Here is a 57,269-nt window from a genome sequence, read left to right as displayed (position 1 = left end):
CCGTTTAGAAGGTGGGTTGCAATGAGGTAAACCGCTCGGGAGAATAGATCCTAACACTATTAATATCAGATACTTACGAGAATTCTTCCGTAGACCCTGCGAGAGCAACGCTCAAACGCGTTTGTCACGTAGACTCGCCCGATCGCCGATCCCTCCACCGGTGCACCGAACGCCTCAGATCATGAAACTACTCAATAAACGTGGGCTCTTCCCAAATTTCTGACGGTTCAGGAGAACAGGAAAGCAGAGTTCAATAAGGATCGCGAAAAGGCGGTCCGTCCCCGCGTTCCCGACCCGATGGCACCATCAATCAAGAGCTCCGCGATCCCATCCGTAATCGCGTAGAAACGAATCTCGCGAATGCCTTTGCGGGAATCGAGACGACTGCAACAATCGCAACAATCGGGACTGTCCCTTTGTTACGGAAATTGGGACTGTCCCTTTATGTTGGGAAATCGAGACTGTCCCTTTACTACGCTACGTCCCGCTACGAGGTCCTACGTCCACGGCGCTACGCGCTACGAGGTCGCCATGGCCGTTAACCGGATGCGGAACCTCTCGGTCCAGTCCAGATCAGAACAACAGCTTGAGGCCCAACTGGATGTGGCGGGGCTCTCCCGCCGAGAGGATCCGGCCGAAGGTGGGCGAGCCCAGAAAGAGATCCGGGAGGTGCAGATTGGGCCGGTTGAAGAGGTTGAAGAACTCGGCCCGGAACTGGACCGTGGCCTCCTCGGAAATCTTCGTATCCCGCACCAACGAAAGGTCCACCGTTGCGTATCCCGGTCCTTCGAGAATGTTCCTTCCCGAGTTGCCGAAACTGCCATAGCTGGGAAAAACGAAGGCCCGGGTGTCGAACCACCGATCCGGACCGGGATTGGAGATGGTCCCGGTGGCCGTTCGGTGAGGCCGGTCGTTGGCGCCGAAGCCCAGAATCGACCGTCCGGTGTTGCTGTTGTCGATCTCCGGAAGCAGGGCCACGGTGAACGGATGACCCGTCTGGAAGGTCAGGATCCCGAAGCTCTGCCAGTTGGAGAGGAGACTGGAGAGAATTCCCAGATCCCCCAGGAACGACCGGCCCCGGCCCACCGGAATCTCCCAGGAATAGCTCACCGAGAGCCGATGGGTCAGGTCGAAGTTGGACCGCGCCCGCTCCGTCCCGACGTTCGAGCTGTCCTGGGGAAAGTTGGGATCACCGGTGCTGGAAAAGAAGCTGGACGAGTCATCGATGGACTTGGCCCAACTGTAGGAGGCCAGCAGCGAAAACCCGGAACTCAACCGGCGGTTGAACCGCGCCTGGAGCGAGTGATAGCTGGAGTTCCCGCGCGACTCCAGCATGTTGATGTCATCGAACTGCGGGATCGGCCGGCGATAGCGCCCCACGGGACTGGGATTCGGCTGGTTGAAGTCGCGCGCCGTCAGGAGCTTGGCCCCCTTGGACCCCACGTAGCCCACCTCGATCATCTGCCGGGTTCCCAGCTCCCGCTGCAGATTCAGGTTCCAGTGCTGGCTGTAGGCCTGGGCCAGGTCCCGCTGGTAGAAGAGGACCGACGGGGGGATTCGATAAGGGTAGTTTTGGGGAAAGGGATCATACAGCGTCAACAGCCGTTCGGGCAGCGGGAAGTAGAGGCGGAAATCGAAATACGGCGGATTGAAGTAAAGGCCTTCGCCAGGCGCCAGGGGCGATTGGTCGTAGAAGACCCCGTACCCCGTCCGGAGCACCAGGCGTCCGCCCCGGTCCAGTCCCCAGGCCAGTCCGATCCGGGGAGCCCAGTTGTTCCGGTCGGGCAGATACCCGCCCCGGGGCACGCCACCGGTTCCGACGCCGACCAGCGATCCACTCTCCGGATCGTAGACGTTGGCCCGATCGTCCTTGTCGACGGGCGGTGAGTTGTACTCATAGCGCACGCCCAGAGCCAGCGTCAGGTTGGGCCTCAACTTGAAATGGTCCTGAATGAAGAAGCTGTAGCTTCGGTTGCGAAGGTGCTGGGGATTGTCGAGCCGCGCCACGCCCGTCAGCGAGGGCAGTCCCAGGAGCAGATCGGCCAAGCCGTTTTCCGTGATTCCGGTCTGGCCCACGAAGTTGAGAAAGCCGCGGGACTGGACGTCCCGGTAGGCGTCCTGCCGGACGATCCGGACATCCCCGCCCACTTGCCAGAGATGTTTGCCGCTGGCGTAGGTGGAATGGTTCAGAATCTGAAAGGTGTCCGACGCGCTGTGCTGAGGGTTGTTGTATTCGTCCCCCAAAGACGAAAACCCGGAGACGGTGATGAGACTCATCCCCAGATCGCGGGGACGGTCGGAGAGATCGGGCAAACCCAATTCGGAGTTGATGCTCCGGCCCATGTTCTCGTGGAAAGCGCCGGCTGCAACCCGGTTGAAGGCGAAACGCACCTGATTCAGGAAGCGGGAGGTGAAGGCATGCGATTCGCTGACGGCCAGATTCTGGGCGCGCCTGGGGACGTTGGTTCCGTATCCGGGCACGGCTGAGAAGAGGGGCCCGGAAAAGGGATCGAAGAGGTCCCGGTCGCCGAAACTGTAGCGAATTGCCAGGTTCGAGGACGAACTCGCGGCGTGATCGATCCTCACGTCGAAATGGTCGTCCCGATCCTCCAGGGTGGGCGAAGAGACGAAGTTGGGACCCTCCCCCGAGCGGTTGGGGTCGGGATAGAGTTGAGCGATGGCGCGGCCCGTGGGATGCATCCAGAAGGTGGGGATCGCGTTTCCGGGAAACGGCTGGCGGGTCAACGGATTCACCGGCAACGGACCTGAGGAGCCTGAAAAATCGCCCGAACGCTCGGCGAGAGTGGGGACCGTGGTGCCCCGGGTGACTCCCTGGCGAACCCTTCGTCCTTCGTAGTCGGCAAAGAAGAACGTCCGGTTCCGGACCACGGGCCCTCCCAGCGAGAACCCGAACTGGCTTCTCCGATACTCGGGGTCCGGCCCCTGAGGCAATGAGAAGTAGTTCCGGGCATCCAGAGCCGCGTTCCGGAAGAAACCGTAGACGGTTCCATGGAACCGGTTGCCGCCCGACTTGGTCACGACATTGATCTGACTGCCCACGTTTCGTCCGAACGAGGCGTCGTAGGTGCCCATGAGCACTTCGAATTCCCGGATAGCGTCGACGGGAGGGTTGACGCCGACCCCGTTGAGCTTGGGGTCTCCGTTGTAGACGCCGTCCAACAGAAAACTGTTGGACGCCTCGCGCTGCCCGTTGATGTTCAACGCGAAGTCGCCGCGGACCGAACCGGCCGATCCGGGCGCGGCGGGTGCGCTCCCCGGGAGCAGCAGGCTCAACTCGAAGAAGTTCCTCCCATCCAGTGGGAGGCCCGCGACCTGTGAGTTCTCGATGACGCTTCCCAACGCCAATGAGTCCCGCTTGAGCCACCCGCGGCTCTCCACGACCAATACCTCCTCGGTCAGTTCGCCCGGCTGCAGCGTTACTCGAAGCTCCAACCGCTCGTTGACCCGCAGGGAGAACTTCTCCACATGCTTCCGGTAGCCGGCGTGGGCGATTTCCAGACGGTAGGTTCCGGACGTAAGAAGCGGGATCAGCAGGTGGCCGTCCCGGTCGGCGACTCCGGTTCGCCGGCGGTTTGTTTCCTCTTGGACCACCTCGGCAGCGGCTCCCTCCACAGGACCGGTTCCGTCCCCGATCAGCAGCCTCAGCGAGCCTTCAACGGTCTGGCCCTGAAGCGTACCCCCGGCGCAGAGCAGGAGAATCAGGATCAACTCGGTTCGATGTTTCAGTCCCAATGGCATGGATTCCATCCAACGTTCGGGTAGCCGGTCGAGGCGGGCTCATGTTACCAGCCCGTCCCCGAAGTCTCCACGCGGAAACGAATTGCGCCCACCGGAATTTCCACATCTTGCAGCGGGGACCGGCCCCGGCGTAATCTTCTTCCCATGAGGGTCGTGTACATCACGGCGGGCGCAGGCGGCAGATACTGCGGGGCCTGCTTTCGGGACAACACCCTGGCCTCCGACCTCCTGGCCCGGGGACACGACGTCGAGTTGGTTCCCCTCTACACTCCGACCGTCACCGACGAACCCAACGTGAGTCTTGGGACCACCTTCTTCGGCGGCGTCAACGTCTACCTGCAGCAGCGTTTTTCCTTCTTCCGTTCGACTCCCTGGTTTCTGGATCGGTTCCTGGACTCCTCCTGGCTGCTGAACTCGGCCGGCCGCTGGGGAACCCGGACCGACCCCGGCGAACTGGGGGAGACCGCAGTCTCGGTCCTCAGGGGAGAATCGGGTTTTCAGCGCAAGGAACTGGAGAAGCTGTTGAGTTGGCTCCGAAGCCGCCGCCGTCCGGACATGGTCCACCTGGGGAACAGTCTGCTCAGCGGACTGGCTCCCGCCTTGAAAAAGGCCCTGTCCTGCCCCGTCTGCTGCACCCTCCAGGGCGAGGACCTGTTCCTGAAGGCGTTGAACGAACCCTACCGGTCCCAGGCCCAGGAGAGGATCCGGGCCAATGCCGAGTTCATCGATCAGTTCCACGCCGTGAGCCGCTACCACGCCCGAGCGATGCGGGACTACCTGGAACTCCCCGGCTCCAAGGTCGGCGTAATCCGTTCGGGAATCCACGTCGACGACTTTCAGCCGCGCGACTCCGCGCCGTCCCGTCCCTTCACCGTGGGATACCTGGCCCGGATCGCGCCCGAGAAGGGGTTGCACCTCCTCTGTGAAGCGTATCGCGGCGTCGCCCGCAAGTCGGGTCCGGGCAGCACGCGCCTGCTGGTGGCGGGTGATCCGTCCACCGATCATTCCGGCTATCTGCAAGGGATCAGGAAGAAGATGCGCCGGTGGGGCCTGGAGGACAGCTTCCAGTACCGGGGCAGCCTGAGTCGTGCGGAGAAGATCCGGTTCCTGCAGGAATTGGACGTTCTCTCGGTGCCCGCCTGCTACGACGAACCCAGGGGACTCTACACGCTGGAGGCTCAGGCCTGCGGCATTCCCGTGGTCCAGCCGAGGCGCGGGGTCTTCCCGGAGATCCTCGCGGCCACCGGCGGCGGCCTGCTGGTGGAGCCGGACGACTCCGCCGACCTGGCTCGCGGGATTCTGGATCTCCAACGCGATCCGGAACGGACAGCCGAGTTGGGCCGGCGCGGGCGGGAAGGAGTTCGGGCGCACTACGACGCGCGTCAAATGGCGGCCGCCACGCTGCAGTCCTACGAGCGCCTGACCAGTCCGTCCAAACCCGGACGCATGCCCGCCGGGAGCGGCAGCTCTCCCCGGGGACCGGGCGGCCTGCAGGTCCGGGAGCTGAGCAAGGACTACGCCACGCCCCGGGGCACCCTTCCGGTGCTGTCAGGAGTTTCATTGTCCCTCTCCCGGGGAGACGCGGTTTCGATCGTGGGACCCTCCGGTAGCGGCAAGAGCACGCTGCTTTACATCCTGGGAGCTCTGGAGCCGCCCACGGCCGGCACCGTCCGGCTGGAGGGGCAGAATCCGTTCGAATTGGAGCCGGGAGAACTGGCCCAATTCAGGAACCGGCAGGTGGGTTTTGTCTTCCAGGATCACTGCCTCCTGCCCCAATGCTCCGTCCTGGAAAACGTCCTGATACCGACCCTGGTCACCCGCGCCCGGTCCAACGGCGGGGATCAGGTGCGCAAGGCCCGCGGCCTGCTGGAACGGGTGGGTCTCGGCGGTCGCCTCGATCACCGGCCCTGGGAACTCTCGGGCGGGGAGAAACAGCGCGCGGCCCTGGCCCGGGCCTTGATCCTGGATCCTTTTCTGCTGCTCTGCGACGAGCCCACCGGCAACCTGGACCGCCGGTCGGCGGAAACCGTCAGCGACCTCCTGTTGGAGCTGCACGGGCGCCGGCGCACGATTCTCATGGTGGTCACCCACAATCTGGAGCTGGCGGCGCGGTTTCCCAACCGTTATGAGCTCCGCGAATGCCGGCTCCACCCGCGATGAGGCTCCGCCGGGTCGTCATACGAAGCCTCGTCCACTTCTGGCCCACCCAACTGGCCATCATCGGGGGTGTGGCCGTGAGCGTCGCCACGCTGGCCGGCGCCCTCCTGGTGGGAGATTCGGTCCGCTCCAGCCTCAGGGCGCTGGTGCTGGAGCGCTTGGGCAAGACGCACACCGCCGTCACGGCCTCCATGCCCTTCCCCGAGGATCTGGCCCGGAGACTCCAGGCCCATCCCGGCTTCTCCCAGGCTTTCGGGGGCGTCTGTCCCCTCATGGCGGCGGAAGGCGCCGTGGTTCACGCCGGCACCCGGCGACTGGCGTCCCGGGTCCAGGTCTACGGAGTGGACGAGCGGTTCTGGGCATTCCACGGACAGCCGTCCGAGCCCCTGGACCGCCGCAGCGCCCTCCTCAGTCCCGAATTGGCGCGGGAGCTGGATTGGAAGGAAGGGGACAGTCTGCTGGTGACGCTGCAGCAGCAGGCTGCGACTCCGGCCGAAACTCTTCATGGCCGGAGGGACTCCTCGGGAACCACGCTGAGGGTCCGGGGCAGCCGCGTCCTGCAGCCGGAGAACCTGGGAGAGTTCTCGATCCTGCATCGAGGCGCCGCAGTCCGGACCCTGTTTCTGCCCCTGGCCGAGATTCAGCGGGCCCTGGAACAGGAGGGCCGGGTCAACGCGCTGCTCCTGTCCGAAAGCGAGAACCCGTCCGGGAATGACGGGAACCGGCTTTCTGGAATGCTCCGGAAATCCTTCACTCCGGACGATGCCGGACTCCGGATCCGGGCCCTGGAACATTGCTCCTGCCTCTCGTTGGAGCATGAAGGGGGCCTGCTGGAGCAACCCGTGGTTGCCGCGGCCCGGCGGGCGGGCGCCGCCCTGAACCTGAAGCCCCGGCCCATCTTCAGCTACGTCGTCAACTCCATTGCCCATGGCGAGAAGAGTGTCCCCTACTCTCTGGTGACGGGGCTCGAATCGGACCACCTGGCCCTGATCTCGGGGGGCGCGGCATCAGATTCCCAAGAGGAGGGTTCTCCCGCGCCGATCTGGCTCAACGACTGGACCTCCCGGGATCTGGGGATCGGCCCCGGAACACCTGTGACACTGGAGTATTTCCTTTGGGATTACCGACGGGGGCTCTCGACGCAGACGGCGGAATTCCGGGTGGCCGGGGTCGTTCCCCTCTCCGGCCCGGCCGCGGACCGGGACCTGGTTCCCGAATTCGAGGGCATCAGCCGGACCGAGTCCATCTCCCATTGGGACCCGCCCTTCCCCGTCGACCTCTCGAGGATCCGGCATCAGGACGAAGATTATTGGGAACGCTACCGCACCACCCCCAAGGCGTTTCTCCCTCTTGAAACCGTCCAGAAGCTGTGGGGGTCCCGGTTCGGCGACGTGACCTCGCTGCGCTTCGGGAAACCGGACGAACTCACGCTGGGCGAGACTCTCGACCGCTTTCGGACGAGCCTGCTGGCAAACCTCACCCCCGAGAACATGGGATTCGCCCTGCACCCGGTCAGGGTCACCGGCATCGAGGCGTCGCGCGGGAGCACCGACTTCGGCGAGTACTTCCTCTACTTCAGTTTCTTCCTGGTCGTCTCCGCCCTGCTCCTGACCGTCCTTTTCTTCAAGCTGGGCCTGGAGCAGCGGCTGCGCCAAGTCGGCCTGTTCAAGGCCCTGGGGATTTCGGAACCTCTGATCCGGCGCATCTTCGCGGCTGAAGGCCTGGTCCTGGCCCTCGCCGGGAGCCTGGTGGGCCTGGCGGGAGCCGCCGCCTACGGCTGGCTGATGATGTGGGGCCTGCGAACCCGCTGGATCTCGGCGGTGGGAACCACCAGGCTGACCCTGCACGTGGAACCGGCGACCCTTCTGGTTGGGGCCGCCGCCGGGGTGGCGGCCGCCTTCGCCTGTATCCTGCTGACCCTTCGAAGGCTCGGCAAGGCGCCTCCCCGGCTCCTGCTGGCGGGCGAGAAGGAGCCGCTGGCCCCCGGCTCCGGACGGCGGTCCCTGCTGGCGGCGCTGGCGCTGGGAGCGGCCGGACTGATCTTCCTGCTGGCGGCGATCCAGGACTGGATCGGCCAGACGGCCGGATTCTTCGGCTCCGGCGCCCTGCTGCTGGTCTCTCTCCTGGCGTTCCAGTGGTGGTTTCTTGCCTCGGACCGGGCGCTGCGATTCCAGGGACGGGGGATCGCGGCCCTGAGCCGGATCGGACTCCGGAACATGAGCTACCGGCCGGGCCGGGCCCTCCTCTCCATCGGCCTCATCGCGCTGGCCTCCTTCATCATCGTGACGGTGGGAGTCTTTCGCCGCGAGGGTGGCCCCTCCCTGGCGCCCGGGTCGGGAACCGGCGGATTCTCCCTGGCGGCCGAGTCGTCGCTTCCCTTCTTCCAGGACCCCGACGACCCGGAGAGCGCACCCGAACTGAACCTGGACCGGCTGCCCTCTCGGGAAAAGCTCCGCTTCTGGTCGTTCCGGCTCCGTCCCGGGGACGACGCCAGTTGCCGCAATCTCTATCGCCCGGCCAACCCGAGAATCCTGGGCGCACCATCCGCCTTTCTGGACCTGGGACGCTTCAGCTTCAGTTCTTCGCTGGCTTCCGAAGACCAGGACAATCCGTGGCGCCTGCTGGAGGCGGACCCGGAAGACTCGGCGATTCCCGCCATCGCCGACGCCACCTCAATGGCGTATTCGCTGCACACCGGCCTCGGAGAAAAGATCGTTCTGAACCGGGCGGAAGGGGAGCCGGTCCGGCTGAAGCTGGTGGGAGCCCTGTCCGACAGCGTTCTGCAAGGCGAGATCGTGATCTCCGAGCGGAACTTCCTGAAGCTGTTCCCGAAACAGCAGGGTTACCGCTACTTCCTCATCGAGACTCCCGACCGCGAGGACGGGGACTGGGTTGAACGCCTGGAGCGGAGCCTCTCCGACTACGGGTTCGACGCCACCTCCACCGCCGACCGCCTGGCCAGCTTCCACCGGGTCGAGAATACGTACCTGTCCACCTTCCAGAGCCTGGGGGCGCTGGGCCTGCTGCTGGGAACGTTGGGAACCGCGGTGATCCTGCTCCGAAACGTCCTGGAGCGCCGCAGAGAGCTGGCCTTGATGCGGGCCGTCGGCTACGGACCGGGCCACCTTGGCGCCATGGTGCTGGCCGAGAACCTGCTGCTGGTGGGTTTCGCCCTGGTGACGGGGGTCTCCTCGGCCCTGGTCGCTGTGGCCCCGGTTCTCCTCGCCCGCGACCTGGGCCCCGCCCTGGCCCCCACCGGAGCCCTCGCCGGCCTGGTCCTCCTGGTGGGGCTGCTGGCCTCGCTGGCCGCCGTCGCCGCCGCCATCCGCACCCCCGTCATCGCCTCCCTCCGTTCGGAATAGCGGCGACCTCCCCGTCGCCGGGAGCGGCCGGTTTCCAACCGCCGAACTCCGAAGTGGACATCTGGCAATGAGTGCAGGACGACTGGAAGTCTCCCCTCCACCCGTCCGCCAAATTCCGTCTGATAGAATGACCCCGCGCGGCGGCAGGCGATCCGGCCCCGCCGCGGCCGGGCTTGCGTGATGCAATCGGACAAGGACACCGTCGCCAGCAACTACTTCATCGCCAACTATCCCCCTTTCTCCTTCTGGAAGCCGGAGGGCGTGACGGACGCACTGGCGGCTTTGGCGCGCCCCGCGGACCCCGAGACACCGCTGGGCCTCTACCTCCACATCCCCTTCTGCCGCAAGCGCTGCCATTTCTGCTATTTCAAGGTCTATACGGGCAAGGGTTCCCGGGAGATCCTGGGCTATCTGGACGCACTGGTCCGGGAGCTGGACCTCTACTCCCGGCTTCCTTTTGTGAACGGCCGGGAACTGGACTTCATCTACTTCGGAGGCGGGACTCCGTCCTACCTCTCCACCCGGCAACTCTCGGCCCTGGTCGAGGAGTTGAAGCAGCATTTCTCCTGGGATCACGCCCGGGAGATCACCTTCGAATGCGAGCCCGGCACGCTGACGCCGGGGAAGCTGGAGCTTCTGCGCGACCTCGGCGTCACCCGCCTCAGCCTGGGGGTGGAGAACTTCGACGACCATGTCCTGGAGATCAACGGCCGGGCGCACCGTTCCCGCGAGATCTGGGACGTCTACGAGCGGGCCAGCCGGCTCGACTTCCCCCAGGTCAACATCGATCTCATTGCCGGGATGTTGGACGAGACGGAGGAGAACTGGCGCCGGTGCGTGGAGAACACCCTCCAGCTTCAACCCGACAGCGTCACCGTCTACCAGATGGAGATTCCCTTCAACACCACCATCTACCAGCGTATGCGCGACCAGGGGCAGACTCGGGCGCCCGTGGCCGACTGGCCCACCAAGCGCCGCTGGGTGGACCTGGCTTTCCAGGAACTGGAACAAAACGGCTACCACGTGGCCAGCGCCTACACCGCCGTCCGATCGCCGGAACGGAGCCGGTTCCTCTACCGGGACCAGCTCTGGTCGGGGGCCGACATGATGGCCCTGGGAGTGGCTTCCTTCTCCCACGTGGGAGGGACCCATTTCCAGAACGAGCACGACATGGGACCCTACCTGCGCCGCCTGGACCAGGGGGAGCTCCCCTTGCACCGCGCCCTGACGCCGACCGGTGAGGAGCGCCTGATCCGGGAGCTGATCCTGCAGTTGAAGCTGGGCCGGGTCCGGACCGGGTATTTTCGGAACAAATTCCAAGTGGACATTCTCGAGAGGTTCGCGGATCCCATCGGCGAACTGGCCGGGGAGGGCTACATGACGGCCTCCCCCGAAGAATTGGAACTCAGCCGGGAGGGCCTGCTGCAGGTGGATCGGCTGTTGCCCCTATTCTTCCTCCGGGAGCATCAAGATTCGCGCTACACGTAAATGACGGAGACAGTCCGAGATTACGACGTGGTGGTGGCCGGGGGAGGACCCGCCGGCGCGACCACCGCCGCCTTGCTGGCCCAGACCGGATGGAAGGTGCTGGTGCTGGAGAAGGAGCGGTTTCCCCGCTACTCGGTGGGGGAATCGCTGATGCCCTATTGCTACTTCACCCTGGAGCGACTGGGACTGATCGAGCAGCTCAAGCGTTCGGCCTTTCCCCGCAAATACAGCGTCCAGTTCGTCTCCACCGGGGGACGCGTCTCCCAGCCCTTCTACTTTTTTCAGCACCTGGACCACGAAGCCTCCACCACCTGGCAGGTCCTGCGCAGCGAGTTCGATTCTCTCCTGCTGGACAACGCCCGGGCCAAGGGAGCCACGGTCCGGGAAGAGGTCTCGGTCACCCGCCTGGTCCGGGAAGCGGGTTCGGTCACGGGCGTGGAGGCCGTCACCCGCGACGGCGAGAGGTTCCGGGTCCTGGCGCCCATGACCGTCGACGCCACGGGCCGAGCCGCCGTGTCCGCCGCCTCCAACCGCTGGAGGATACGGGACCGGGCCCTGAACCGGGCGGCGCTCTGGACCTACTATCGGGGCGCGCTCCGGGACCCGGGGCTGGACGAAGGAGCCACCACCATCGCCTACCTGCCCGAGAAGGGGTGGTTCTGGTACATCCCGCTCCCGGACGATCAGGTCAGTGTCGGCGCCGTAGCCCACAAGAGCTACCTGTTTCGCGACTCCCGGGACCTCCAGAACATTTTCGACCGCGAGATCCAGCGCAATCCGTGGATCCGCAAGCACGTGGCCTCGGGACGCCAGGAGGGTCCGGTGAGATTGACGGGGGACTACTCGTACCGTTCACGCTACTGCGCCGCCCCGGGCTTGGTGCTGGTGGGAGACGCCTTCGCCTTCCTGGACCCCATCTTCTCCTCCGGCGTGTTCCTGGCGCTGAAGAGCGGAGAGATGGCCGCGGACGCCATCGACGACGCCCTCAAGGCGGGTGACGTCGGCGCGGACCGTTTCGCCCGGTATGGACGCGACCTGACTCGGGGCATCGAGGCCATGCGGCGCCTGGTCTATGCCTTCTACGACCGGGAGTTCAGCTTCCGGCGGCTTCTGAACCGGCATGGGGACCTGAGGGGCGACCTCACCGACTGCCTCATCGGCCACCTCTTCCGGGAGTTCGACGATCTTTTCGGCGCCATCGAGGAGCTGGTGGAGTTGCCGCCGCCCTTGAAACATGGCCATCCGCTGGCCGGGGAGGGCTTTCGCCCGCCCCTCCGCCGGGCCGCAACCGCAACCGGACCAGCGATCAGGTAGTCGAGTCCAGTGGCGTACGAGTTCAAGGCCAGCCGCCGGATCCAGTTCGCGGACACGGACATGGCCGGCATCGTCCACTTCGCCAACTTTTTCCGCTTCATGGAGGAGACGGAGCACGAGTTCTACCGCTCGCTGGGATTCGCGGGTCACTTCAGCGGGCCCCGGGGGACGTTGGGTTGGCCCCGGCTCAGCGCCAGTTGCGACTACCGGAAACCCCTCCGGTTCGAGGACGTGGTGGAGATCCACCTCCTGGTGCGCGCCAAGGAGGAAAAATCCCTCCTCCTGGATTTTATTTTCCGGAAACAGTCCCGCAACGGTCTCCAGGTGGTGGCGGCCGGCGCCCTCAAGGTCGTCTGCGTCCGGGTCTCCGAGGAGACGGGCCTCATGTCCTCCATCCCCATCCCGCCTGAAATCTCCGCCCGGATCGACGCCGCTCCTTCCCGCCTGCTGGAGAGCCTTTGAGTCCTATGGAGCCCCCCGGACCGGAAGCCATCCGGAAACGGCAGCGTGAGAAACTGCAGCGGCTGCTGGAAACGGTCCTGGCCTCGAATCCGTTCTACCGGGAGAAGCTGGGCCCCACACCGCTGACACGGAAGCCTCCGAGCCTCCGCGAGTTTCGGCGCCAGGTTCCGTTCACCGGGAAACGGGAGCTCCTGGAGGACCAGGTCCGGAATCCTCCCTTCGGCCGCAACCTGAGCTTTCCGCTGCACCGTTACACCCGTTTCAACCAGACCAGCGGCAGCCGGGGCGAACCGCTCCGTTGCCTGGACACCGCCGAGACCTGGGACAAGATGCTGGAGTGCTGGAAGACCGTCTACCGGATGTCGGGAGTGAGGCCCGGGGACCGCATCTTCTTCGCCTTCTCCTTCGGCCCCTTCCTGGGTTTCTGGACCGCCTTCGACGCGGCGCAAGCCCTGGGGACACTCTGTATTCCGGGCGGCGGGCAGAGCAGCCTGGGGCGCCTGCGAGCCATTCTGGACAACCGGGTGGACGTCCTCTGCGCCACGCCGACCTACGCCCTGCACCTGGCTGAGGTCGCGTCGGAAAACGGCCTCTCGCTGGAGCAGTCCCCGGTTCGAATCCTGTTGACGGCCGGAGAACCGGGGGGGTGCATCGAGGCCACCCGGACGCGCCTGGAAGCCGCCTGGGGAGCCCGCCTTCGCGACCACCACGGCATGACCGAGGTGGGCCCCGTCAGCTACGAGTGCCCTTCCCGTCGGGGCGTCCTGCACGTCCTGGAAAACGCCTGTCTGGCCGAGGTGGTGGACCCGGCCACCTCCCGTCCCATCGCCCCGGGGGAGACGGGGGAGTTGATTCTGACCACGCTGGACCGGGTCGGGTCGCCGGTCCTGCGCTACCGGACCGGAGACTTGGTGAAACCGTCCACCATGAGCCCCTGCGCCTGCGGCCGATTCGAGCTGGCGCTGGAAGGCGGCGTTCTGGGGAGGGTCGACGACATGGTGGTGATCCGGGGCGTGAACCTGTTTCCGGCCGCCGTCGAGGAGGTGATCCGGAAACGCCCGGAAATCTCCGAGTACCGGGTGGAGGTCCACGAGTCGGGCGTGCTCAAGGAAATGACGATCCAGATCGAGTCGAGCCTGGGGGAAGGGGGAGCCCGGCAACTGGAGCGGGAGCTTCACGCCGCCTTCGCGCTGAGAATTCCCGTCTCGCCGGTGCCGCCGGGGACTCTGCCCCGCTTCGAAATGAAGTCACGGCGCTGGGTTATGAAGTGAGGGCCGAGTATCGAGCCCGGGTTGGCGCGGGGAATCACCGGGAAGCGGCGCCGAAACAGTAGAGCAGTCCGTCCTGGGACCCGACGATGACCCGGCCGGCCGCCACCGCGGGGGAAGCGGAAATCCTCCCGCCCGTTCGAAACTCCCACAACGGCTTCCCGGTCTCCAGGTCCAGCGAGTAGAGCCGGCCGTCGTAGGAACCGACCCAGACCCGCCCATCGGCAATGGCCGGAGAGGAGTCCACTCGAGCCCGGGTGGCATGGGTCCACAACGCCTTTCCGGTGTCGGCATCCAGGCAATGAACCAGTTTGTCCCGTCCTCCCACCACGACCTTCCCGCCGAACCGGGCGGCGGACGAGTAAAACGGCGCCGCCCGCTCCGGAGCCTGGTAACGCCAGAGAACGGCGCCGGATTTCAGCCCCACGGCCAGCACCTGGTTGTCGAAGGTCCCGAAGACGGCCCTGTCTCCGGCGAGGGACGGGGAGGCCCCGGTGTAGGCGCCCACATCCACCGTGACCACCGGCTCTCCGTCGGAGACCCGGATCCCGCGCAACATGCCGTCGCACCCTGAAACGTAGGCGATTCCGTCGAGAACTCCGGGGGTGCAGTGGAGCGGTCCGTCCGTCTCCCGCTTCCAGCGAAGGTCCCCTCCGCCGGCGGAAATGCAATAGAGGTACCCGTCGTAGGAACCGACCAGGACCGAGTCTGACAACACCACCGGGGAAGATTTCACCTCACCGTCGGTCTGAAAGGTCCAGCGCCTGGTCCCGTCGGCCTCGGACACGGCGTGGAGCATTCCCGACAAATCGGCGATATAGACGCTGCCGCCGGAAACGGCAGCCGAGGACTCTCCAATGGCGTCCTGCGCCTCGTACCGCCAGGCCAACGCGCCCGATTCCAGGTCGACGGCGTGCAGCTCGCCTCCCGCCGTACCGACGAAGACGCGCCCACCACTGACGGCAGCCGAGGACTCGATGGGATCGCCCGCCTCATGAGTCCAGGCGAGTTCGGGAGAGGACGGCAACCGTGCGCCGGACACGCCGGTCAGGGAGGGACTCCCCCGGAACTGGGGCCAATCCCCGGCGCCGCACACGCCGACGGTCGCCACCGGAAGCGCCAACACCAACACCCAGACCGATTTTCGCAAGCGCAGTTTCTCCCGCCGGCCAGTTTACTACGGGAAGGCTTCGGCCGATGCCTCTTCGCCGCCTCGCAGCGCGCCCCTATGTGGATGCACAGCTCGGGGATATAATGCCGGCCCGAGCTTCTCCGCGGATTCTCATCTGCCGACATGTCCAATCGAATTCAGGAGGTCACCCGATACGAGTCGGTCCCCGCCGTCGTGGATCTCTGGATTGATTCCCTGGACTGCCCCGGCGAGATTCTGATCCTGGCGTCGACCCGGGCGGCGGCCGACGAATTGGCGAGAACCCTGTCTCTGCGCAACCAGGGCCGGATGGGTCTCCATCGGTGGACACCGGCACAACTGGCGGCGGCGCTGGCGACCCCGGATCTGGCGGGAGGGGGCCTGGCTCCCCTGAGCCGGCTGGGACTGGAGGCCCTGGCCGCTCGGGCCGGTTACCGGAGCCGGGAAGCAGGCAGCCCAGGTTACTTTGCTCCCGTCTCCGGTATGCCCGGCTTCTCCCGCGCCCTGGCGTCCACGCTACAGGACCTGCGTCTGGCTCAAGCCCGCGGTGACCGGTTGGCGCAATGCAGCCGGGGCGGACCCGATCTGGCCGACCTGCTGGAGCTGTACACGCGGGAACTCCAGGCACATGCCCTGGCCGACCGGGCCAGGTTGTTGGAGCTGGCGGCCGGGGCTCTTTACGGAGAGTCTCCGTGGGCCGGACTTCCCGTGGTGCTGTTGGACGTTCCTCCCCGTTCCCGGGCCGAGTTCCGCTTTTTCGGCTCTCTCATCGGCAGGTCTCCGGCGACGCTGGCCCTGGTTCTCTCGGGGGACGAACCGGGCATGGAGGCCTTCCGGGCGCTGTTGAAAGTGGCGGCTCCAACCCCGCCCCGGAACGGAGGAGAGGCCGGCGGGGCCGCTCTGGGCCGAATCCGGTCGAGCCTCTTCGCTGCCGGAGAGGTCGCCGGCGGTCCCATGGATCCCGGCTTTCGACTCTTTTCGGCCGTGGGCGAGGGTCACGAGTGCGTGGAGATCGCCCGGTCCCTCCTGGAGGAGGCCAAGCGGGGAACGGCCTTCGACCGGATGGCGGTCCTGTTGCGCAATCCGGAGGCCTACCAGTCCCAGATGGAGGAGGCGCTGGCCCGTGCAGGCATCCCCGGCTACTTCAGCCGGGGCATCTCGCGTCCCGACCCGGCGGGACGGGCTCTTCTGACCCTCCTGGAGTGCGCCGAGGAGGGCCTCACGGCCAGCCGATTCGCGGAGTACCTCTCCCTGGGCCAGGTTCCGCGCGGCCACCCCTCCCCGGATCGGGTCGAGCAGCAACCTCCCTGGGCCGGTCCGGGGGAAGACCTGGAGCTGAGCTTCAAGTCCGGCGGCGACGCGCCCGCGGCGGCGGAGGGCGACCCGGACCCGGAAGACGACCGTTCTCCGGTGATCGCCGGCACCCTCAGGACTCCGGCTCACTGGGAACGGCTCCTGGTGGATGCCGCCGTCATCGGCGGCAGGGACCGCTGGGAGAGCCGGCTCGCCGTCCTGGAATCGGACCTCCTGGCGAAACGGAGACGAAGGGAGGCGGAGGGGAACGAAGCGGCGGGACAGGCGCTCCGGAGCCGATTGGACCGGCTCAGGAACCTCAGGGATTTTGCCCTGCCGGTCATCGAGTTTCTGGGAGACTTTCCTCACCAGCAGAACTGGCGGGCCTGGCTGGAGCGGCTCCGCCGGCTGTCCGCCCTGGCTCTGCACCGGCCGGACACGGTGCTGTCCCTCCTGGCCGAACTGGAGCCCATGGGACAGGTGGGACCGGTGACCCTCACCGAGGTGAGAGAGGTCCTGAGCCAACGCCTCGGCGAACTGAGACGGGACCCGCCGGAGAGACCCTACGGCCGGGTCTTCGTCGGAACGCCGGGGGAGGCGTGCGGCCGGTCCTTCCAGGTGGTCTGTCTTCCCGGACTCTCGGAGGGAATCTTCCCCCGCAAGGCAACCGAGGACCCGCTGCTGCCGGACCCGCTGCGCCAGCGGGTTTCGGGCCACCTTCCCTTGCTGGCGGACAAGATCCGGGAGGAGCGCCGGTTGTTGCGCATCGCTCTGGCCGCGGCCTCCCGGCGCCTCATCGCTTCCTACCCGCGCATGGACCTGGTGCGGGGACGGTCCCGGGTCCCCTCCCTCTACGCCCTGGAACTGATGCGCGCGGCCTTGGGACAATTGCCCGACGTCCAGGAACTGGAACGGACGAGCGCCGCGGCCTCCAGCACCCGTCTGGGTTGGACCGCGCCCCGGGATCCCGCTCGTGCCATCGACGACGCCGAGTACGATCTGTCCACGCTGGGGCCGGTCCTGCAGGCGCCGAAATCTCAGGACACGGGCCAGGGGCGGTACCTGCTCCTGGTGAATCCGTGGCTGGCGCGGTCTTTGCGGGCACGCTACAAGCGCTGGCGCCCGGCCTGGTCGGACGACGACGGGATTCTGGCCCGGTCCGATTCCGCGGCCCGCGGGATTCTGCACAAGCACCGGCTCCGCAATCGAAGCTATTCCGCCACGGACCTGGAAACATTCGCCTCCTGTCCGTACCGCTTCTTCCTCCACTCCATCCAGAGGTTGCGGCCGAAAGAGGAAACCCTGGCTCCGGAACGCATGGATCCCCTGACCCGGGGCTCCCTCTTCCACGAAGTCCAGTCCCGGCTCTTTCGCCGGCTCCGGGAAGAGGACCTGCTCCCCATGAACGCTGGAAGGTTGGAGGACCTCCTGAGCCGGGCGGACCAGGTGCTGGACCAGGTCGCCGGGGCCTACCGGGAACGCATGGCTCCAATTCTCCCTTCGGTCTGGGAGTCGGAGGTCGAGGACCTGCGAATCGACCTCCGGACCTGGATCCGCGGCGCCAGCCAGGAGTCGGACGGATGGGTGCCGATCCACTTCGACTACGCTTTCGGCCTTGCCGGAGGCGAGGACCGGGACCGGGACAGCACTCCCGGAGAGGCCGTCATCCTGGACGGGATGCGGCTCCGGGGGATCGTCGACCTGGTGGAAATGCATCCCTCTCACCGCGTCCTCCGGATCACCGACCACAAGACCGGCAAAGCCAGGGAGCCCATACCCCAGTCGGTGGGACAAGGCGAAACCCTCCAACCCCTCCTCTATTCCCTGGCTGCCCAGGAACTCCTGGGCGTCCCGGTCGTTGGGGGACGCCTCCACTATTGCACCCAGAGAGGGAACTTCCGGATCCACCGGCTCCGGCTCGACCGGGAGGGCCGGAACCGGATCGGATCAGTGCTGGAGACCATCGACCAGGCGGTGGGCGAAGGCTTCCTTCCCGCCGCGCCTCGCGAGGAGAGTTGCGCCACCTGCGATTACCGGGCGGTCTGCGGACCGTACGAAGAACTGCGCGCCGACCTCAAGGAAAGCCGGCCCCTGGAGCCTCTCCTGCAGCTTCGCAAACTTCCCTGAGCGGCCTCATGAACGATTCCTTGAAGTTCGGTCCCCAGGATCCCTCACCTTCCGATTCCGCCGGACGCCGCGCCATCCGGGATTCCCTGGACGTGAGCCTTCTGGTGGAGGCGGCGGCGGGCACGGGCAAGACCACCGAGCTGGTCCGGCGCCTGGTGGCCGTCCTGGCGAGCGGCCGGGCCCGCGTCGACGGGATCGCCGCCGTCACCTTCACCCGGAAGGCGGCCGGCGAGCTGAAGCTGCGTCTGCGAGAGGCGCTGGACCGGGCCCGGCGGCAAGCCTCGGATCCGGCCGAGATCCGGAATCTGGAGCGGGCGGTGGCGGGGCTGGAGGAGGCCAGCATCTCCACCATCCACTCCTTCTGCGCGGACCTGCTTCGAAAGAGGCCGGTGGAGGCGGGCGTCGACCCCGATTTCCGGGAAACCTCGGAAGATGAAGCGTCCCGTCTCTTCCGGAGGGCGTTTCGGCAATGGATGGAAGCGCGGATGGCCCATCCCTCACCGGGACTGGCCCGGGCCCTCCAGCGGTCCCTGACCCCACAGGGGAACGACTTTGGCTCGCCTCTGGACCAGCTTCGCTCGGCCGCCCGGCAACTTTTGGAATGGCGCGACTATGGTAGTCCCTGGAGACGGGAGGTCTTCGACCGGGAAGGGGCCTTGGACGCCTTGGTCGGCCGGAGCCGGGAGTTGGCGGCCGACAGCATCCGGTCAACCAACCGGCGGGACAGGCTTCGACAGAATCTGGGTCCGGTTCGGGAACTGGACGCCTGGGTCCGGCGATTCGAGCGAGAGCGGCGGCGCGACTGCGATCGTCTCGAAGGTCGGATGCTCCGCCTACTGCAACGGTTGAGGTCCCGCTACTTCCGGCCGGCCCGGACCGGAGAATACGCTCCCGGCCTGCCCCGGGCGGTGGTGGTGCAGGCACGGGAAAACCTGCTTCGGGAGTTGAAGGATTTCACGCGGTGCGCCGACGCCGACCTGGCGGCGCTGCTCCGTGAGGAACTCCTGGAAGTAGCCCCCTTCTATGAGACGCTCAAGGAACAGACCAGCCGGCTCGACTTCATGGACCTGCTGATCAAGACCCGGGACCTGATCCGGGACCGGCCGTCGGTCCGCGGGGATTTCCAGGAACAGTTCAGCCACGTCTTCGTCGACGAGTTCCAGGACACCGACGCGCTCCAGGCCGAGATTCTGATGCTCCTGTCGGCGGACGACCCCGAGGAGACGAATTGGCGCAGGGTCCGGCCCGTTTCCGGAAAGCTCTTTCTGGTGGGAGACCCCAAGCAGTCCATCTATCGCTTCCGGCGCGCCGACGTGGTCCTGTACCAGGAGATCAAGGAGATCCTGCAGGCGGCCGGGGTGAGCGTGGTCCACCTGAAGCGGAACTTCCGCTCCGTGCGGCCCCTGCAAATGGCCGTCAACGCGGCCTTCGCGCCGGAGATGACGGCCGACCCCGTCAGCGGGCAGCCCGACTACGTCCCGCTCAAGAGCCACCGAGCCGGCGAGGGAGATCAGCCGGCCCTCATCGCCCTTCCGGTGCCGCGTCCCTACAGCAAATGGGGGAACCTGGCCAACGCGGCCATCGAAGAGAGCCTGCCCCAGACCGTCGCTGCCTTCACCGACTGGCTGCTGCGGGAAAGCGGCTGGCAGGTGGGCGACCCGGAGGACCCGTCCCGGCGCATCCCCATTTCACCCGGCCACGTCTGCATCCTGTTCCGGCGGTTCGTCAGTTGGAGGCGGGACGTCACGCGAGACTATGCCAGGGGTTTGGAGATCCGCGGGATTCCCCACGTCCTGATGGGCTCCCGATCCTTCCATCAGCGGGAAGAGGTCGAGACCCTTCGGGTGGCCTTGGGCGCCATCGAGCGGCCGGACGACGAGCTCTCGATCTACGCGACGCTCCGCGGCTCCCTCTTCTGGATCCCGGATTCCCTGTTGCTTCGCTTCCGGGATCGTCACGGTTCGCTCCATCCGTTCCGTCCTCGCCCCGAAGACCTGCATGCCGACCTGGAGCCGGTGGCCGAAGCGCTGGAGATCCTGGCCCGTCTGCACCGCCGGCGCAACCGCCGCCCCGTCGCCGAGACCCTTTCCCGGCTCCTTTCTCTGACGCGGGCTCACGCGGGATTCGCGCTGCGCCCGGCGAGCCATCAGGTTCTGGCCAACGTGCAGCGGGTCTGCGATCTGGCCCGGGCCTTCGAGACCGGCGGGGGAGGGTCGTTCCGGGCATTTGTGGAACATCTGGAACGACTGGCGCGGCGGCGCACCGGCGCCGAGGCCCAGGTTTCCGAGGAAGGAGTCGACGGGGTCCACCTGATGACCGTCCACAACGCCAAGGGCCTGGAGTTTCCGGTGGTGATCCTGGCAGATACGACGGCGCACCTCTCTTCCGCGCGCCCGGACAAGCACGTCGATTCCAGCCGCAACCTGGCGGCCTTCAGCCTCATGGGATGTGTCCCCTGGGAGCTGTTGGACCATCGCGACGAAGAGGCGGCGCGGGACCGGGCGGAGGGAGTCCGCCTCGCCTACGTCGCCGCAACGCGGGCCCGTGACCTGCTGGTGGTCCCCGGGCTGGGGACAGGTCCCAGGCCGGGATCGAGGCCGGAATGGTTGGCGCCTCTGGAGAAGTCCGTCTATCCGGCGCGGCCGGACTGGAATCGGGGCGGACCGGCTCCCGGCTGCCCCGCCTTCGGGGCTCGCAGTCTGCTTCAGAACCCCAGGGGGCGCGTCGAAGCCTCCATCCGGCCCGGCCTCCACCGCCCTCAGACGGGAGATCACACCGTGGTCTGGTGGGACCCCGGGTTGCTGGACCTGGCGGTCCGTCCCAACTTCGGCCTGCAGCGGGAGCGGATCCTGGCCGACGACGAAGCGGGCCAGGCTGGGAAAGAAGGCCTTGCCCGCTACGAGCGGTGGCGGGAAGGCCGGCGGCGGGCGCTGAGGTCCGGATCCGAGCCCACGCTTCAGGTGTTGACGGTCACCGGGGAACCCTCACCGGGAGACCCTCCCGAGTGTCCCTCCGTGGGGCTGGAGACTCATCCGATTCCCGATTCCCGGCCCACCGGTCCCAGGTTCGGGACCCTGGTCCACACGTTGTTGCGGGACATCCGGCTGGATGCCGGCGAACCGGAGGTCCGGAGGCTCGCCCGGCTCCATGGCAGGATCCTGGGCGTGACGAACCAGGAGCGAAAGTCCGCCATCCAGGCCGCGCTCTCCGCCTTGGAACATCCGCTGCTGAAACGGGCGCGGGCTGCCCGGAGGCGTCACCGGGAGTTTCCTTTCGTGCTCACGGTTGCGGAAGGAAGACTGCTGGAAGGCACCATCGATCTGGCCTTCCAGGAGGAGGGCCGCTGGATCGTGGTGGACTTCAAGACGGACGTTCACCTCAAACCGGACGATCCGGACTACGTACGGCAGGTGCAATGGTATGCGTATGGGCTGAAGCGGATCACGGGACAGCCGGCGGAAGGATGGTTGCTGGGGATCTGAGCCAAATTATGGCAGTATTGCATCATTATGGTAAAGGTGACCTACTCCCTCGATAATGCGACGGTGCGGCAGATCCGTCGAATGGCGGATCTTTTCGGCATGGCGCAGAGCCATGTGGTTCGGGAAGCCGTCGCCGACTACGCCGCGCGGAAGGACCGGCTCAGCGAGCGTGAACGGCTTCGTCTGCTGTCGGTGATCGACCGCCTGCGCGATGCACCGGTGACCCGTTCCGAGCAGAGTGTCGACGCTGAAATCCGCGAGGTGCGGGCCGCTCGGCGCCGCGGCGGACGAACGGGGCAAAGGCCGTGACGATTCACCTCGATACGTCTGTGCTGATCGATGCGCTCACGGGCCCTCGCCGCTCGCTGAAACGGCTGTCGGCATTCGTGGCGGAGGGTCACCGGGTGATCCTGTCGACGGTCGTGCTGTATGAATGGTTGCGCGGGCCCCGAACGACAGCCGAGTTGCAGGTGCAGGAAGAGATGTTTCCGCGCCGCGCGGCCGTCCCGTTCGATGCCGAAGCGGCCACTCAGGCCGCGTGGCTTTACCGGCAAACGTCTCGCCCTCGAGGGCGCGAGGTCGATCTCGCTGTAGCGGCCTGCGCTCTGGTGCAGGGTGCCGCCCTCTGGACGCTGAACCACGACGACTTCCGTGATCTCCCTGGTCTCGAGTTGATGCAGGAACCGGAACCGGGCCAACTCCCCTGACGCAAGCCGGTCCGCACGTCCGAAAAGCGGTTCGCACTCGAATTTGCTACGAGTGAAGATTCGGAGGATCTCTACTATCCGGCGCCCGGAGAGCCGCTCCTGATTCAGGTTTCCCTGAACCGGGAAATGGGAGACAAGAATGTCCCCTCCCGCGGAACGGGGACAAAGATGTCCCACCCTCCTGCGGCGTAGTAGACTGGTTTCAAGAGATTCGGTGATGGACCTTTCGGCAGCTCCCCCGCAGGTCAATGCCTTTCACGTCCTGACCAAGCCCACCGGGCCCATCTGCAACCTGGACTGCAAGTACTGCTTCTACCTGGAGAAGGAGAACCTCTATTCCGGCACGTCCACGTGGGCCATGCCGGACGACGTCCTGGAGTCGTACGTCCGCCAGTACATCGAATCGCAGCGGGCGCCGGTCATCAGCTTCGCCTGGCAAGGGGGCGAACCCACCCTCCTGGGCGTTGATTTTTTCCGGAAGGTGGTCCGGCTGCAGGCCAGGTACGCTGCGGGGAAGAAGATCGAGAACGGCTTTCAGACCAACGGGGTCCTGCTGGACGACCGTTGGGGCGAGTTCCTGGCCGAGAACGGATTCCTGGTGGGGATCTCCATCGACGGTCCCGAGCGTCTCCACGACCGCTACCGGGTGGACAAGGGAGGAGCCCCTTCCTTTCGAAGGGTGATGAGGGGACTGGGCTACCTCCGGAAACATGGCGTCGAGTACAACACGTTGACCGTGGTGCAGCGGAGCAACTCCCGCCATCCCCTGGAGGTGTACGGCTTTCTCAAGCAGGCCGGCAGCCGCTTCATGCAGTTCATTCCCATCGTGGAACGGGAGTCGCCGCAGCCCGATCCGGCCGGACTGGTGCTGATTTCCCCCGATTCGGCTGAGCCGGCCCGGGTGAGCCCCTGGTCGGTGGACGCAGTCCAGTACGGCAGGTTCCTCTGCGCCATCTTCGACGAGTGGGTGCGGCGGGACGTGGGCCGTTGCTACGTGCAGATCTTCGACGTGGCCCTGGAGAGTTGGATGGGCATGGCCGCCAGCCTGTGCGTCTTCCGCGAAACCTGCGGCTCGGCCCTGGCCCTGGAGCACAACGGAGATCTCTACTCCTGCGACCACTACGTCTATCCGGAGAACCTCCTGGGCAACATCATGGAGGATCCCATGGGGTCGCTGGTCACTTCACCCAGCCAAGTTCGATTCGGGCAGGACAAGCGGGACCGCCTCCCCCGCTACTGCCGCGAATGCGAGGTCCGGTTCGCCTGCAACGGCGAGTGCCCCAAGCACCGTTTCATCCGGACTCCCCAGGGAGAAGCGGGGCTCAACTACCTCTGCGCCGGATACAAGCTCTTCTTCAACCACATCGATCCCTACATGCGCTTCATGGCGGGAGAGCTGAGCCAGGGACGGGCGCCGGCCAACGTCATGTCCTGGGTGCGGCGGCAGGACCTCCAGGCTCAGGGAAGACGGCGACCCGGAAGAAACGATCCCTGCCTCTGCGGAAGCGGCAAGAAGTTCAAGAAGTGCTGCGGCCGCCGTTGAGCCGGATCACCGTCTATCCTCGCGAAGTGCCTCCAGATCGATGGAAACCGGCACCCTGCCCCGAAGTACCCGGAGGCTCCGGTAAGCCTCGGCGGCGGCAACCAGTCGAAGACCTTGCCGCACCGTTTCCGTGATCCCGCGACCTGTGGATTCCCGAGCCTTCCTCAACAGATCGGAGGGGACGTGAACCGTGATTTTCTGATTCTTTTTCACAGGGAGGATCTTATCGTAGAGGATGCCAACGTCCCACGCGATATGCGGCCAACCGCCGGGGCCGCCAATAGAAACTGGGAAGCTCCGAACGTCGGTCAGCGGCGGGAAGCGTCTTCGGCCGTGCCGGTTGATACCGCAGCCACCTCTTCCGTCAACAACCGGGCCAGGACCTCCGGCTCCGAGGTGGGCAGCCGGCAGACGTAGTTCTCGCAGACATAGGCGGTCGCCTTCCCATCGACGGGAACCATGGCGCGGACGGCCGGGTTGCTCCTCCCCAGGGTTTCCTGGCCGGTTCGGCCATCGGCAAACAGGAGGACCTTGTTGGGAACGTAGGTGGAATGGACCACCTTGAGCAGAGCCCCCATCGCGTCGCCCGCCGGGTCGCCCGCCAGCACCACCTGCTTCGGCGTGCCCAGGTGGAAGTCGAGAGCGGCGAGCATGTGGGGTAGGGATTCGGGATGCTCCCGCAGCCGGTCCCCGAAATGCTTCAGGGCCGCGCCGGCCAGTTTCTTCCACTCCGGTTGGTGGGTCATCTCCGCCAGGCGCAGAAGATTCCAGACGGCGACCGAATTCCCGGTGGGTTCGGCCCCGTCGTAGTCGTCCCGGGTCCGCAGAATCAGTGACGCGTCTTGTCCCGAGGTGTCGAAGAAGGCCCCCGATTCCTTGTCGTAGAAGAGATCGACGGCCGCCTCCATCAACTCCATGGAGCGCTGCAGGTCGCGGATGTCGGAACCGGCCTGGTAGAGGTCGATGAGGCCCAAGACCAGGAACGCGTAGTCCTCCAGGTGCCCCTCGAACCGGGCTTCCCCCTCCCGGTAGCGCCTCAGAAGCCGTCCCGTCTCCTTCTGGCAGAGGTGCTCCAGGATGAAGTCGGCCGCCCGCCGGGCCTGCGCCAGATATGCGGCCTCCCCCAGAACCTGGTGGGCCCGGGCGAAGGCGGAGATCATGAGGCCGTTCCACGAGACCAGGATCTTGTCGTCCAGGTAGGGCCGCACCCGCTGGTTCCGGACCTCAAGCAGCAGGCGCCGCGACTCCCGGAGAACCGCATGCACCTGATCCGGGGGGATTCGGAACTTGCGCGCCGTCTCCTCCCGGGTCTGGGCCCGATAAAGAATATTCTGGTTCACGAAGACCTTGTGGGGGTCGCTGAGAGCGTTCCCGCCGGGCTCGATCCCGAAGCTGTGGGCGAATATGGCTCCCTTCTCAGGCCCCAGGATCCGGTCCAGCTCCGCCTTGGTCCAGACATAGAAGGCCCCCTCCCGTTTCCGCTTGGGTTGGGACGGATCAGGGGCGCTTTCGGCATCCTCGGCGGAATAGAACCCCCCGGGCGGATGGGTGAGCTGCCCGCTCACGTAGTCCAGGGTGCTCCGGGCCACGGAGGCGAATAGCGGATTCCGGGTCAGTTGGTACGCCTCCAAATAGGAGTTCACCAGTTGGGCCTGATCGTAGAGCATCTTCTCGAAGTGGGGGACCCGCCACTGGCGGTCCACAGCGTAGCGGTGAAATCCCCCCTCCAGATGGTCGAAAATCCCGCTGGCCGCCATCCGTTCCAGGGTGGTCAGGGTCATTTCCAGAGCCCGGCTCTTGGCCTCCCTCCGCTGATACCGGAGCAGAAAGTTGAACACCACCGGACGGGGAAACTTGTTCCCGTGTCCGAAGCCGCCGTAGGTTTCGTCGTAACCGGCGCGAATGGATTCGTACCCCTGCTTGAGAATCGACCCCTCCAAGGCCGCCTCGCCGGCCTCCACCCGAGTCTGCTCGCGTAGCAATCGGGTGAGTTGGCGGCCCGCTTCGGCGATGTCGTCCGGATGCTTGGCCCAGACTTCATGAATCCGGCCGATGAGCGACCGAAAGGTGTCCGGCGGGACGTAGGTTCGTCCGAAGAAGGGTTCGAGCTCGGGCGTCAGGAACATGGACATGGGCCAACCGCCGCTCCCGGTGAGGGCCAGCAACGCCGACATGTAGATGCGGTCCACGTCGGGGCGCTCTTCCCGATCCACCTTGATGTTGACGAAGTAACGGTTCATGAGGTCCGCAATTCCGGGGTCCTCGAAGACTTTCCGCTCCATCACGTGGCACCAGTAGCAGGTGGAGTAGCCGACGGAGAGAAAGATGGGACGTTTCTTCTCGCGGGCCAGGCGGAAGGCCTCCTCGCCCCACGGATACCAGTCCACCGGGTTGTAGGCGTGTTGCAGGAGGTAGGGACTCTTCTCTTGGATCAGCCGGTTGGAACGGACTTTGGAGGTCTCCTCGCCGGTCGCTGAGCTGATTGGGGAAGCGGTTCCGAACAGGAGGAGCAGAAGCGTCAGAGCCGGTCTCATGCGGGCACGCTCCATCCCCCGGTCGGGTTGGAAGCCACTTACCAAGCCTCCCTGTAGATCTCCATGGCGCCCAGGGAAGTGAGAAGACGCGGATTGAACTCCACCGTCCAATGGGAGGAGGCCTCAGCGGCCAGAGTTTCCAGATCCCCCTCCAGAACGCCCTCGCTCCGAAGCTCCCGCGGGAGCCCGGCCAACGCGGCCAATTCGTCCAACCGCCCGGCCAGAGACCCGGAAGCATCCCTCCCCTTCCAGGAGTTTCCGCCGGATAGGTGCAACAGATCCCCAAAGGCCGATTCGGCCACGGTGCCCGTCCAGCGGATGACCGGCGACAGCAGCAGACCGATGGCGACCCCGTGGGGCGTCCTGTACCGGGCGGACAAAGGATTGGCGCAGGCATGGGCCGCGCCCACTGAGGAGTTCTCGATGGCCAGGCCGGCATAGAAGGCGCCCAATTGCATCGCGCCCCGGGCCTCCAGGTCCGTAGGATCGCGCAGCACCCGCTCGTAGTTCCGTTCCAACAGCCACCAGGCTTCGCGGGAGAAGGACTGGGACAGCGCGGAGCTCCGTTTGCTGCAATACGATTCCACGGCATGGGAAAGGGCGTCGAATCCGGTGGCGCTGCTGACGTCGGCCGGTTGGGAAAGGGTCAGACAGGGGTCGAGTATGGCGATGCGAAAAGCGGCTTGCGGGTCGCCGCAGGCCATTTTCACGTGAGTTCGGGCGTCCGCGATGATGGCGTAAGACTGAGCCTCACTCCCGGTCCCGGTCGTCGTGGGAATTCCGATCATCGGCAGCATCCGGCCCCGCACCCGGCCATAGCCCTGGTAGTCATGGATCGTTCCCCCGCCGGTAAGCAGGAAGTTGATCCCCTTGGCGCAGTCCATGGAGCTGCCGCCTCCGAGGCCCACGACAGAGTCGACTTCCAAAGGCCGAGCGTAACTGGCGCCCTTGTCCACCATCTGCGATTCCGGATCAGGTCCAAAGTCGTGGAACCCATGCACTTGGACTCCGGCCTCGGCCAGGATCCCTGATACCGTCTCGACGTGGCCCGACTGCACCAGCCCCGGGTCAGAGACCAGCAAAGTCCGCCGGAATCCCAGTTCCCGCGCGGCTGGAGCCAACTCGCGGACCGATCCCTCACCGAAGATCACGCGCGTGGAAGTGTCGAAAACGAACGATTTCATGGGATCCGCAGGCAGGTTAGCACGGGCCTCTATCCGGGGCTATGAAATTCAGACCTGCAACGGATTCCGAGTAACCAAGCGGGGAAAACGGCTGAAGTCCCGGTCGACCGTCCAGAACTCCGTGACGCCGGAGGCGATACAGATCGCCGCAATCCTTGCATCGTGCACCATTGCCCCTCTCACTCGTCCGTTTTCGAGTTGCTTCTTGAGAATATTCCAGTGCGTGTCGGTTTCGGTGAGCAGTTCCGCAATCGGTGACTCCAGCCACGCTTCCACTTGGTTCAGAGCTTCGGAGATCGTCGACGGCGGATCGTAGATTCGCGGGTGAGTCACAACGGACAGGAACTCGTGAATACACGGCCATGGCAACCCCCAAGTCACCCGTCCTTGGGCAAGTGACTCAAGACAGGACTTCGCGGGCCCATGCCATTCGGAGTCGGCGCGGTGAGCGTAGACAAGAATATTGGTATCCGCAGCTATCAACTGCCTCGGTCCTTGTAGATGGTGTCGCGGATACTCGGCCAATCGGCGCCGCGATAGGACGGCTGCAAACCCCGGCCGCCAACACTGGCGTCCCTCAACTTGAAGCGGGTCCGCTGGCTGTCGGCGCGCAATGCCATGCGCAGCCCACGTTCAATCAGTGACCGTAACGTGACGTTCTCCTTGGCTGCATGGGCCTTGGCCTTCCTGGCGAGGCCGTCGGCAATCTCGATCGTGGTTTTCATATGGGGCTCCGGTCCGTTTGATATGGTTTTACAGTTTACTAATGCTGTAGACCCATATCAAGGGAATTGTGGCGAGCATCCGGAACCCTTTGCATGTAGACTCCCGGTGGCAAACGGGAAACCGCCGAGGATCGAATTCCGACATGCCCGGGACGGCTGACTAGTGACTCCAAGCGATCACCCCCACGTCGAATTCGAGCGCGTCAGCAAGAGCTATGACGGCCGGACTCTGGTGGTCCGGGACCTGAACCTCACCGTCGCCGAGGGGGAGTTCCTGACCCTGCTGGGGCCGTCCGGCTCCGGCAAGACCACGTGCCTGATGATGCTCGCCGGCTTCGAAGCTCCCACCTCGGGCGCCATCCGCATCGACGGACGATCGGTGCATGACCTGCCGCCCCGGAAACGCGAAATCGGCGTGGTTTTCCAGAACTACGCCCTCTTCCCGCACATGACGGTGGGAGGAAACCTGGCCTTTCCCCTGGAAGTGCGCGGTCTCGATCCGGAGCAGATTCGGGAGCGCGTCCGGCGGGCGTTGGAACTGGTGCGCCTGGACGGCATGGAGGACCGGCGCCCGGGCAAGCTTTCCGGCGGCCAGCAGCAACGCGTCGCCATTGCCCGGGCGCTGGTGTTCGAACCGCGCCTGGTCTTGATGGACGAACCGCTGGGCGCCCTGGACCGCAGGCTGCGCGAGGAGATGCAGTTCGAGGTCCGGCGCATCCAGCGGACCCTGGGGGTGACCGTCGTCTACGTGACCCACGATCAGCAGGAAGCCATGGCCATGTCCGATCGCGTCGCCGTCTTTGAGGAGGGCCGCGTCGAGCAGGTCGCCCCTCCGGAAATCCTCTACGAAGAGCCGGAACGCCGGTTCGTGGCCCGATTCATCGGAGACAACAACATCCTGTACGGAAGGGTGGTCGGCGTCGACGGCGACTTCTGCCAAGTGGACGTCGGCGGTGGGATCGTCAGGGCGTTTAGGATCGCGCCCAGCCGGCCCGGGGACAGGGTGGCCATTGCCATTCGGCCGGAAAGAGTCTCCCTGGCGCCCAAGCCGGGGGTCTACCACAACGAGTTCGACGCCCGGGTCGAGGACATCCTGTTTCTGGGCGATCACCTGCGGCTTCGCCTGACGGTCTGCGGCCACTCGGACTTCATTGCCAAGATCCCCAACATCGTGGGGCACGGTGCCGTATTGGAAGGAGACCAGGTCCGTATCGGCTGGCTGCTGACCGATTGCCGGTCGCTGGAAGCTCCGGGCCAGGAGTGAGGACATTCCATGACGAAACATCGATTCAATTACCGGAACACGCCGTCGGCTGGGGCCGCTACGATATTCTCCCTCGCCGTCCTGGCCGGGTCCCAAAGCTCTCTGGGCGCAGAATCGGTGACCGCCGTCTCCTGGGGAGGCTCCTATGCCCGGGCCTGCACCAAGGCCATCCACGAGCCGTTCACCGCCGAGACCGGCATCGAGGTCCGCATGGAGGACTACAACGGCGGACTGGCCCAGATCCGGGCCCAGGTGGAGACGGGCAACGTGCATTGGGACGTGGTCGACCTGGAAATGGCGGACGCCGTGCTGGGTTGTGACGAGGGCCTCCTGGAACCCATCGACGCCGCCGACCTCCCACCGGGACCGGACGGCACGCCCGCCGAGGAGGACTTCTTCCCCGAAACCCTCACCGAGTGCGGCATCGGCGTCGTCTACTACTCCACGATCTACGCCTACAACGAGGAAAAAATATCCGGCTCGAAGCCGGCCACCATCGGCGACTTTTTCGACCTGGAGAAGTTTCCGGGACGGCGGGGGATGCGCCGGACGCCCGTGGTCAACCTGGAGTTCGCGCTGATGGCGGACGGCGTGCCCATGAAGCAGGTCTACGCCACGCTCGACACACCCGAGGGAGTGGACCGGGCCTTTCGCAAGCTCGACACCATCAAGGAACAGATCATCTGGTGGGAAGCGGGGGCCCAACCGCCCCAAATGCTGGCGGACGGCGAGGTGGTCATGAGCACGGCCTACAACGGCCGCATCTTCAATGCCCAGATCCTGGAGAAACAGCCCTTCGTGGTGGTCTGGGACGGCCAGGTGCTGGATTGGGGTCAGACGGCCATCGTGGCGGGAACCCGGAACCTGGAGGCGGCTCGGAAGTTCGTCGCCTTTGGGGCCAGGACCGAATCCATGGCGGCCATCGGCCGTTACATCTCCTACAGTCCGGTGCGGCGTTCCGGCACCCCGCTCATTTCGACGCACCTGGAGACCGGGGTGGACATGAAGCCACACATGCCCACGACCCCCGCCAACGTGGCCAATGCCCTGCACAGCGATTGGGAATGGTGGAGCGATCACTCGGACGAAATGAACGAGCGTTTCAGCGCGTGGCTGGCGCGCTGAGGAAGCCTCATCTGCGGGCGGCGGCGCTGGTGCTGCCGTTGGCGGCCTTCATCCTGGCGACCTTCGTAGCGCCGCTGGCGACCATGCTGACCCGCAGCGTCTACGACCCCATGGTCGCCGATACGCTGCCTGAAACCCTGGCTCTGCTGCGCGGGTGGGACGGCCGGAGCCCTCCTTCCGAGCCGGTCTTCGAGGCGGCCTCCCGGGAGATTCTGCAAGCCCGGGAAGACCGGAGTCTCGGACGGGTGGCGACGCGCGTGAACCGGGTGGAAGCGGGACTGCGCAGCGTCATCATGAAGAGCGCCCGCAGGCTGCGGCGCGTCAAGGAGGTCGACTCCTGGCGGGACGCCATGATCTCCATCGCTCCCGAATGGGGCGAGGCGAAAACCTGGCGCGCGATTCGCAGCGCGGGGGAACGGATCACGACGCGCCACTACCTCCACGCCCTGGATCTGCAGCGTGACGCCGACGGAAGCGTCGTTCTCCAGCCTCCGCAACGGCGGGTCTATCTGCCGCTTCTGAGGCGCACATTGGCGGTCAGCCTCGGCATCACGGTTCTCTGTCTGCTGTTAGGTTACCCGCTGGCGTATCTTATCGCCCACGCGCCGCCCCGCCGGGCGAACCTGCTGCTGTTGCTGGTGCTGGTTCCCTTCTGGACGTCGCTTCTCGTGCGGACCACCTCCTGGATCGTGCTGCTCCAGACCCAGGGGGTGGTCAACGATCTGCTCGTGGCGCTGGGGCTGATCGCCGACGAGAACCGGATCTCCATGATCTACAACATGACCGGCACCGTGGTGGCCATGACCCACGTCCTGCTGCCGTTCATGGTGCTCCCGATCTATTCGGTCATGCGGACGATTCCGCCGCTGTACATGAGCGCCGCCGCCTCATTGGGCGCCAGCTTTCCCCAGGCGTTCCGGCGGGTCTATTGGCCACAGACGCTGCCCGGTGTGGGCGCCGGATCGCTGCTGGTCTTCATTCTGTCCATCGGCTACTACATCACTCCCGCGCTGGTGGGCGGACAGAGCGGCCAGCTCATCTCCAACATGATCGCCTATCACATGCAGCAATCGTTGAATTGGGGACTGGCGGCGGCCCTGGGCAGCATCCTGCTGGCGTGCGTGGTGGCGCTCTATCTGCTCTACGACCGCGTCGTCGGCATCGACCGCATGAGGTTGGGTTGAGATGAGTGTGCCCGGGTCCGGATGGGAACGCGCCGGCCGAGTCTCCTACCTGGCCTTCTGCGCCGCCGTCTTCCTGTTTCTGATCGCGCCGATCCTGGTGATCGTCCCCCTCAGCTTCAACGTGGAGCCCTATTTCACCTTCACCGAGGGGATGTTGCGCCTGGACCCGGAAGCGTATTCGCTACGCTGGTACCGGACCGTCGCCGAAGACGAAGAGTGGCGGCGGGCGCTGGCCAACAGCCTCATCATCGGCATCGCGGCGACGGCGCTGGCGACGGCGCTGGGAACTCTGGCCGCATTGGGACTGGCCAGCCCCGCCATGCCCGGACGGCCCTTGGCCATGAGCCTGTTGATTTCGCCCATGGTCACGCCGGTGATCATCTCGGCGGCGGGCATGTTCTTCTTCTACTCCAAGATGGGCCTGGCCCAGACCCACCTGGGACTGATCCTAGCCCACGCCGCGCTGGGCACTCCGTTCGTGGTGATCACGGTCACGGCCACGCTTTCCGGCTTCGACGCCAATCTGACCCGGGCCGCCGCCAGCCTGGGCGCCGGGCCGGTGCGGACCTTTGCGCGGGTGCAGTTGCCCATCATCGCCCCCGGCGTGGTTTCGGGCGCGCTCTTCGCCTTCGCCACCTCCTTCGACGAGGTGGTGACGGTGCTGTTCATGGGAGGGTTGGAGCAGCGCACGGTTCCGCGCCAGATGTGGTCGGGAATCCGCGAGGAGATCAGCCCGGCCATCCTGGCCGTCGCCACCTTTCTGATCGCCTTTGCCCTGGTCTTCATGCTGGTCGTGGAACGGCTGCGCCGCCGGTAGGAGGGGGGACTGTTAGTCCCCCTTTCTTTCGTGTTGCCAGAGGCAAGTGATTTCCATCTCGGAGGAATGGAAGATGAGCAAGAGCACCCCGACCCGGACTAACCCCGGGGAGGAGGTTGATATGGCTATCCAAGCATTTTTCGATCGGCCCCACAGGGCGGAGCGCCTGGATCGCCCACCTGGTTCTCATACCCGCGGGTTTTTCACCCATTTCCGCGAGTGTCCGGCTCCGGCCACCCCGCCACGCGCCACGCTGGCTGGTGTCACCTGCTCTCATTGCAGGCTTGTGCGCGGTGGCTGCGATGACCACCGCTCAGGCCTCGCCGAATATCTCGGCAATCTCGCGCAAGGCCCCGACCACCGAGCACACCAGCGCCGACACACTCACTTGGCTGCTCACCTTCACAGAGCCCATGACGAGTGTGGACCGGACGGACTTTGTGGTGTCCGGCACGACGGCGAGGCTTGTGATGAGTCCATTTGCGCTGGACGAGGAGGGGTGCAGCGTGCGATGGGATGCGACCCTGTCCGGCGGCGACCTCGCGGACCTGAACGGGACGGTGACGCTCACCCCGGCCGCATTTCCCCACGACGATATGCCGTGCCAACCCGGATCGAACACGCCGTGTATTGGGGGCTGCCTCGGCGACGGCGAATCAATGACGCATCCCGGCCCTCGTGGCAGGAACGACAACACGTTCGTCGTGAGCAACGTGCTCTCGGCTCCCGAGGGAGTCGATACGGCTGGAGGCCCTTGCGAGGGAGACACCCGGGTGGGGACGCTGGAGATCCACCTCTACAACCGGGACGGCGACGAACCGATGGTGTACGAGACGACGGGAGACTCGCCCGGTGACGGCCTGGACGAAAACGGGATGCTGGCTCCGGGGCAGACTTACACCGTGAGTGTGGCCGAGCTCGGCGGGGAAGACCGAGCCTTCGTCGGCTACGGTTGGATCGTCGGGAACTTCGACGGCATCGCCGGAACCCGTACGATCATCAACGCTGGACAAGCTGTGACTGTGCACGGCGATCTGACGCCGGAACTGTCTCATCACGGTGCTGGAATGAAGCCGATACCCCGGCTGGAATAGGTGGACGTGAGGACGGTGCAGAGGCTGATGGGGCACTCGGCGATCAGCCACGACGATGCGCTACGCCGGAAAGGACCAACCCTGTACCCAGTCTCGACAGAACAACGGATTTACAATCGTCCACTGGGAGGGGGGACTGTTAGTCCCCCGTTCTTCTGTGTCGTGACCCGATTCGGTGGCTGGAGAGCGTAACGAATGGAAGCGTAGAGTGGGGACTCCGTCCCCCCTGCCCCCCTGGTCGGCGACAGGAATGTCGCCGCTCCTCCGGCGACAAGAAATTTGCCGCTCCGGGTAAAAATCAAACGGAGGAGCGCTATGTCAATTGAATCCAGTGCCGACTTGGACGGGCTTGTCCGTGTCGGAAAGGTGGTTGCGGCGACGTTGAAGGCGATGGTGGCCTACGTTCGTCCTGGGGTTTCTACCGCAGAAGTGGATGACGTCGGGGCGAGGGTTCTCAGCCAGCACGGAGCACGACCTGCTCCCCAGATTTTCTACGGATTTCCGGGCGTCAATCTGATCAGCGTCAACGACGAGGTCGTTCATGGCGTTCCCGATGAACGCGTCCTGCGACCGGGTGATCTGGTGAGCCTCGACGTCACTGCCGAGCTGGATGGATACATCGCGGACGCCGCCACGACCATTCCCCTGGCGCCATACTCGGCGACGGCCGAAAGGTTGTGTCGATCTGCGAGGACGGCATTCGAAAAGGCGGCCGCTGTCGCGCGGGCCGGAAGACCCATCAACTGTATCGGCAAGGCGGTGGAGCGAGAGGTGGGCCAACGCGGATTCACGGTGTTGAACGAGTTGGCGGGACACGGGACCGGCAGGAGAATCCATGAGGATCCCGTCGTTTCCAACGTCTACGACCCGGCGGACACCCAGCCGTTGACCGAGGGCCTCGTCCTGACCATCGAACCCTTGATCGCCGAACGGTCGCATAAAGTTTTCACGGACGACGATGGTTGGACTTTGCGAACGGCCGGCGGCGACCTGTCGGCGCACTACGAACACACCCTCGTTATAACGGAGGGCCGACCGATTCTACTCACAGCGGCCTAGCCGTCATGGATTTCGACAGCTGATAAGGAGGCATTTCCGAGTCACGGCTACCCTTGCCGGCTTCGACGCCAATCTGACCCGGGCCGCCGCCAGCCTGGGCGCCGGGCCGGTGCGGACCTTTGCGCGGGTGCAGTTGCCGATCATCGCGCCCGGCGTCGTTTCAGGCGCGCTCTTCGCCTTCGCCACCTCGTTTGACGAAGTGGTGACGGTGTTGTTCATGGGGGGGCTGGAGCAGCGCACCGTTCCGTGTCAGATGTGGTCGGGAATCCGGGAGGAGATCAGCCCGGCGATCCTGGCGGTCGCCACCTTTCTGATCGGTTTTGCGCTGGTCTTCATGCTGGTCGTGGAGCGCCTGCGCCGCCGGTAGGAGGGGGGACTGTTAGTCCCCCAGTGTTTTTGTGTTGTGAGCCGATTTGGCAGGTGGAGATTTTGGCAAGTGGGAAGTGTAAAGGGGGGACTCCGTCCCCCTAACCCCCCCTTTCGGCGACAAGAAAGTCGCCGCTCCATTGCCTTCCCTCCACTCGTGTGGTGAAATCCGAGCCCGAAAGCGCTCACAGGGGGAGTTTCATGGGGAATGCGTCCACTCGTCGGCTGGTCTATGCGGCTCTGCTGCTCGCGTACCTGCTCCACAACGATCTCTGGCTCTGGCACGATTCCAGAATCATGCTGGGTCTCCCGGTGGGCCTTCTCTACCACGTCGGTTTCTGCGTGGCCGCCTCGGTGATCCTGACCCTCCTGATCCGCTTCTGTTGGCCCCTTCCGCACCAGTCCTCGGCGACGGTGCCCGGGACATCGCATAAGGACGAGGCACAGCCGTGATCATCCCCATCATCTTCGTCTACCTGGCTCTGGTGATCCTCGTCGGCAGCCTCAGCCACCGGCTGTTCCGGGGCACGGGCGAGGACTATTTCGTCGCGACTCGGAGCATCGGCCCCTTCATCCTCCTCATGTCCCTCTTCGGGACCAACATGACGGCCTTTGCCCTGCTGGGAGCATCGGGGGAGGCCTATCACGAGGGGATCGGCGTCTTTTCCCTGATGGCGTCCTCATCGGCTCTGATCATCCCCAGTGTCTTCTTCTTCGTGGGGACGCGCCTCTGGGCCATCGGGAAACGGGAGGGCTACATCACCCAGGTCCAGTATTTCCGGGCGCGTTGGGGTTCCGACCGGCTGGGTCTTCTCCTGTTCGTCGTGCTTGTTGGGTTGGTCGTCCCGTACCTGCTGATCGGCGTCATGGCGGGAGGCGTCACCCTGAACCAGGTGACCGACGGACAGATTCCCGAGTGGCTGGGCGGCCTCATCATCTGCCTGGTGGTCCTGACTTATGTCTCCACCAGCGGTTTGAGAGCCACCGCCTGGGTGAACACTTTTCAGACCCTGGTGTTCATGATCCTGGGCGCGGTGGCGTTCGTGGTGATCACCCGGAAGCTGGGGGGGTTGTCCCAAGGTCTGGAGCGGGTCATGGAAACCCATCCCGAACTCCTGATTCGAGGCGATAACATCAAGCCGCTTCAGCTTCTGACCTACACCTGCATCCCCCTCTCGGTGGGGATGTTCCCGCACATGTTCATGCACTGGCTGTCGGCGCGGCGGGCCGAGGCCTTTCGCTTCCCGCTCAAGGTCTACCCGCTGTGCATTGCAGCGGTTTGGGTGCCCAGCGTCCTGTTGGGAGTCTTGGGCCGGGTCGACTATCCCGAACTGACGGTCGGAGAGGCCAACTCCGTCCTGGTCAAGATGATCGCGCTGCACTCGCCGGAAGTCGTGGCCGGGCTCCTGGCGGCCGGGGTGCTGGCCGCCGTCATGTCCTCGCTGGACTCCCAGTTCCTCTCGCTGGGGAGCATGTTCACCGAGGACATCGTTCGCCACTACGGGTTTCACGACCGCATGAGCGAGCGGGCGCAGGTGCGGGCCGGAAGGCTGTTCGTCGTGGGCCTGGTGGCCGTCATCTATCTCCTCTCCCTGGTCACCGACCGGAGTATCTTCAAGCTGGCAGTCTGGTCCTTCACCGGATTCGCCTCGCTGTTCCCGGTCGTGGCGGCGGCCCTGTTCTGGAAACGGAGCACCAGGTACGGGGCCTATGCCTCGATCCTCAGCGTGGTGGTCCTCTGGATCTACTTTTTCCGGCTGGGCTGGGAATCTCCCGGGTACACGCTCGGGGGAACCGGTGTCATGCCGGTGGCGTTCATCCTTGGGGTCTCAGCCCTGTCCATGATCGTCGTTTCCCTGCTGACGCAACCGCCCCGGGAAGCGGTCCTCCGGAAGTTCTTTCCATCGTCCTGATTCGCCTCGTCCGGACCTCCGGCAGCGGCGGGCAAACCGCTACGGTTCGAGCCAGTTTTCTGCGTCTTCGGGAGAGTCCACGTCCTGAGGGGTCTGGAGGGGAACCTCACCCACCGATGATGCGACTCGGGTCAGAGCCCGGGCTCCCCGGTCTCCCTGAAGCGTCAGGAGCCGGGGGAAAAGGCTTCGATGCACCAGGGCCGGGGCTCCTGCAACACCCTGGTAGCGGGAAAGGACGAGGTCGCAACCGTCGGTGAGGCGCCGTTCCAGCAGGGCTTCCAGGTGGCCCTTCCCCACGAAGGGCTGGTCGGCCAGAAGGATGAAGGCCGCGTCGTACCCGGCGGGAAGAGCCTCGACTCCCCGGCGCAGGGACGAGGCGAGTCCCTCCCGCCAATCCGGGTTCACGACGACATGGGCTCCGGCCGCCTCGGCCTCATCCCGGTAACGCCTCTCGAAGGCCCCGACCACGACCCACACCGCGTCGCAGACCTGGGACGCGGTGGCAACGGCACGGGCCAGCAGGCTCTGGCCGCGATGCCGGAGGAGGAGCTTGGCGAATCCCATGCGCCGGCTCTCGCCGGCGGCCAGTACCACGCCGGCGACCCTCACAGCCGTTCCGTGAAGCGCCGCAGGCTGGCCAGATCCACGACGGGAGCGAAGGTGTCGGTGTGGGGCAGGATGACCCTGATGCCCGCAGTGGTCGGGCGGTAGCCGGGAGCGGCCGCCAGCGGGCTCAGCCAAAGGAGACGGGACCCGGACTGCTTCAGCCGGACCAGGGTCCGCTCCAGGAGTTCCAGGTCTCCCGTGTCCCATCCGTCGCTGAGAACCAGCACCGCCGTTTGCGAACCGAGTTGGTGGGCGTACCGGTCCAGGAAATCCTGGAAGCAGGCTCCGATCCGGGTGCCGGTGCTCTTCCGGGGAAGGACGCGCATAAGCGCCTGCCGCGCACCCCGGGCGCCTCTCACCTGCAGGGCGCGGGTCAGACGGTAGAGCCGCGTGCTGAAGGCGAAGACCTCCACCCGGCCCAATCCCCGCTGGGAAGCGCAGGCATGGGAAAACTGGAACAGAAAGGAACTGTGAAGCTCCATGGAGCCGCTCACGTCCATCAGGACCACCAGGCGGACCCGGTCCATGCGGCGCCGTCGGAAGACCAGGTCCATCAACTCACCCCCTCGCTGGGTGCTTCGATGAACCGTGCGCCTCAGGTCCGGAACCCGCCCCCGGGAACTGACGCGCCGGCGCCGGGACCTGCGGCGGGACAGCTTCCTGGCCAGACGGCGGACCGTGAGCTTCAACCGGGCGGACTCGGGGATTCCCGGCGGAGGACTTCCCGTAAGAACCTCCAGCGGGCTGTAGGAGCCCTGGCGGGTTTCCCCCTCGGTCTCGGACCCCTGGGACCAGGCCACCAGGCTCAGGCCGAACCGGGGTATGGACGCCCGAAGCCGTTCGCCATCTTCGGATCCCGGGTCTTGGCGTTCGCTCCCATCCAGCAATCCGCCCCCGAAGTATTTTTCGAACAGGTGGTCGAAACGCTCGATTTCCCGAGGACTTCCGGGAAAAAGGGTGCGGAGCGTGTGGAAGAAATCGCCCCGGTCGGTGATCTCCAACCGGTGCAGCGCGGTCAGTGCGTCTCCGACCTCGCGGGGGCCGGCCCTCATGCCCTCGGAGCGTAGAATGCGGGCAAAGGCCATCACATTCTCCTCCAGGAAACCCGGATAGGACATCAACAGCTCAAGACTGCGCCAGGACGCCTTCCATCTGCTCCACCGCCCGGGTGATTCCTCCCGACTCGAAGCCTCCGAGTCCGGCCAGCAGGGCCTGGAGAAAGCGGTTTCGGACCCGGCGTTGATCCTCCACGTGCTTGAGCAGCACTCCCAGGGTCGATTCGATCACCTCCGGCCCCAGCCGGTTCCGGTCCAGGTAGAGGAGGGCCGCCACCCAATCCAGGGTCTCGGAAACTCCGGGCGCCTTCTCCAGGGGCAGGCGCCGCAGCATCTGGACGAAGGCCACGGTCCGCCCGGACAAGGCCTCCGCGGCGCCGGGAACCCGGGCTCGAACGATGGCCACCTCCTTGTCGAACGATGGATAGTCGATCCAGAGATAGAGGCAACGGCGTCTCAGGGCATCGGCCAGATCCCGGGTCCGGTTGCTGGTGAGGACCGTGTAGGGAACCTGCCGGGCCGTCAGCGTCCCCAATTCCGGAACCGAGACCTGCCACTCCGAGAGCAACTCCAGCAGGAAGGCCTCGAATTCCTCATCGCTTCGATCCACCTCGTCGATGAGAAGCACCGGCGCCTCCGAGGCGGTGATGGCCTCCAGGAGAGGGCGTTTCAAGAGGTAGTCGACGCTGAAGATGTCGGCCCGCCCGGAGCCGCTGGCCTCGGCCAGTCGAATGTCCAACAACTGCTTCTGGTAGTTCCACTCGTACAGGGCCGAGCTGGTATCGATGCCTTCGTAGCACTGCAGGCGGATCAGGTGGGTGTCCAGGACGCCGGACATGGCGCCGGCGATGGCCGTCTTGCCCACTCCCGTGGGCCCCTCCACCAGGAGCGGGCGTCCCAGGACCGCCGCCAGGTGAATGGCCGTCGCCACCGGGCGTTCGGCTATGTAGCCTTGGCGCTCCAACCGGCGTTGGAGCTGCTCGATTTCTGGATGCATTGGACAGATCGGGACCGGCGGGCCCGGTTTGGACCGGGCCCGATCCCGGAACAAAGGACGCTGGGAGGCGCCGGGAACTATCCGCCGGCGCGCTCCGAGGCCGTGGTGAGGGCGCGCTTCACGTAGGCGGCCGCCAAAGCCCTCCGGTAGTCCGCCCCGGCAAAGTAATCGTCCAGAGGCTCCACTCCATCGGTGGCGTGCGCCGAGGCCGCCGCGATGCTGTCGGCATTGATGGCGGACCCCTCCAGAGCCGACTCGACGCCGGTGGCCCGATAGGCGCCGTCGGAGATTCCCGTCACCCCGACGCGGCACTTGACGCAGTTCCCTGCACCGTCGGTCTCGACCACCGCCGCGACGCCGCAGACGGCGTATCCCGACGCGGGATGCGGAACCTTCAGATAGGCGCCTCCGGAATTGGCTCCGAGGCCGGCGACCCGCACTTCAACCAGCAACTCGTCCTGTTGCAGCGCCGTCGCGAAGAAGCCGTGGAAGAACTGGTCGGCGGGAATGGTCCGCCGCCCTCCCGGACCCTGGGCCACGAGCTGCGCCTCCAACGCCAGAGCCGGAGCCGGCTGATCGGCCGCCGGATCGGCATGGGCCAGGCTGCCGCCCAAGGTGCCCATGTTCCGGACCTGGACGTCTCCGATCTGTCCCGCGGCCTCCGCCAGGGGAGCCGCCTTCTGCTGCAAGCTGCCGGAGGACTCCACCTCCGCATGAGTAGTGAGAGCTCCGATGGCCAGATCGCCGTTCTCCTCCCGGACGTAGCTCAAGCTGGACTTGAGCTTCCTCAGATCCACCAGGTGCCCGGACGAGGCCAGGCGCAGCTTCATCATGGGGATCAAGCTGTGCCCTCCCGCCAGCAGCTTGGCGTCGGAGCCATGCCGGCTCAGAAGGTCGAGGGCCTCCTCGATGGTATCGGGAGCGTGGTACTCGAATTCACCTGGAAACATGCTCTACCTCCCTATGCCTGCTGAATGGCCTGCCACACGCGCTGGGGCGTGAAAGGCATCTCCACATGATCGATTCCGAATGGAGCAAGCGCGTCGGCGACCGCGTTGCACACGGCGGCGGTGCTGCCGATGCTGCCGGCTTCTCCGATCCCCTTGAGCCCCAACGGATTGACGGGCGACGGCGTGACCGTCCGGTCCAGCTCGAAGCTGGGCATCTGGCCCGGCTTGGGCACCGCGTAGTCCATCATGGTCCCGGTCAGGAGCTGGCCCGAATCGTCGTACTGGGCGTGTTCGTACATCGCCTGGGCCACTCCGAAAGCGATGCCACCGTGGATCTGGCCGTCTACGATCAAGGGATTGATCACCTCTCCGCAGTCGTCCACCGCTACGTACCGGACGATGTCGGTCTGGCCGGTCTCGGCGTCCACCTCGACGATGCAGGCATGCGCTCCGAAGGGAAACACGAAATTGCTGGGATCGTAGAAGGACTGCGCCTCCAGTCCCGGCTCCAAGCCCTCGGGCAGGTTCCAGGCCAGGTAGGCCTGCAGAGCCACGTCCTGGAAGCTCATCCCCTGGTCGGTCCCCTTCACCTGAAAGCGGCCGTCCTCGAACTCCAGGTCTTCCTCCCGGGCTTCCAACTGATGAGCGGCGATCTTCTGAGCCTTCTCCACCACCTTGTTGGCGGCCTTGAAGGCGGCGATCCCGCCCACGGCCGTGGCGCGGCTGCCGTAGGTCCCCATTCCCATGGGAACCAGGTCCGTGTCACCGTGAACCAGCTCGACGTCGTCGATGTCCACTCCCAGCACGTCTCCCACCACCTGGGCGAAGGTCGTCTCCTCCCCCTGGCCGTGCGGGTTGGCGCCGGTCATGACGGTGACCTTGCCGGTGGGATGCACGCGAACCACCGAGGACTCCCAGAGGCCCCCCTGAAATCCGGTGCTTCCCACGATGGCGCTGGGTCCCAGACCGCAGATCTCCACGTAGGTGGAGAGTCCGATCCCGAGGTAACGGCCCTGCTCACGCGCGGCCGCCTGCTCGCTTCGAAAAGCGTCGTAGTCGACCATTTCCAGCAGCCGGTCCAGGGCCGCGTCGTAGTCCCCGCTGTCGTAGATGACCCCGGGCGCCACCGCATGCGGAAACTTGTCCTTGGTGATGAAGTTCCGCCGGCGGATTTCCACCGGATCCAGGTCCAACCGCTGCGCGATCAAATCCACGATCCGCTCCAGCAGGTAGGTGGCCTCGGGCCGGCCCGCGCCGCGGCAGGCGTCCACGGGCGTGGTGTGAGTGAAGACTCCCACCACTTCCAGCCCCACGGCCGGAACGTCATAGACTCCGGAGAGCATCAAGCCATACAACCAGGTCGGGACCCCGGGAGCCGCGGTGGAGACGTAGGCCCCCATGTTGGCCCAGGTCTTGAACCTCAAGCCCGTGATCTTCCCGTCGTTGGTGTAGGCCGCCTCCACGTCGGTCACGTGGTCGCGTCCGTGGGTGGTGCACTGGAAGTTCTCCCGGCGGGTCTCCACCCACTTCACCGGACGGCCGGTCTGCATGGCGCAGAAGGCCATGACCGCCTCGTCGGCGTAAACGGCGATCTTGCTGCCGAAGCCGCCTCCGATCTCGGGAGTCACGATCCTGACCTTGTGCTCGGGAACCCCCAGCACGATGGAAAGCAACAGCCGGTGGATATGGGGATTCTGGCTGGTCATCCGCAGCGTCAGCTCGCCGGAGGCGGCGTTGTACTGGGCCACGCATCCCCGTGGCTCAATGGCGCTGGGAATGATGCGGTGATTGGTGGTCCGGAACTTGAGAACGTCGTCGGCGTCCGCAAACGCCTGGTCCAGATCGCCGCCGCTGATGGTATCGAAGAGGAAACACCGGTTGCCGGGGGCATCGTCGTGAACCTGGGGAGCGCCCTCCTCAACCGCCTTCACCTGATCCGCCACCGCATCCAGGATCTCGTAGTCGACCTGGACCAACTGGGCGGCGTCCTCGGCCTGGTAACGGTCCTCGGCCAAAACGACGGCCACGCCGTCACCGACGTAACGGACCTTGTCCCGCGCCAACGCGGGATGGTCGACGGTCTTCAGATCGCTGTCGGGAATGAGCCAGGCCGTGGGGATGCCCGCCACTCCCTCCAAATCCTTTCCGGTGAAGACGGCCACGACTCCCGGGGCCGACCTCGCCGCTTCCACGTCGACGGACCTGATGTTGGCGTGGGCGTGGGGACTGCGGACGATGGCCGCATGGACCAGGCCCGTAAGCTGGAGGTCGTCGGTGTACTGGCTGCCTCCGGTGAGCAACCGCCGATCCTCGCGGCGCTTGACTGGTGTACCGAAAAATTTGGTCGCCATCCTTCCTCCTTCCTAGCTTGCCGCTTCCCGCAATTTGCCGGCCGCATTCTGGACGGCGTTGACGATGTGCTGATACCCGGTGCAACGGCAGATGTTCCCTTCCAGCGCGTGCCGGATCTCGGCGTCACCGGGGTCCGCATTCTCCTCCAGGAGCTGGACCGTGGCCATCAGGAAGCCGGGGGTGCAGAATCCGCACTGAAGTCCGTGCTCTTCCCAGAATCCCTCCTGGACCGCATGCAGGTCGCCGTTCGTAGCCAACCCTTCGACCGTGGTGATCTCGGCGCCGTCGGCCTGAACCGCCAGCAGCGTGCAGGACTTCACGGCCAGACCGCCCAGCAGAACGGTACACGCTCCGCAACTGGAGGTGTCACAACCGACGTGAGTCCCGGTCAGACCCAAAACGTCCCGAAGGAAGTGAACCAGGAGCAATCGCGGCTCCACCTCCCTTCGATGGGTCGACCCATTGACTCGAACCTCAATGGACACTTGTGCCATCTTCTACCTCCTTGGATGGTAGTTCGAAACCAGGGATGGTTTGCGACGATTCACTCGCGCCCCTCCCGTTGAAGATTTTCGAAAAATTCCGCCGCCAGCTTCCGGGCCATTCCGGAAAAGAGACGGCTGCCGACGGCCGCCAGGGTCCCGGCCACCAGGGCATTCCCCTGGTAGTGGACCACCGTCTCCTGGCCGTCCTCTTCCAGCCTCAGCTTTCCCTCGGCCCGGATTCCGCCCACGGTGCCGTTTCCCTGGACCCGCAGGGTCAGGTCCGAAGGCTCCTTCTTGTCGCGAACTTCCACGTTTCCGCCGAAGACGCCGCGAATCGGACCCAGGGCCAACTCCAACTCCGCTCTGAAACGGTCTTCCCCGTCCGGCACCAGAGTCTTGACGCCGGGAGTGGCCCGGGCCAACACCTGGGGATCGTTCAATAGCTGCCAGACTCGGAGACGGGATAAGGCCAGTCGGTGGGTTCCCGATAGCTGCATCAAGGGCCTCGAACAACGGTGACCAGAGGCGCCAACTCAGGGCGCCCCCTATTCTTCAACCGCCTGCGAAGACTGTCAATCACTTTTCGTGGAAACCACGGGAAATTTGGGAGCGGCGGTTTCCTAACCGCCGATTCTTGGACGTCGGCAAACGAGGGGGAACCGGGCGATTGGAAATCGCCCTTCCTTAGTCGGGAAACAAATCCAGGAAACCGGGACGTCGAGGCAGGCATGCTATGATTCATGAGTGCGGTTTGGTCCCGGGTACCATGTGACGATCGGTCCCACCATGACCCCCATGGTCAAGTACCTGGTCATCGGCTGCGGACTCGTCTTTCTCTACCAGTGGGCCGCCGGTCCGAGCCTCTTGCACATCTTCGGGCTGATTCCCATAGCGGTCCTGGCAAATCTCTACATCTGGCAACTGGGAACGTACCTCTTTCTCCACGCCGACTTCTGGCACCTGTTCTGGAACATGTTCACGCTCTGGATGTTCGGGCGCGAGCTGGAACGGTACTGGGGCAGCCGGCAGTTCCTGCGCTTCTTCCTGATCACCGGAATCGGAGCAGGCCTGCTGTCGGTCGTGGCGGACCCGTGGGGAACGGTCCCCACCATCGGAGCCAGCGGGTCGGTCTACGGGATCCTGATGGCCTACGGCATGATGTTTCCCAATCGCCGGATCTATCTCTACTTCCTTTTGCCGGTCAAGGTGAAGTACTTCGTGGCCGGCATAGGACTCATCGCCTTCCTGTCGGCCCTCGGTTCGCCTGGCAGCACCATCGCCCACGTCGCCCACCTGGGCGGCATGATCTTCGCCTTTCTCTACCTGAAGCGCTGGCTCTCGCTCGGAGCCGTACGCCAGGCATACCATCGGTGGCGGCTGAAACGCATACGCAGCCGATTCCGGGTGATGGACGAGGAGAGGCGGAACCGGAAAGACGATTACTGGATCCAGTGACGGAGTGCGCCGCGAGTCCTGTTTTCATCCCTCCCACGCCGGATTACGGCGCAGGGGACACTTCGTGGATCCCCCCGGATCGCGCCGCCAGGAAACCGCCGCCGAAGCCGTTGTGGACGGCCAGGATCTCCGCCAGGATGCTGACGGCGATCTGGTCCGGGCCCTCGGCTCCGATGTCCAGCCCCACCGGGTTGTGAATCCGATCCAAGGCATCCCTGCGGGGGCGAAAACCCTCGTCGGTCAGCTCGTCCATGAGCTTCTGGAACCGCGGTCGAGGTCCCAACACACCCACGTAGAGAGCCCCGCTCTCCAAGGCGTAGCGGATCCCGGCGCCGTCCCGGTCCAACTGGTGGTTCATGATCAGGGCGTAGCTGCCGGCGGGCATCGCCACCTTCTCCGGGAATTCCGTGGGATGGGAGATGGTGGTCCGCGCACCCGGGAAGCGCTCCGGCCGGTTCAAGGAGGGCCGGGGATCGACGACGTTCACGGAAAAGCCCAGACTCAGCGCCAACCGGACCACCGGCACCGCGTCCATGCCGGCCCCGAAGACGACCAGCTCCAAGGGGGGGCGATTGACGTCCAGAAAGACTCGGGTATTTCCCGAGGCGTAGACCCGGGACTGGGGGAGCGGCCGCCCCAGGATCCTGCGGGCTGCCGGGAGCACTTCCCGGCCCAACGCTTCCTCGGCCAGGGGACCCGCCGGCGGCTCTCCGGGAGCCAAAAGAAGCCAACGCCCCAGGGACCCGGGTTCCGGGTCCGGATCGCAGATGACGGCCCGAACCGCCCTTTCGCCGTTGCTCAGGGCGCTCAGCCAACGTTTCCAGACCGGATCCCGTCCGATGGGCTCCAACAGGACCCGAACCACTCCTCCGCAACCTAAACGCAGTCCCCAGATGGCGTCCTCGGTGAGGTCGAACACCTCCGTCGCGGCTTGTCCCGTCTTGAAGACCCGGCTTGCCGCCCGGGCGACTTCCGGTTCGAGGCATCCTCCCGAGATCATGCCCCGGAAGTCGCCGTCGGAGCCGATGACGAGCTTGGCCCCCTGCCGGCGGTACGCCGAGCCGGTGATCTCGATGACGGTCGCCAGGACGGCGCCGCGGCCGCTTTCCAGGATTTCCTCGATGGCTCCGGCCAGTTCGGCAGACTCTCTCACGGTGGGCACAGTCTACCGGAGAGACGTTCGTAGGGGCACCCCTGGCGGGTACCCTCTTCGGCTCGCCTCCCCTCCCGCAGGAGCGGCGATTTCCAATCGCCGAACCCCTGACTAACAAACTTGGCGACGAAGACTGGGCGATTGGAAATCGCCCCTCCTTAGAGTCCGGCGGCTTGTCGCAGGGCGTCGGCCCGGTCGGTCCGTTCCCAGGCGAAGCCCTCCTCCTCCCGGCCGAAGTGCCCGAAGGCGGCCGTCCGCCGGAAGATGGGACGCCTGAGCTGCAGGGTCTCGATGATGTCCCTGGGGGTCAGACGGAAGTGCTCCTGAACCAGGTTTCCGATGGTCTCCTCGGCCACGGATTCGGTCCCTTCCGCGTCCACGGCGACGGAAACCGGTTCGGCCACGCCGATGGCATAGGCCAGTTGAACCTTCAAGCGTTGGGCAAGTCCCGCGGCGACACAATTCTTGGCGATGTAACGGGCCATGTAGGAGGCGGAACGGTCGACCTTGGACGGGTCCTTCCCCGAGAAAGCGCCCCCTCCGTGCCCTCCCATGCCACCGTAGGTGTCGACGATGATCTTCCGGCCCGTCACGCCGCAGTCACCCTGGGGACCGCCCGTCACGAACCGCCCCGTCGGATTGATGTGGATGGTCGTTCCGCCGTCCATGAGTCCGGCAGGGACAACTGAGCAGATGACGTGTTCCCGTATGCCGTCGCACAGATCCCCGTAGGAGACGTCGGGGCTGTGCTGCGTCGAGACCACGACGGTGTCGACACGGACCGGTTCCGTCCCGTCGTATTCCACCGTCACCTGCGACTTTCCGTCGGGACGCAGCCAGTCCAGCGTTCCCTGACGCCGGGACTCGGACAGACGGCGGGTGAGGGCGTGGGCCAGCATGATGGGCAGCGGCATCAACTGAGGGGTCTCGGTGCAGGCGTAGCCAAACATCAGACCCTGGTCGCCGGCTCCCCCGGTGTCCACTCCCAAGGCGATATCGGGCGACTGCCGGTCCACGGAGCAGATCACACCGCAGGTCTCGCAGTCGAACCCGTACTTGGCGCGCGTATATCCCACGTCCCGGATGACTTCCCGAGCGATCTTGGGATAGTCCAGAGAGCCTGTGGTCGTGATCTCTCCGGCGATGACCACCAGGCCGGTCGTCACCAGGGTCTCGCAGGCCACGCGTCCCTGAGGGTCTACCGTCAGGACCGCGTCGAGAACGCCATCGGAAATCTGGTCCGCGATCTTGTCCGGATGCCCTTCGGTGACCGATTCCGAGCTAAACAGGTGTCGACTCTTTGGCGCCATGCACTCGTCCTTTGTTTTGGGAATTTCTCAGGTGACCGCCGGAGATGGCAATAACTAGCACAGGGGCCCGCAGAGTGTCAACGCGGACGGAGCGCCGGGTCAGCCCGCCAGACTCGCGGGAAGGAAAGATGCAAATCGCTTTCTAGGCGATGATTGTGTCGAGAACCTTTCCACCGATATCGGTGAGCCTTCTGAAGCGGCCGTCATGGAGGTAGGTCAGCCGTTCGTCATGAAGACCGAGGAGATTCAAGATGGTCGCGTGGACGTCGCGCATGTGAATGGGTTGGCCGATTTGGCCGATGCCGAAATCATCCGTCTCGCCGACTCGTGAACCGCCCTTGACGTCTCCGCCGGCCAGCCACATGCACAGTCCATACTGATTATGGTCCCGGCCGGGCTTGTCGCCGTACAGATCGTTGATGAAAGAGGTGCGCCCCATTTCAGACGCCCAGACGACAAGCGTCTCTTCCAGCAGTCCCTCCCTCTTCAGGTCCTTGAGCAGCGCGGCGACGGGTTGATCCACCTCGATACAGTGCCGTGGAAGCCGGCCCTTGATATTGCCGTGGTCGTCCCAACTGCTCTTGCCGTTCTCGACTCCGTGAACCACGAGACTGTAGCGGACTCCCTTTTGCACCAGGCGCTTGGCCAGCAGGCATTGACGTCCGAATGCCTCCGTAAGCGGATTGTCAAGGCCGTACATCTTCTTGGTTACTTCCGATTCCTTGGACAGATCCACAACTTCCGGGGCTTCGGCCTGCATGCGGAAAGCCAGTTCATAGGCGTTGATGCGGGCCTCCAGCTCCGCGGCGGCCGGCCGGCCGGCCTGATGCCGGCGGTTGAGCCACGTCAACAGGTCGAACTCTTCACGCTGCTGTCTTCGACTGATCCTTACCGGCGGTTTCAGGTCGAGAATGGGTGTGCCGACGGAGCGAAAGAGGGTCCCTTGATATGAAGCGGGCAAGTATCCGCTTCCGCGCACGGCCGCGCCGTTGATGGGAGCTCCCCTCGGGTCCTGAATGACGACGTAGCCGGGAAGATTCTGATTGGAGCTCCCCAACCCGTAGGTGATCCAGGCGCCGACTGAAGGGTCGCCCGGAAACTGCGAGCCGGTGTTCACATGGAGCGTGGCCGGTCCGTGATTGTTGTTATCCACCTCGATGCCGAAAATGAATGCCAGGTCGTCGACACATTCGCTGAGGTGCGGAAACAGGGTGGAAATATGGTGTCCCGACTTACCGGCCCTCTTGAATTCCCAGGGGCTGGGAATGACCTGGTGGGGCGTATTCAGAAATCCGTCGATTTCACCGCTGAAGCCGGTCATTTTGGGAACCCGCCGTCCCGCGTATTCCTTCAGTGCCGGCTTGTAGTCGAAGGTGTCCATCTGGCTCACGCCTCCGGACATGAAGAGGAAAATGCAGTGCTTTGCCTTGCGGGGAAAGTGCGGTGCACGGGCGGCGAGCGGACTTTGCAGCGTCGGTGACGCACCCAACCGCTCGGCGAGAATCCCGGCCAGGGCGAGGGCTCCGATCCCGTTGTAGGAACGGGACAGGAATTCCCGGCGAGAGTGGGCATTGGGACCGAAACCGGAACACTGGCCACTCCATTGATTCGCGGAAAACTGCGGAACTTCTGCTCTTTTCTTCACGACGTACTCCTAGTCGACATAGAGTAACTCGTTACTGTTCAAGAGAACCCGGCACAGGGCCACCAAGGCCTCCCGGCCGGATTCCCGGGTGCTGACGAATCTTTGAGCCTCGTTGAGTTCATCCGGGTCCGGATTGCGTCCGAACGCCAGTTGGAACGCTCTCCGGACATGTCCGCCGTTTTCAGCGCTGCTCTCTCTGGCAATTCGTTCGGCGATGGCTTCGGCTTCCGTATTCACGAAACCACTATCGTACATGGTCAGAGCCTGCAACGGGGTGACCGACGTTTCCCGGCGTTCGCACGGAAGCGTCAGGGGAGGCGAGTCGAAAACTTCCAGGAAAGGCAGCGGCTGTGAGCGTCGCTGGTAAACGTAAACGCTCCGTTTCCATGCATCAGCCCCGTGGGATGTGTCCCAGCGGGCCGCCCCGCGGGTTTCGGCCGAAAGCTGCTGGGCCAACCCGTCCGGCAGCGGCGGAAAGACCGGCGGGCCGCCTCTTTCTCCATTCAGGTGTCCGCTCACCTCCAATATCGTGTCTCGAAGGACTTCGGCTTCCAGTCGGCGCCGGTCAAAACGCCATAGCAACCTGTTTTCGGGGTCGATTTCTTCAGCCATCAGGTTACCCCGCAAGGATGACTGACGGAAGGTGCTCGAAGTCAGGATCAACCTTTGGATGGCCTTGATGCTCCATTTTTCCTCGACGAAACGAAGGGCCAGCCAATCCAGCAACTCGGGATGAGTCGGAAGCCTGCCGTTCATCCCAAAGTTGCTTGCCGTTTCCACTATGCCGCGGCCGAAGTTGAACTGCCAGAGACGGTTGACCATGACGCGCGCCGTCAGCGGATTCTCCGAACTGGCGATCCAGCTCGCCAGAGCCATGCGGCGGCCCCGGCTCGGATGTTTCTTGTAACGATCGATTTCAATGGTTGCGGGTTCGGAGTGACCCGTGACGGCACTGGGAAATCCCGGCTCGACCGGTTCTCCCGGTTGGTCATGCTGTCCCCGGTTGAGGACGTAGATGGTGGGAACGCTGGGTGCGTACGGGGGGCCGTCGAAGTTGGTCAGGGACATGGCCATCGGCTCAAGCCGCTCGACAGCCCTTTCGAGAGCCAGGATATCGGAGGTGTACCGATTGAACTTTTCCTTCTCCGCCGGCGAGAACAACTCCTCCTGCTTCTCAAACCCAACCGTATTGTCCGCTTCGTTGTTGATGGCTTTCTTCAGATCGCGGAGCGTCACGACGGGCTCACGGCCCGGCTGGTCTTCCAGTTTCGAAGATTCACGGAGCTTGACGGCTTTCAGCCGTTCCAAAAGGGGCTGATTGAAGCTTTCCGATTGCGCCTTCAAATCCTTCAGCCGGTTTTCGTGCTGAGCCCGGCGCGCGTCGAATCGCGCCTTGTCTCCGGGGCGGTAAAACTCGGCGGGAAGCGGTCCGCCGACCTCGATCTTGGCCCTCGGAATCCTGACCGCCGCGAAGAAGGCCTTCATCCGGTAGAAGTCCCGGGCCGGGATCGGGTCGTACTTGTGGTCGTGACATTTGGCGCAACCCATGGTCAGACCCAGGAAGACGGTGCTGACGGTGGTCGCCATTTCGCTCAGCAACAGGTCGCGGGATTCCTCTCCGCGCGGCTCCGTAAAAGGGGCCAGTCGAAGAAAGGTGAGTGCGACCGCCTGCTCCGGTTCTGCCGGCGGCGGATAACCCGCCGCGGAAGTGACTTTGAAGAACTCGTCGCCCGCGATCTGTTCCTTGACGAACCGGTCGTAAGGTTTGTCATGGTTGAAAGCGTCGATCACGTAGTCCCGGTAACGCCAGGCATGCGGAAAATCCCGATCCCCTTCGTAGCCGTTGGTGTCCGCATAGCGAGCCAGGTCCAGCCAGTGACGGGCCCAGCGTTCACCGTAGCGCGGATCGGCCAGCAGACGGTCGACCAGATCCTCGTAGGCGGTGGGAGAGGGATCAGCGACAAACTTTTCGACCTCTTCGTACGGAGGCGGCAGTCCGATCAGGTTGAAATAGAGTCGGCGAATGAGAACACTGCGTTGGGCCTCGGGTGAGGGAGACAACTCCTTGTTCTCGAGCCTCTTGAGAATGAAGTGGTCGATCTCGTTCCTCGCCCAGTCTCTCGCCTGGACGGCCGGGATCGTGGGTCGGACGGGCTTCTTGAAGGCCCAGAAGTCGCGCCCGTGACCGGCTTCACTGTCCGGCTTCAGTTCCCGGATCCAGGCTTCAATCGCCGCAATGTCACTCTCGGGCAGCGACACCGACGAGTCGAAGGGCATCCGCGGTGTCAGTCGGCCCCGCAGGAGGTGGACGAGCGGGCTGTCCTCGGGCCGGCCCGGTTCGACGGCGGCTCCATGCCGGGCGCCTCCCTGCAGAATCGACTCCAGGCTCTCGATGGAGAAGCCGCTCATTCTGGTCGATTCGTCATGGCAGGAAAGACACTTGGACTCCAGGATTTCCCGAACTGCTGCGGGAGGTTCGTGACCGGGAGGTGACGCGCCCAAGAGGACGCCAAGCCCCATCAGAAAGGCCAGGTTTGCTGCGAGCACCCTGAAAAGGATCAACTCAATTCACTCTCTGGAGTATTGTCTGCCACGGTACGGTGATTTCGCCTAAAGTACAGTCGATACAGAGGTTATGTCAAGCCGCACGGGCATCATGGAAGTGGGCTCTGACTTGCGGCCCACCCCCCGGCCGCTCACTTGACTACCTGCTGCATGATCGTACCGGACTACCGGGACTATAATTGGCCGCAGACCCTTCATCCACAAGGCTGCATCCCGGACTGGAAACAGTCTTACGGAGTTCTATTCATGAGGAGCCACGAAAATGCTGAGACGTAAATTCATCGAACTCGGGGTCGGGTCGGGACTGGCGGGCGCTGCCACAAGCGGGCGGATCTCCCTTGGGAGTCCCAAAACCGCGAGAGGCCGGAAAGTCGAATCTCCGCCGGTTCTGAGTTCCTACACCGCTGAGGATCATCGGCGGCGACTGAAAAACATCGCCCGCTGCGAGGCAGCCATCCCGAAATACGCTCGAAGGCACCTCATCACCGACTACATTCCGGGTCAGGCAGTCTACAACCTGGGCGAATACCCCTGCCGAAAACCCTGGGATCCGGACGAGTATGACGAGCGCCAATTGGACGAGCTTTGGAACAACGGCATTCGACTCGTCCAGGTCATGGAGGATTGGAACGATTTGCTCCGGCTTTTCGGCGGTGACAAATATACGTCCGTCAATCCGGCCGGCCTCAGGAGATTCATCGACATGGTCCACCAGAGGGGCATGAAAATCCTCCTCTACACTTCGACGGGCCACTTCCAGATCACGGACCCTGAATACAATCCTGAGTGGGCTCGGCCCGGATTCTCGACCAAGGCGGCTCACTGGCAGTTGGTGCATTGCTCCGCGGCCAGCGCCGGCTGGCGGGCCTACGTTCTCCCGCGGACTCTGGGGCTCATGGACGAGTATGAGATCGATGGCCTTTACAACGACGCCGGTTCCAGGCGTTTGCACCGCGACCCGGAACTCGCCACAAGCGATGAGGTGCTGGCCTTCGAGGAAAGCCCGGAAGTTGACGGAGCCTTGGGCGACATGCTCTCCCTGATCTACTACGAGGTCAAACGGCGAGGCGGCATCTACAAGATTCATCTGCATGATTCCCAGCACCCGAGTACGTCGGAACAACTCTGGGACTATCTGTGGGTGGGAGAGGGCCTATCGAATGCGGACCGGCTGCGGGAGGAAACCAAGAGGCATGATCCATATCTGGTCCCTATTTTCGACTGGCGCGATGGAAAACTGGAAAGCGACGAGGAGATGTTCCTGCACACCGTTCCATTTATGCAGTTTCCAGGGCTTCTGGCGGGCCGGCCCTTCACGGGCGAGAGGTCCGTCATTCCGGGCGTTGACTACCAGCCGCACCGCCTGCTTGACAATTGGCGGGAGAGATGGCGCTTCCACCAGGCAAACCCCGACGGACCCTACAGTTACGGTCCCTGGGACGCCTTTCCCGGCAGACCCAGCATCCGAACTTCCCACGCGCAGTGGCTCAAGTGGTATTACCCTCTGGTCGAACCGGGCACATACGCCTACCTGGAGATCGAAAACAGCCCATTGCTGGCCAAGCGGCCGGCCGGTGACTTTGTGGCGTCCGTGTTCGTGAATCTCGAAACCCACCTGGTGCTGGCGAACTACGCGAGAACATCGGCGCAAGTTGAAACGGCCGATTCCTATTTTTCCGTTGCCGACGATTCGGCGCCGCCCGGGAAGAGGTTCGTACTGCCGCCGCGCTCCCTGATCATACTTCGACAAGCGGCGTGACTAATCCCGCTTCGGGGCCGGGCATTGCCCCGCCCTACATTTGAAGAAGTCTCTCGACCTCCCGTTTCATCTTGGGGGTCTCGGCCATGACGTCTACGCCGCATGCCGTCGTTTCATCGCAATCGACGTATTCGACCGCGACGACTCCGTTGTAGGCGGAAGACTTCAGCAATTCGAATATCCTCCCGAAGTCGATCGTCCCCTCTTCGACCGTCTCGACCCGTTTGCCCGGAGCTGCCTGGCGAATGTGGAAGTTTCTGGCGTAGGCATGCAACGGCTCGACTTCGGCTTGGGAATGCCCGGGGTCGACAAAGTGCGAATAGTCCAGAGTGAGCCCGAGCCCAGGCACTTCCCGGCAGATCCGGAGAGCGTCCTGAGGATCTTCAACCACCGACGGCTCGCAAGCTTCGATATTGAGATCCAGCCCGGCGTCATTGGCGATTCCCACCAATGCCCTCAACTCCTTCGCAGACAACTGGAAGGACTGCTGCCGGCCCAGTTCAGCGTGTACTACTCCCGGAATCAACATGATGCTTCTACACCCGACTTTGCTGGCAAACCGGACCAGGCCCGGGAAAAGACGCCGTGTCCTGGCCCGGATCTCGGGGTCGGGATGATTGACCGTATCTCCAAAGTCCAGGACGAAGCATTCGTTCAGTTCAAATCCCCACGGTTCCAATGCGCGCAATACCTGATCGGCAGAGCCATCCGGGTCGCCGGCAGCCACGAGGGGATCGACTTGGGCATTCTCGTTGCTGCAGACGCCCAAATCGATGGTCTGGAATCCAAAGTCGGCAAGTACGGAAGCGGCCTCTTCCAGACTGCGGGGACCAAAAGCAAATGTGCAGCCGCCAATTCTCATATCGGCGCTTTCACTATAGAACCCATGCAATCGACCATCACTCGACGTGAAACACCTCGGTCAGAATGGGAAACATCTCGCCTTCGCGGCAGGCCGGATGCCTTTCCATGATGGGCTCCATTTTTTCGGCCCATTTTTCATAAAGTGGGTGGGTGACCAAGGCTTCCAGCGATCGCTCGAAATCCTCAACTTCCACGTAGACAAAGAGGTCGAGCCCCCGCTTGAAGATCGAATAGTTGTGAAAACCCACGTCCTGCAGGTGTTGGATCAGGTCCGGCCAGACATTCCGGTGGGCCTCCACGTACTCTTCCTCCATCCCCTCTCGAATCCTCAACATGTAGGCGACTCTCATCATCCCTTAACCTCGTACCCCGCGCCGCCCGTCACCCCAGATCATTCGACGGTGTTGAAGAATAGCAGGCTGCTTGCTATGAAGACAGAAGCAGTGAAGAGAACGCACTTGGTGACTTTTTTCGTAGGTTAGAGCAATCCGATAACTATCGCAGAAGCTTCCCCACCGGCCCGGGCCGGCGGACGCCCGGCAGAAAAAAGGAAAGGAGCGGCGGTTTCCTAACCGCCGAACTCCAGTGTGACAAACTTGGCGACGAAGACCGGGCGATTGGAAATCGCCCCTCCTTTTTCTTCGAAGCGATAGGAGTCAAGAATGATACCCAACAAATCTCGAAGAACTTTTCTCAAAACCGTGGCGGCATCCACATACGTGGCCGGCGTGAGCGGCCTGAGCCTGCAGGCCAACGCGGCACAGGAAAAGACGATTCAAGGGTTCGACGATACGGATACCACGCTCCGGAATGATGCGGTGTGGCGGCCCGTGTCCGAACGAAAGATACGCGTCGGCATCGCCGGCTATGGAGTCTGCAAGTTCGGGGCGCATTTCGGTTTCCAGGACCATCCCAACGTAGAGGTGGCGGCGGTCACCGACTTGATCCCCGAACGATGCCAAGGCTTGGCGAAGGCATGCCGCTGTGAAAGGACCTACCCGAGCCTTGAGGAGATGGTGAAAGACGATTCCCTGGAAGCGATTTTCGTCGCCACCGACGCGCCCAGCCATGCACAACACTGCATCGATGCTCTTGAGCACGGGAAGCATGTCTGTACCGCGGTACCCGCCGTGTTCGGGTCGCTCGAAGAGGCCGACCGTGTCTTCGAGGCGGTGAAGAGATCCGGACTCAAGTACATGATGTTTGAGACGTCGGCCTTTCACGGCGAGTGCTATGCCATGCGTGCCCTCTATAATGCGGGCGAGTTTGGAAAGATGGTCTATTCGGAGGGCGAGTACTATCACTATATGGCCACGCCCATCGACTCCTACAAGGGATGGCGTGTCGGCCTGCCGCCCCAGTTTTACCCGACTCACTCCAACGCCTACTACACGTGCGTGACCGGAGGAAGCTTTACGGAAGTGTCGTGCATGGGCATTCCCAGTGCCATCCCGCACCTTCAGAAAGAGAACAATGCATTCGGGAACCCCTTCGGCACTGAAATCGCCCTGATGCGCACCAGCGAAGGAGGTATGGCCCGTATGGCCGTAAGTTGGGACACCCCCGGCAACGGGGGCGAAATGGGCCGCGTCCGCGGAGAAAAAGGTTCGATGGATGGCATAGCCATCTCCCCGGAGCGGAAGGTGGCTGGCCTGAACCTGGCGAAACCGCCGCTACCGCCGTCCGTCGACCCCGGCGGCCACGGTGGTTCCCATGGCTATCTTATGAACGAGTTCGTCACGGCGATCCTCCAGGACCGCACCCCGCTGGTGAACGTCGCCTGGGCGCTCAACATGTCGGTGGCGGGGGTGGTCTCCCACCAGTCCGCGCTCAAAGATGGTGAGTTGCTCAAGATCCCCCAATACACAGTCTGAGTCCCCTGCTCCAAACCTTCAGCATCACCGACCATTCCACCCGGATTGCTCATGGGACATGTTGATGAGAGCTTCCGCCTGAGCCGATGGCGAGTCGAGGAGACCATCCGCTCCATCAAAGGGAGTAACTCATGAGCACCGTTGACGTGCTGATCTTCTTCTCCTATTTCGTCGGCGTCGTGATATTCGCCACCACCATTGCCGCCCGCAGTAAGACCAAGTCAGCATCCGACTACTTTCTGGCCTCGAAAAAGCTGCCCTGGTATGTCGTCGGCGCTTCCTTTATCGCCTCGAACATCTCCACTGAACACTTCATCGGCATGGTGGGCTGGGGGTTTCTGTACGGGATGGCTGTGGCCAATTGGGAGTGGGGTAACGTTGCGACGTTTACGCTTTTGATCTGGGTCTTTCTTCCTTTCTATATGCGGGGCAAAGTGGCGACGATGCCCGAGTTCCTGGAGCGTCGTTTCAACAGCTTTTGCCGTTACATTTATGCCGTGGTCATGATCGTCGGGCTCGTGTTCGCCATGCTGGGTGGGGTTCTTTTCGCAGGGGCCAAAGCGGTCAGCGTCTTCTACCCGGAGCTGCCCGTGCTCTGGGCGATTGTTTTGCTGGCGGTGGTCTCGGGGATATACACGGTCTACGGGGGGCTGCTGGCGGCGGTGTGGGCGGACGTGCTGCAGTACACACTGCTGATGACAGCGGGCATTGTGGTAACGGTGTTCGGTCTCTATCACGTGGGCGGGCTGAATGTTCTGTTTTCAGAGGGGAATTATATCTAATGCTTGACGGGGTTGGGAGCGGTGTGTAGAGTGCGCCGGT

General features: G+C 64.4%; 42 protein-coding genes and 2 pseudogenes. 25 read left to right on the top strand and 19 right to left on the bottom strand.

All coding sequences use genetic code 11. The features are described 5' to 3' along the window. Positions 1 to 573: 573 nt before the first annotated feature. Positions 574 to 3,759 carry a TonB-dependent receptor gene (locus OXT71_09735; GenBank protein MDE2926665.1) on the bottom strand — a complete coding sequence of 1,062 codons (3,186 nt, stop codon included), beginning with the start codon at positions 3,757 to 3,759 and terminating at the stop codon, positions 574 to 576. A gap of 144 nt (positions 3,760 to 3,903) precedes the next feature. Between OXT71_09735 and OXT71_09730 the strand changes: the two are divergent. The 7 genes and pseudogenes from OXT71_09730 to OXT71_09700 all read left to right on the top strand — a co-directional run bounded on the left by OXT71_09730 (position 3,904) and on the right by OXT71_09700 (position 13,813). Then, a pseudogene (locus OXT71_09730) lies at positions 3,904 to 5,151 on the top strand (glycosyltransferase family 4 protein). A 54-nt stretch (positions 5,152 to 5,205) separates the two neighbouring features. After that, positions 5,206 to 5,919: an ABC transporter ATP-binding protein gene (locus tag OXT71_09725; GenBank protein ID MDE2926664.1), complete on the top strand. Its 714-nt coding sequence runs from the start codon at positions 5,206 to 5,208 to the stop codon at positions 5,917 to 5,919. Beyond that, positions 5,898 to 9,278, top strand: coding sequence for an ABC transporter permease (locus OXT71_09720; protein ID MDE2926663.1), 3,381 nt, complete (start codon positions 5,898 to 5,900; stop codon positions 9,276 to 9,278). The genes OXT71_09725 and OXT71_09720 overlap by 22 nt, the downstream gene beginning before the upstream one ends. A gap of 180 nt (positions 9,279 to 9,458) precedes the next feature. Continuing rightward, the gene (locus OXT71_09715; GenBank protein ID MDE2926662.1) at positions 9,459 to 10,766 is read left to right on the top strand and encodes a coproporphyrinogen-III oxidase family protein; all 1,308 of its coding nucleotides are present in this window, start codon (positions 9,459 to 9,461) and stop codon (positions 10,764 to 10,766) included. Then, positions 10,767 to 12,080, top strand: a complete 1,314-nt coding sequence (locus OXT71_09710; GenBank protein MDE2926661.1) for an NAD(P)/FAD-dependent oxidoreductase — start codon at positions 10,767 to 10,769, stop codon at positions 12,078 to 12,080. It begins immediately after the preceding gene. Between the two features lie 9 nt (positions 12,081 to 12,089). Further along, positions 12,090 to 12,542 carry a thioesterase family protein gene (locus OXT71_09705; protein MDE2926660.1) on the top strand — a complete coding sequence of 151 codons (453 nt, stop codon included), beginning with the start codon at positions 12,090 to 12,092 and terminating at the stop codon, positions 12,540 to 12,542. Positions 12,543 to 12,547: 5 nt separating this feature from the next. Further along, on the top strand, positions 12,548 to 13,813 hold the full coding sequence (locus tag OXT71_09700) for an AMP-binding protein (protein MDE2926659.1): 1,266 nt from the start codon (positions 12,548 to 12,550) through the stop codon (positions 13,811 to 13,813). A 34-nt stretch (positions 13,814 to 13,847) separates the two neighbouring features. Here the strand turns inward: OXT71_09700 and OXT71_09695 are convergent, their stop codons facing one another. Beyond that, positions 13,848 to 14,960, bottom strand: a complete 1,113-nt coding sequence (locus OXT71_09695; GenBank protein ID MDE2926658.1) for a PQQ-binding-like beta-propeller repeat protein — start codon at positions 14,958 to 14,960, stop codon at positions 13,848 to 13,850. Positions 14,961 to 15,104: 144 nt separating this feature from the next. Here OXT71_09695 and OXT71_09690 point away from each other — a divergent pair, with 144 nt between their 5' ends. The 5 genes from OXT71_09690 to OXT71_09670 all read left to right on the top strand — a co-directional run bounded on the left by OXT71_09690 (position 15,105) and on the right by OXT71_09670 (position 24,112). Beyond that, positions 15,105 to 18,380: an exodeoxyribonuclease V subunit gamma gene (locus tag OXT71_09690; protein ID MDE2926657.1), complete on the top strand. Its 3,276-nt coding sequence runs from the start codon at positions 15,105 to 15,107 to the stop codon at positions 18,378 to 18,380. A gap of 8 nt (positions 18,381 to 18,388) precedes the next feature. After that, complete coding sequence (locus OXT71_09685) at positions 18,389 to 21,862, top strand: UvrD-helicase domain-containing protein (GenBank protein MDE2926656.1); 3,474 nt, start codon at positions 18,389 to 18,391, stop codon at positions 21,860 to 21,862. 27 nt (positions 21,863 to 21,889) lie between these two features. Next, on the top strand, positions 21,890 to 22,171 hold the full coding sequence (locus OXT71_09680) for a hypothetical protein (protein MDE2926655.1): 282 nt from the start codon (positions 21,890 to 21,892) through the stop codon (positions 22,169 to 22,171). Continuing rightward, a complete protein-coding gene (locus OXT71_09675; GenBank protein ID MDE2926654.1) occupies positions 22,168 to 22,569 on the top strand; it encodes a type II toxin-antitoxin system VapC family toxin in 402 nt (133 codons plus the stop codon). Before OXT71_09680 ends, OXT71_09675 begins: the two co-directional genes overlap by 4 nt. Positions 22,570 to 22,786: 217 nt before the next feature. Beyond that, positions 22,787 to 24,112, top strand: coding sequence for an anaerobic sulfatase-maturation protein (locus OXT71_09670; protein MDE2926653.1), 1,326 nt, complete (start codon positions 22,787 to 22,789; stop codon positions 24,110 to 24,112). A 308-nt stretch (positions 24,113 to 24,420) separates the two neighbouring features. On the opposite strand, the gene OXT71_09665 is transcribed toward OXT71_09670, so the two are convergent. The 4 genes from OXT71_09665 to OXT71_09650 are packed head-to-tail and all read right to left on the bottom strand — an operon-like array spanning position 24,421 to position 28,555. After that, entirely contained in the window at positions 24,421 to 26,646 is a 2,226-nt protein-coding gene (locus OXT71_09665; GenBank protein ID MDE2926652.1) for a thioredoxin domain-containing protein, read from the bottom strand. A 38-nt stretch (positions 26,647 to 26,684) separates the two neighbouring features. Next, complete coding sequence (locus OXT71_09660; protein MDE2926651.1) at positions 26,685 to 27,830, bottom strand: iron-containing alcohol dehydrogenase; 1,146 nt, start codon at positions 27,828 to 27,830, stop codon at positions 26,685 to 26,687. A gap of 48 nt (positions 27,831 to 27,878) precedes the next feature. After that, positions 27,879 to 28,313, bottom strand: coding sequence for a PIN domain-containing protein (locus tag OXT71_09655; GenBank protein MDE2926650.1), 435 nt, complete (start codon positions 28,311 to 28,313; stop codon positions 27,879 to 27,881). Beyond that, positions 28,310 to 28,555 carry a DUF2191 domain-containing protein gene (locus tag OXT71_09650; protein MDE2926649.1) on the bottom strand — a complete coding sequence of 82 codons (246 nt, stop codon included), beginning with the start codon at positions 28,553 to 28,555 and terminating at the stop codon, positions 28,310 to 28,312. Before OXT71_09650 ends, OXT71_09655 begins: the two co-directional genes overlap by 4 nt. 163 nt (positions 28,556 to 28,718) lie before the next feature. Here OXT71_09650 and OXT71_09645 point away from each other — a divergent pair, with 163 nt between their 5' ends. The 9 genes and pseudogenes from OXT71_09645 to OXT71_09605 all read left to right on the top strand — a co-directional run bounded on the left by OXT71_09645 (position 28,719) and on the right by OXT71_09605 (position 37,377). Next, complete coding sequence (locus tag OXT71_09645; GenBank protein MDE2926648.1) at positions 28,719 to 29,819, top strand: ABC transporter ATP-binding protein; 1,101 nt, start codon at positions 28,719 to 28,721, stop codon at positions 29,817 to 29,819. 9 nt (positions 29,820 to 29,828) lie between these two features. Continuing rightward, a complete protein-coding gene (locus OXT71_09640) occupies positions 29,829 to 30,944 on the top strand; it encodes an ABC transporter substrate-binding protein (GenBank protein ID MDE2926647.1) in 1,116 nt (371 codons plus the stop codon). Further along, a complete protein-coding gene (locus OXT71_09635; GenBank protein ID MDE2926646.1) occupies positions 30,929 to 32,128 on the top strand; it encodes an ABC transporter permease in 1,200 nt (399 codons plus the stop codon). The genes OXT71_09640 and OXT71_09635 overlap by 16 nt, the downstream gene beginning before the upstream one ends. A 1-nt stretch (position 32,129) precedes the next feature. Beyond that, the gene (locus tag OXT71_09630) at positions 32,130 to 32,945 is read left to right on the top strand and encodes an ABC transporter permease (protein ID MDE2926645.1); all 816 of its coding nucleotides are present in this window, start codon (positions 32,130 to 32,132) and stop codon (positions 32,943 to 32,945) included. 302 nt (positions 32,946 to 33,247) lie between these two features. After that, positions 33,248 to 34,039, top strand: a complete 792-nt coding sequence (locus OXT71_09625) for a hypothetical protein (protein MDE2926644.1) — start codon at positions 33,248 to 33,250, stop codon at positions 34,037 to 34,039. Positions 34,040 to 34,354: 315 nt separating this feature from the next. After that, positions 34,355 to 35,098: a type I methionyl aminopeptidase gene (map, locus tag OXT71_09620; GenBank protein MDE2926643.1), complete on the top strand. Its 744-nt coding sequence runs from the start codon at positions 34,355 to 34,357 to the stop codon at positions 35,096 to 35,098. Positions 35,099 to 35,138: 40 nt separating this feature from the next. After that, positions 35,139 to 35,465, top strand: a pseudogene (locus OXT71_09615) (ABC transporter permease subunit). Positions 35,466 to 35,665: 200 nt separating this feature from the next. Further along, the gene (locus OXT71_09610; GenBank protein MDE2926642.1) at positions 35,666 to 35,917 is read left to right on the top strand and encodes a DUF3311 domain-containing protein; all 252 of its coding nucleotides are present in this window, start codon (positions 35,666 to 35,668) and stop codon (positions 35,915 to 35,917) included. Next, complete coding sequence (locus OXT71_09605; protein MDE2926641.1) at positions 35,914 to 37,377, top strand: sodium:solute symporter family protein; 1,464 nt, start codon at positions 35,914 to 35,916, stop codon at positions 37,375 to 37,377. Before OXT71_09610 ends, OXT71_09605 begins: the two co-directional genes overlap by 4 nt. A 39-nt stretch (positions 37,378 to 37,416) precedes the next feature. Here OXT71_09605 and OXT71_09600 read toward each other — a convergent pair whose 3' ends face one another. From OXT71_09600 to OXT71_09570, 7 genes are all read right to left on the bottom strand, one after another. Beyond that, the gene (locus tag OXT71_09600) at positions 37,417 to 37,986 is read right to left on the bottom strand and encodes a nucleotidyltransferase family protein (GenBank protein ID MDE2926640.1); all 570 of its coding nucleotides are present in this window, start codon (positions 37,984 to 37,986) and stop codon (positions 37,417 to 37,419) included. Then, entirely contained in the window at positions 37,983 to 39,101 is a 1,119-nt protein-coding gene (locus OXT71_09595) for a VWA domain-containing protein (protein ID MDE2926639.1), read from the bottom strand. Before OXT71_09595 ends, OXT71_09600 begins: the two co-directional genes overlap by 4 nt. Positions 39,102 to 39,108: 7 nt before the next feature. Continuing rightward, entirely contained in the window at positions 39,109 to 40,035 is a 927-nt protein-coding gene (locus OXT71_09590) for a MoxR family ATPase (GenBank protein ID MDE2926638.1), read from the bottom strand. Positions 40,036 to 40,112: 77 nt separating this feature from the next. Further along, complete coding sequence (locus OXT71_09585; GenBank protein MDE2926637.1) at positions 40,113 to 40,985, bottom strand: xanthine dehydrogenase family protein subunit M; 873 nt, start codon at positions 40,983 to 40,985, stop codon at positions 40,113 to 40,115. Positions 40,986 to 40,996: 11 nt separating this feature from the next. Further along, positions 40,997 to 43,336, bottom strand: coding sequence for a molybdopterin-dependent oxidoreductase (locus OXT71_09580; GenBank protein MDE2926636.1), 2,340 nt, complete (start codon positions 43,334 to 43,336; stop codon positions 40,997 to 40,999). A gap of 12 nt (positions 43,337 to 43,348) precedes the next feature. Then, positions 43,349 to 43,831: a (2Fe-2S)-binding protein gene (locus OXT71_09575; GenBank protein MDE2926635.1), complete on the bottom strand. Its 483-nt coding sequence runs from the start codon at positions 43,829 to 43,831 to the stop codon at positions 43,349 to 43,351. Positions 43,832 to 43,881: 50 nt separating this feature from the next. Then, positions 43,882 to 44,319 (bottom strand): carbon monoxide dehydrogenase subunit G, encoded by a 438-nt coding sequence (locus OXT71_09570; protein ID MDE2926634.1) that lies wholly within the window; start codon positions 44,317 to 44,319, stop codon positions 43,882 to 43,884. Between the two features lie 247 nt (positions 44,320 to 44,566). Between OXT71_09570 and OXT71_09565 the strand changes: the two genes are divergently transcribed. Then, positions 44,567 to 45,277, top strand: a complete 711-nt coding sequence (locus tag OXT71_09565; GenBank protein ID MDE2926633.1) for a rhomboid family intramembrane serine protease — start codon at positions 44,567 to 44,569, stop codon at positions 45,275 to 45,277. Between the two features lie 43 nt (positions 45,278 to 45,320). Here OXT71_09565 and OXT71_09560 read toward each other — a convergent pair whose 3' ends face one another. The 4 genes from OXT71_09560 to OXT71_09545 all read right to left on the bottom strand — a co-directional run bounded on the left by OXT71_09560 (position 45,321) and on the right by OXT71_09545 (position 51,932). Continuing rightward, positions 45,321 to 46,430, bottom strand: a complete 1,110-nt coding sequence (locus OXT71_09560) for an XdhC family protein (protein ID MDE2926632.1) — start codon at positions 46,428 to 46,430, stop codon at positions 45,321 to 45,323. A gap of 158 nt (positions 46,431 to 46,588) precedes the next feature. Further along, positions 46,589 to 47,740: a methionine adenosyltransferase gene (gene metK / locus OXT71_09555; protein ID MDE2926631.1), complete on the bottom strand. Its 1,152-nt coding sequence runs from the start codon at positions 47,738 to 47,740 to the stop codon at positions 46,589 to 46,591. 142 nt (positions 47,741 to 47,882) lie between these two features. After that, positions 47,883 to 49,385 (bottom strand): DUF1501 domain-containing protein, encoded by a 1,503-nt coding sequence (locus OXT71_09550; GenBank protein ID MDE2926630.1) that lies wholly within the window; start codon positions 49,383 to 49,385, stop codon positions 47,883 to 47,885. Positions 49,386 to 49,394: 9 nt separating this feature from the next. After that, positions 49,395 to 51,932, bottom strand: coding sequence for a PSD1 and planctomycete cytochrome C domain-containing protein (locus OXT71_09545; protein ID MDE2926629.1), 2,538 nt, complete (start codon positions 51,930 to 51,932; stop codon positions 49,395 to 49,397). Between the two features lie 280 nt (positions 51,933 to 52,212). Here OXT71_09545 and OXT71_09540 point away from each other — a divergent pair, with 280 nt between their 5' ends. Next, positions 52,213 to 53,709 (top strand): hypothetical protein, encoded by a 1,497-nt coding sequence (locus OXT71_09540; GenBank protein MDE2926628.1) that lies wholly within the window; start codon positions 52,213 to 52,215, stop codon positions 53,707 to 53,709. Positions 53,710 to 53,743: 34 nt separating this feature from the next. Here OXT71_09540 and OXT71_09535 read toward each other — a convergent pair whose 3' ends face one another. Together OXT71_09535 and OXT71_09530 are read right to left on the bottom strand one after the other, a co-directional pair. Continuing rightward, a complete protein-coding gene (locus OXT71_09535; GenBank protein ID MDE2926627.1) occupies positions 53,744 to 54,571 on the bottom strand; it encodes a sugar phosphate isomerase/epimerase in 828 nt (275 codons plus the stop codon). A gap of 37 nt (positions 54,572 to 54,608) precedes the next feature. Continuing rightward, positions 54,609 to 54,926 carry an L-rhamnose mutarotase gene (locus tag OXT71_09530; GenBank protein ID MDE2926626.1) on the bottom strand — a complete coding sequence of 106 codons (318 nt, stop codon included), beginning with the start codon at positions 54,924 to 54,926 and terminating at the stop codon, positions 54,609 to 54,611. A gap of 309 nt (positions 54,927 to 55,235) precedes the next feature. Between OXT71_09530 and OXT71_09525 the strand changes: the two genes are divergently transcribed. Next, positions 55,236 to 56,447: a Gfo/Idh/MocA family oxidoreductase gene (locus tag OXT71_09525; GenBank protein MDE2926625.1), complete on the top strand. Its 1,212-nt coding sequence runs from the start codon at positions 55,236 to 55,238 to the stop codon at positions 56,445 to 56,447. Positions 56,448 to 56,578: 131 nt separating this feature from the next. Further along, entirely contained in the window at positions 56,579 to 57,229 is a 651-nt protein-coding gene (locus tag OXT71_09520) for a hypothetical protein (protein MDE2926624.1), read from the top strand. Positions 57,230 to 57,269 lie beyond the last annotated feature (40 nt).

It is taken from the genome of Acidobacteriota bacterium (genome assembly GCA_028874215.1).
GTDB lineage: Bacteria > Acidobacteriota > UBA6911 > RPQK01 > JAJDTT01 > JAJDTT01.
Note: the sequence above shows the minus strand (reverse complement) of the source record. Positions and strands in the feature narration are given on the sequence as shown.

Coding starts and splice junctions, on each gene's coding strand:
- OXT71_09580 (MDE2926636.1), bottom strand. CDS start 43,336: ATGGCGACCAAATTTTTCGGTACACCAGTCAAGCGCCGCGAGGATCGG.
- OXT71_09685 (MDE2926656.1), top strand. CDS start 18,389: ATGAACGATTCCTTGAAGTTCGGTCCCCAGGATCCCTCACCTTCCGAT.
- OXT71_09575 (MDE2926635.1), bottom strand. CDS start 43,831: ATGGCACAAGTGTCCATTGAGGTTCGAGTCAATGGGTCGACCCATCGA.
- OXT71_09710 (MDE2926661.1), top strand. CDS start 10,767: ATGACGGAGACAGTCCGAGATTACGACGTGGTGGTGGCCGGGGGAGGA.
- OXT71_09625 (MDE2926644.1), top strand. CDS start 33,248: ATGACCACCGCTCAGGCCTCGCCGAATATCTCGGCAATCTCGCGCAAG.
- OXT71_09520 (MDE2926624.1), top strand. CDS start 56,579: ATGAGCACCGTTGACGTGCTGATCTTCTTCTCCTATTTCGTCGGCGTC.
- OXT71_09665 (MDE2926652.1), bottom strand. CDS start 26,646: ATGAGACCGGCTCTGACGCTTCTGCTCCTCCTGTTCGGAACCGCTTCC.
- OXT71_09735 (MDE2926665.1), bottom strand. CDS start 3,759: ATGCCATTGGGACTGAAACATCGAACCGAGTTGATCCTGATTCTCCTG.
- OXT71_09540 (MDE2926628.1), top strand. CDS start 52,213: ATGCTGAGACGTAAATTCATCGAACTCGGGGTCGGGTCGGGACTGGCG.
- OXT71_09630 (MDE2926645.1), top strand. CDS start 32,130: ATGAGTGTGCCCGGGTCCGGATGGGAACGCGCCGGCCGAGTCTCCTAC.
- OXT71_09700 (MDE2926659.1), top strand. CDS start 12,548: ATGGAGCCCCCCGGACCGGAAGCCATCCGGAAACGGCAGCGTGAGAAA.
- OXT71_09725 (MDE2926664.1), top strand. CDS start 5,206: ATGCCCGCCGGGAGCGGCAGCTCTCCCCGGGGACCGGGCGGCCTGCAG.
- OXT71_09530 (MDE2926626.1), bottom strand. CDS start 54,926: ATGATGAGAGTCGCCTACATGTTGAGGATTCGAGAGGGGATGGAGGAA.
- OXT71_09720 (MDE2926663.1), top strand. CDS start 5,898: ATGCCGGCTCCACCCGCGATGAGGCTCCGCCGGGTCGTCATACGAAGC.
- OXT71_09680 (MDE2926655.1), top strand. CDS start 21,890: ATGGTAAAGGTGACCTACTCCCTCGATAATGCGACGGTGCGGCAGATC.
- OXT71_09670 (MDE2926653.1), top strand. CDS start 22,787: ATGGACCTTTCGGCAGCTCCCCCGCAGGTCAATGCCTTTCACGTCCTG.
- OXT71_09585 (MDE2926637.1), bottom strand. CDS start 40,985: ATGTTTCCAGGTGAATTCGAGTACCACGCTCCCGATACCATCGAGGAG.
- OXT71_09535 (MDE2926627.1), bottom strand. CDS start 54,571: ATGAGAATTGGCGGCTGCACATTTGCTTTTGGTCCCCGCAGTCTGGAA.
- OXT71_09610 (MDE2926642.1), top strand. CDS start 35,666: ATGGGGAATGCGTCCACTCGTCGGCTGGTCTATGCGGCTCTGCTGCTC.
- OXT71_09660 (MDE2926651.1), bottom strand. CDS start 27,830: ATGAAATCGTTCGTTTTCGACACTTCCACGCGCGTGATCTTCGGTGAG.
- OXT71_09715 (MDE2926662.1), top strand. CDS start 9,459: ATGCAATCGGACAAGGACACCGTCGCCAGCAACTACTTCATCGCCAAC.
- OXT71_09570 (MDE2926634.1), bottom strand. CDS start 44,319: ATGCAGCTATCGGGAACCCACCGACTGGCCTTATCCCGTCTCCGAGTC.
- OXT71_09525 (MDE2926625.1), top strand. CDS start 55,236: ATGATACCCAACAAATCTCGAAGAACTTTTCTCAAAACCGTGGCGGCA.
- metK (MDE2926631.1), bottom strand. CDS start 47,740: ATGGCGCCAAAGAGTCGACACCTGTTTAGCTCGGAATCGGTCACCGAA.
- OXT71_09650 (MDE2926649.1), bottom strand. CDS start 28,555: ATGAAAACCACGATCGAGATTGCCGACGGCCTCGCCAGGAAGGCCAAG.
- OXT71_09595 (MDE2926639.1), bottom strand. CDS start 39,101: ATGTCCTATCCGGGTTTCCTGGAGGAGAATGTGATGGCCTTTGCCCGC.
- OXT71_09690 (MDE2926657.1), top strand. CDS start 15,105: ATGTCCAATCGAATTCAGGAGGTCACCCGATACGAGTCGGTCCCCGCC.
- OXT71_09640 (MDE2926647.1), top strand. CDS start 29,829: ATGACGAAACATCGATTCAATTACCGGAACACGCCGTCGGCTGGGGCC.
- OXT71_09590 (MDE2926638.1), bottom strand. CDS start 40,035: ATGCATCCAGAAATCGAGCAGCTCCAACGCCGGTTGGAGCGCCAAGGC.
- map (MDE2926643.1), top strand. CDS start 34,355: ATGTCAATTGAATCCAGTGCCGACTTGGACGGGCTTGTCCGTGTCGGA.